The sequence below is a fragment of the Leptolyngbya subtilissima AS-A7 genome (genome assembly GCF_039962255.1).
Classification (GTDB): Bacteria; Cyanobacteriota; Cyanobacteriia; order Phormidesmidales; family Phormidesmidaceae; genus Nodosilinea.
The window spans coordinates 57672-115342 of the sequence record NZ_JAMPKY010000005.1 but is presented as its reverse complement, the minus strand read 5'-3'; the positions used below and the strand labels follow the sequence as shown (position 1 = coordinate 115342).

Below are 57671 nucleotides of genomic sequence, written 5' to 3'. Positions count from 1 at the left end.
TTCGAGTGAGTTCTTCCTGCTGTTGCTCAAGGCTTTGGCGCAGCTGATCTAGCTCTTGCCGCTGGGCATCTAGCTGTTCAAGATCGGCTTCGGCCTGCTCGACCTGCTCCTGGCGGGTTTCTAGCTCTAGCTCACGGCGGTTGAGTTCCTGACTTTGAAAGGTAAGTGACTGCTTCCACTGCTCGATCTCTTCTTCCTGGGTCTTTGACTTTTTGCTCAGGTTAGAGAAATTTTGCAGAATGGTGGTCAGCGATCGCCCCGCCTCATAATGACGCTGGATTTGGCGGTTATTGCTGACCTCCACCATTACTAGGGCACCAGCGTTGTAAGAGGCGTCGTCGGGGGCCACTAGGGTCTCGTCCCCGGTCACGGCGCTCCAGCTATTTTCGCTACGCTGACAGGCAAGTAGCTTAAACTCAGGCTTGCCGCTGCCAATAAACCCGGTCTTTTTCTGGACTTCTGCTAGGTACAGCACGCTGGTGGTCCTCGTGGCTTAGAACGTTAATGTTAAGGAAATAAATCTGATGCAGTAATTTTAAGAGCCTTGCATCGTAGGTCGAGAGCGAGGTGGCACGGGGCTGCCTGTATTATGATGAACGATTTGGTGGCTGCGTCAATGCGTCCTGATGCACTATCTAGCTAGCTCTAGATTAGCTCAGAGCCCCAATTTCCACGCATCCCATCTATCACCAAAGCTACCGTCTATCGTAGTTGTAATTTTGCTTACCCATAAACCCTATCGCAAACCTTTTGAGTCAGGGTAAAGTTCAAGCCCCTGCAGCCAGAAAAACTGCGATCGCACCACAGCAGCGACAACGTAACTGCTATGAACCGCATCAGCCTCGACTGACGGCTAGAGCTGATTCTACTTATCCATGGGGATGCTACCGCTGATGCCAAAGCTAATGGGAATCTTAGCTAATTTTGGCTCGGTAAAATCGGCATATTGGGTAAGCGATCACAGCCGGTCAGCATCTCCAGCTGGAAGCACACTTTTAGAGTTCCCAAAAATTCTTCCACCGAGCAGAGCACCGTGACCTTACCACGCAGCATCTCTAGCGAAGCGCCGTATACTGAGAACAGACCGGAGAATACCGGTTCCCAGCCCCTTCCATCCTGAACTAACGCGATTGCCCTCCTAAAACTAAACACTTCAGCATAGCGGCACGGCCCTCTAGCAGGGCAATCGTTATGGCAAGAGGATCAAAGGGTACGATTGGGTTTCTAGTTGGGGCATGCTGAATTCAGCCCCCGACCTTCCTGGCCTGGCTAATCAGGTGCTGTTCCCATCTTGGGTTGCCTCATGCAGGGTTACTTGTCAGAAATCGATATTCGCAGCATCCTGCAGCTCATCGAGCTGGGGCAGCGCACCGGCGAACTGTACCTAGAAAGCTATAGCAGCACTAACAACCAGTCTTCTAATCAATCCTTCGACGGTGGGCTGACGGCGACTGATTCTCGCTCCTGGATTGTATTTTTAGCCAACGGGCAGCTCGTTTACGCCGGCACCACCGACAACAAGCTCGATCGCCTGCGTGACCATCTGCATCGCTACGGCATCGACCAGTCGCTGCCCGACCCTAGCACTACCGCCGCGATCGCAGCCTTTAACTCCCTCGAGTACGGCACCCTGTGGGCTTTACTCGAGCAGCACTTGATCACCCCCGACCAAGGCCGCACCATTCTAAGCCACATGGTGCACGAGACCCTTTTTGACCTGCTGAGCCTTCACCACGGAGCCTTTGTGTTCCAGCTCAGCTCAGCCCTTAGTCCCCAGCTGATGACCCACACCATCAGTGACCTAGTCACAGGCATCACCCAGCAAATTCAAACCTGGCATCAGCTGCACCCCCATTTGCAATCACCCGACCAGTGCCCCATTCTGCTAGCTCCCGAAGCCTTTCAGGCCAGCGTGTCCAACCAGGTCTACCGGCGCATGGTTACCTGGATGGACGGCAAAACTTCTATTCGCCGCATTGCCCGCTACCTTAGTCGCGATCTGCTCAGCGTCGCTCGCAGCCTAGTCCCCGCACTGCAACAGGGACAAATTAGCCTAGTCTACGGTCCTGCTGAGGTAGACCTAGCCCCTCAGAACCAACGGCCTGGGCCCGATCGCCTACCCCGTATTGTCTGCGTCGACGACAGCACCACCGTTCGTCAGGCCGTAGAACGCATTCTCGCTGGGCAAGGCTATGAGGCCACCTCCATTGGCAACCCCCTCAAAGCTTTGGGCTTGCTGTTTCAGCTGCAACCCAACCTAATTCTTTGCGACATCACCATGCCCGAGCTCGATGGGTACGAGCTATGCGCCATGCTTAGACACTCCAGCGCCTTTCGCCAAACTCCCATTGTCATGCTCACCGGCAAGGATGGCTTCTTAGACCGAGTTAAAGCCAGAATGGTCGGCGCAACTGACTACCTGACTAAGCCCTTTGGCCCTGGCGAGCTGCTAGCACTGGTAGAAAAGTATGCTGGCCCTGGCGACATCAACCGGCCCCGTCCTGACACCCTGTTAGCCGAAGCCATCGAAGACGAATTCGACGTCGACTTTAGCAAGGCCCCCATGCCCAATTAACATTCCTTAGCTTAAAAAGGGTTTTTAGATCAATTTCAACAGGATTCGCCATAATCTAAACAACCCGGTTGATTAATTTATCTAAACCGACAGCATAGTCTGCGTTTGAGGGTACGTTAGAGTCACAGGTTTGGAGTCCTTAACGGCTGCTTTAAACGTGGTCAATCTGTGACTTAAGCCTCGACCAGCGGTAGCACAGCGTCACTGACGGTTTACGTCTGGCCATTTAGCTGGCCTTTTTTGAATCAACCTATGAGTACAGTTCTGGTGGTAGAAGATAGTATTCCTCAACGGGAGATGATTACCGAGCTATTAAGGGGTATTGGCCTCAGCGTTACCGTAGCCAGCGATGGCATGGAAGCCCTCGAGCAAATTCAGAGCCACCGCCCAGACATGGTTGTGCTCGACATTGTCATGCCTCGGATGAACGGGTACGAGCTCTGTCGCCGCATTAAAGCCGATCCCTCTACCCAAAACTTGCCGGTGGTAATGTGCTCTTCTAAGGGTGAAGAATTCGATCGCTACTGGGGCATGAAACAGGGGGCAGACGCTTACATTGCCAAGCCGTTTCAACCTACCGAACTGGTTGGCACAGTCAAGCAGCTGCTGAGGGGGTAGAACTCAAGCGTGAAGCAACAGAGGGTAACGTAACAACAAGCTTATGGTAGGTAATCCTGACTTTCTCACCCAGACTGGGCAAGACCAAGATCCAGAGTTGCAAGAGCTGGAAACGCCTGATGGCGAGCTATTTTTGCGCTTCTTTGTGACTCCCGAAGATGAATTCGCGCTGCCCGCCACCGGCATTCGTCGCATTATCGAGCAGCCCCCCGATCGCATCACTCCCATACCCAATGTGTCGAACCTGCTGTTGGGTACCCTCAACGAGCAGGGACGGGTGGTGTGGGTCGCTGATCTGGGTCAGTTTCTTGGGTATTCATCGGTACTAAACACCGATCGCCCAGAGATTTCGGTCATCGCCATTGAAGATCAGGGAACTATGCTAGGCTTGGCCGTTAATCGAATTGTGGGCACCCGCTGGCTCAACCCTGACAAGACCCGGGTGTCAGATAATAGCCCGGATACAATGGCTCCATTTTTGCGCGGTGAATGGATCATTGACGCTGAGGAAAACAAAACCCTTAGGCTGCTTGACCACGTTGCTGTTATTCGTTCAGCTCGCTGGGCCACCTAGGCTTAGCCCCATCCTTAACCCCCTTAGGACATTTGCACCGGCAGGAGAAGACCATGGCTTCAGGCATCGATTACTCTCAAGCCTATCAAAAAGCAGAACGAGCCTACGTACAGGGCAACTACTCGGAGGCTGCGGCAGTTATCGATCAGCTAGCCGACGATTACCCCGACGATCCCAGCGTGCTGCTACTGCGGGGCCATATCTACTGCTACGGCCTACAGCGATATGACGTAGCTGCGGCCCAGTACAGTGCCGTACTCGATCTCACCTCAGAGCCCGAATACGTCGACTATGCCAGCAACGGTCTCGACTATGCCAGTCAGTTTGCTGCGGAGGCATCCTCCGGCACGGCTATGGATTACGAAACCGATGCCGGAGATACTTTCTTCGACGCTGGTGCTTCAATGTCGATGGGTTTAGAGAGCAGCGTTAGAGCCAATGGTGCTCCTGGGCTGTCAGATAGCCAGCTCGACCTCGGCGACTTTAGCCTTGAGGACGACATGCCCAGTTCGATCGCCAATGTCGGGTTTAGCGATACCTACCTGGCCGATCCCTTTACGACCGACGATCCCTTTGCTACCGATCCTGACGACAGGGCTAACCTTAGTTTTGGCACTGACTCCGGCAGTGGCTGGGCTGAGGACCAAGAGAGCCTAGACGACATCACCTTTGATGACGATGCCTCTTTTGATTCCCTTGAGGTGGGCAATGGCGATGACCCCTTTAGCGGGGCCACCGAGGCTCAGAGAGGCGATCTTTATAGTGATATGGAGTTGGCCTCCCAAAGCTTTGACCAGAGTTGGCCCCCCGCTGATGACGGCGGCGACGACATGACGGTTTTTGCCCCTGAGCCCGATCTCCTGATCGACGACCTCGACACCGCTGGCGATAGCGCCGATCTCGACTACAACGGCTACGCCGCCAATGGATACATGCCTGACCTAGACGACAGCACCCAGCCCAGCAGCAACGTTGACTTTTTAGACGAATTTAGCGACTTTGACGACCTGGGTAACCTACCTGACTTTGAGCTATCAGACAGTTCCGCTGGGTTTACTACACCCTCAGTGGGCACCTCAGGGCTGACTTCAACTGACGATAGTGGCTTTAGCGGAGGCACTTCCGCCTTTGACCTCAGCGATATGAACGATCAGGCGGTGATCAGCGACGATGACATTTTTAGCATTGCGGGTGCTAGCGATAGCCTGCCTGTGTTTACCCAAACCGATAGCCACGATGTGGAAGCGGTAACCACTGAGCAAGACTGGTTGGGCTTTTTAGACAATGCTCCCCTGCCGACTAAAGAGCTGATCGTTGCTATTGCTGCCGGCGTTGCCTCGGCCCTAGCGGTAGGCGTCATTAATTTTGCCGCTTCGACCCTACAGCCAGAGCGATCGATGCCCAAGGCCGTGCACGCGGCCATGGCCTTAGCGGGTGGAGTAGCCGGGTTTGGCTCAGCCCTAGTGGTTGGACGGTTGGCCCACCGCCAGGTAGGCCGCAGTGTTGACGACCTACAGCAGCAGTTTGACACGGTGATTAGGGGCAACTTGTCGGCCCGGGCCACGGTGTTTACCGAAGACGAGTTTGGTCGCCTAGCCAGCAGCTTTAACAAAATGTCGCGGGTGATTTTGACCACTACTAGTGAAGCCCAGCGCAAGGCCCAGGAGCAAGAGCAGGCTAAGGAAGACCTCCAGCGCCAGGTGATTCGTCTGCTAGACGACGTGGAAGGGGCGGCCCGGGGCGACTTGACCGTGCAGGCAGAGGTAACTGCTGACGTGCTTGGCGCCGTAGCCGACTCCTTTAACCTGACCATTCAAAACCTGCGGGAGATTGTAGAACAGGTGAGTGTAGCCGCTCGCCAGGTGAGCAAGGGGTCTACGGAAAACGAGATTTTTGCCCGCAGCCTATCGGCAGACGCCCTGCGCCAGGCCGAGGAACTCGCGGTGACGCTGAACTCGGTGCAGGTGATGACTGACTCGATTCAGCGGGTGGCCGAAAGCGCTCGCGAGGCCGAGGAAGTAGCTCGTACCGCATCATCTACTGCCCTTAAAGGGGGTGAGTCGGTGGAGCGCACCGTAGCAGGTATTCTCGAGATTCGCGAAACGGTGGCCGAGACGACCCGTAAGGTGAAGCGTCTGGCGGAGTCTTCCCAGGAAATTTCGAAGATTGTGGCGTTAATTTCGCAGATTGCCTCCCGCACCAACTTACTGGCGCTCAACGCTAGTATTGAAGCGGCAAGGGCTGGGGAAGCGGGTCGGGGCTTTGCTATTGTGGCTGACGAGGTGCGGCAGCTGGCTGACCGGGCCGCCAAAGCCTCTAAAGAGATTGAGCAGATCGTGCTGCAAATTCAAAGTGAGACGGGCGGGGTGATGACCGCTATGGAAGAGGGCACCCAGCAGGTGATTGAGGGCACCCGATTGGCAGAGCAGGCGAAGCGATCGCTAGAAGACATCATTCAAGTGTCAAACCGCATTGACGTGCTGGTGCGATCGATTACCGCTGACACCGTAGAGCAGACCGAAACCTCCCGCGCCGTGGCCCAGGTCATGCAATCAGTAGAACTTACCGCCCAGGAAACTTCCCAGGAGGCCCAACGGGTGTCAGGTTCGCTGCAAAATCTGGTGGGGGTTGCCCGCGATCTGCTGACTTCAGTGGAGCGCTTTAAAGTGAATAAATCAGACAGCTAGGTGCAGTTAGTCAACGGGAGTGAGCCGGACACGGTCGAAAAGCATTCAGAGGGGAATTGACATGTCGCCTGAAGATCAAAAACGCATCTTGGGGTACTTCATTGAAGAAGCCAAGGATCATCTCAACACCATCGAGCAGGGTTTGCTGAACCTAGCGGACACCCTCAACGACTCGGAGATGATGAACGAGGTGTTTCGGGCGGCCCACTCGGTGAAAGGCGGGGCGGCCATGCTGGGGCTGAACAGTATTCAGCGCACCAGTCATCGCATGGAAGACTTCTTTAAAGTCATGAAAGAGTCGCCGATGCGTCCCGATCGTGACTTAGAAACCATGCTGCTGCAAATTTTCGATGGGCTGCAAGAGCAGCTAGAGCAGCTGCAAAGCCCCTTTGGCTTGACCAACGACCAAGCTCAGGAAATTATGGCTCCTCTGGAGCCCATTTTTGTACAGGCTGAAGCTCACCTCGACGCTCTAATAGCCGCCGCCCCAGCGGCTGTCCCCGCCGCCACGCCGCCGCGCTCTACCATGGTAGCGGCAGCACCTCACCCCGAGACCAGCGCCCTCCAGCTTGTGTTTCGCAGCGATGTTCCGGCGCTGTTGCGCGATATGCTGGCCACCTTCAAGCAGCCCGACAATAGCACGTCTCGCCAGGCACTCAGCCGGCTCTGCCAGCGCATGCACAGCGTGGGCGAACAGTTTGAGCTGGCTCAGTGGTGCAGTCTGACCCAGGTGGTTGAGCGGGCGATCGCAAATCCTGACCAGACTTACCGCACCCTAGCGCCAGTGGTGATCAAAGACCTCAAGCAGGCTCAGGATCAGGTGCTAGCCGGAGGCATTAACCAAGTAGCCGCTTCCAGAACGCTGCAAGACCTGCTCCCCGTTTCAGCCGAGCCCGAGTTGGGTAGCGACGACTCTACCCTTGATGCCTTGCTGGCCGAAGCGCTTAACGACAATTCTGATGGGCCTGACCTAGCTGATTTGTTTGCGGCTGCGGAGGAAAGCAACGCCGACGATCTGGCTCTAGCCGACACCGAAAACTGGCTCGAAGACCTGACCCTAGACAGCGCCGACAATGTGACCGAAACCGGTTTAGAGTCGGTCTTTGGCCAATTTGACACGCCGCTGCCCACCGAACCCGTCATGCCCCAGGGAACAGCCGGCAATGTGGGTCCAGAGGTAGGAACAGCAGAACTCAACAGTCTGGCCGACCTGTTTGAGGGTGCCCCCGCGAGCCTAACCGACATCTGGGAAGAGGATTTCTCAGAGGTCTCCCTGGATGATTTAGACCTAGACGCTGACGTTACCGCCAATAACGACAACTCTGAGTTTGCCGATTTGTTTGCTACCGAGGCGACCGCTGGCGAACCTGACACCGCTGAAAACCCTGCCATTGACGATATGGCCAGCTTGTTTGGATACGACCTCGATGCCGGCACAGGAGCCGAACCCGCTGCGGGGAGCGAGCCCAATTCAAGCACAGATCCTGGCGATTCTGTGGCCGACTTGCTCACCGAAGATGCGGCATCAGAGTCTACGGTGGTCGCCGAAGCCGCCGTAGACCCCCTGGCGGATTTTCTCGACGATGAGATCAACTTTGGCACAGAGGAAATGGCCGACGCACCTCTAGATGATTTCTTTGATATAGGCGAGTCTGCTGAGGCAAGTGCGGCCAGTGCTGATAGCAATGAGGTTGATAGCTTCTTTGATTCGCTCCACGATGACGATTTCATCGACGATGACGATGCCCACACCATGCCTGAGCTGCACCTAGAGCTTGATTTGGATAGCTCAAGCGGTGATGATGATAGCTTCAGCGCTAACGACAATGGGTTATTTAGCGGTGGCTCGTCGCGTCTGTTCACTCCAGACAATCACATTCCCAACGCAGACGCGGCAGAGGCAGAGGCGGCAAATCTTTTCGGGGAGGCCGACGCCCTACTAGATGACCCATTTGGGGAGCTGAACCTCACCGACAGTGCTTTTGACCTCGCGTTTGATGACGCCCCTGACGAAGCCATCGTGGAGCCTGAGCTGGCTGCAACCGAGGCCGACGCCAGTTTTGACATTCCCACCAATGATGGCGATGGGGCTGAGCTAACCGTCACCTCTTTTGAGGATGGGGGGTGGCCCGAGACATCGGCAGAGGAAGCAAGTTTTGCCGATTTGGAAAGCTTACTAGATGAGCCTGTCTTTGAAGCTGACCTGTTTGCTGACTCAAATGGTTCTTTGAACGGCGAGCTGAGCCTGTCCAACGATGCCTTCGATGGTTTTGAGGGAGATGCCTACAACGGCAACGGTTACACCGAGGCTACCCCTACGCCCGCCCGCCGAAGTCTCGATGACGATGGTGGGGATGACGACAGCTTCGATGATTTAGAGGCCCTGCTTGGGGAGGAGTTCCCAGTTATCGATACAGTGGCTCCAGGTCAGCCAGATAATGGGCTACCAGCCGCCAGCCCCAGCTTTGATAGCAGCGACGATGAGTTTGGCGATCTTGAGAAGCTGTTGGAAGAAGCCGATCAGCTCGGCGGGTCAGCCCCAAGCTTAGGAACTCGGCGGACCGCATCGATGCAGGCAGCAAGGCGATCGCCCCGCCGAGCCGCCAACACCACCGACCAAACCATGCGCGTTTCGGTGGGTCACCTCGACACCCTCAGCAACCTAGTAGGGGAACTGGTGGTCAACCGCAACTCCCTAGAGCAAGACCAAGAACGCCTGCGGCAGTTTCTCGATAACCTGCTGCACCAGGTCTCGCAGCTCAACGACGTTGGGCAGCGCATGCGCGATTTATACGAGCGATCGCTGCTAGAAAGCTCGCTAATTGCCAACCGTCAAGCCTTTGCCCTAGGGGTTTCATCCTCTGACCGAGGCGGCGGTCACGCCACCGGGGCCACCTTTGACGCCCTCGAAATGGACCGCTTCACCGGCTTCCACACTCTCTCCCAGGAGATGATTGAGCTGATTGTGCGAGTGCGGGAAGCCTCGTCGGACATTGAGTTCACCATTGACTCCACCGACCAGATTGCCCGCCAGTTTCGTCAGGTTACCACCCAGCTGCAAGAGGGTCTCAATAAGGCGCGCATGGTGCCCTTCGGTCAAACCGCGGAGCGCCTGCCTCGTGCCGTGCGTGATATTTCTTTGAAGTGCGGCAAAGAGGCCCAGCTGGTGGTCGAAGGGCGTGACACCCTGATCGACAAAATGATTCTAGAGCGCCTCTACGACCCAATGACCCACCTGGTCAACAATGCCATTACCCACGGCATTGAGTCGCCCGAAGAGCGCTTGGCCACGGGCAAGGGACGAGAAGGAACCATTACTGTGCGGGCCTTTTACCAGGGCAACCAAACGGTCATCTACATCGCCGACAACGGCGGCGGCATCAATCCAGCGGTGGTCAAGGCTAAGGCCCTCAAGCAGGGGCTCATTACCCCCGCCGAGGCCCAAACCATGACCGAGATCGAGGTCTACGATCTGCTGTTTTTACCGGGCTTTAGCACCCGTGATCAGGCCGACGACTTTTCTGGACGCGGCGTGGGTATGGATGTGGTGCGCACCGCCCTATCCGACATTCGCGGCTCGATCACCGTCGAGTCTGAGGTGGGCAAAGGCACCAGCTTTACCATCCGCCTGCCGCTCACCCTGAGCATCACCAAGGCCCTGAGCTGCGTCAACAACCAGGCCCGCATCGCCTTCCCGATGGATGGGGTTGAGGATATGTTCGACGTGCCCAAGGAGCGCATTCAAACCGACGCCCAGGGTCACGCCTGCATTCTCTGGCGCGACACGCTGCTGCCCTTCCGGCCCCTCAGCGATCTGCTGCGCTTCAACCGCAGTTTGGGTCGGGGTCGGGTCTACGGTGGCCCTCAGGATGAGGACGTGGTTTCTATGGTGGTGTTGCGCAGCGCCAGCACCTTTATTGCGCTCCAAGTTGACCAGGTGATTGGCGAACAGGAGATTGTGATCAAACAGCTGGAAGGGCCAGTGCCTAAGCCCATTGGCATTGCTGGTGCCACGGTGCTAGGTGACGGGCGTGTCATGCCGATCGCCGACGTGCTGGAGCTGATTGATCTGGCCAGCGGTCGTCTGCGGCGCGATGCTTCAACCTCGCTGTGGGCGCAGACGGCGGATGAAGAACCGGTTGAGACCGTCGTCCACACTGACCCAACGGTGCTAATTGTGGATGACTCGATTACGGTGCGTGAACTGTTGTCGATGAGCTTCAACAAGATCGGCTACCGGGTCGAACAGGCCCGCGACGGCCAGGAAGCCTGGGAGAAACTGCGCTCTGGCCTGCCCTGTGACCTAGTCTTCTGTGACATCGAAATGCCCCGCATGGATGGTCTAGAGCTGCTCTCTCGCATGCAGAAAGACAGCGCCCTAAGCCAGGTTCCCACCGCTATGCTGACCTCTCGAGGGGCCGATCGCCACCGGCAGATGGCCGTTGATCTAGGGGCTAAAGGCTACTTTACCAAGCCCTACCTAGAGGAAATGCTGCTGGATGCGGCCAAGCGCATGCTCAAAGGTGAGAACATGATTCCTCGAAAGATGTCTGACGAGCCTGAAACCTAAGGGCTAACAACCGCCAGTCGCAGGAAGGGCGAATGACGGAGGAATTCATTGTCGGAGTGCTCATCGGTATGGTCGAGCCCCTAACGGGGGACGATCGCACTGTTGGGCGACGGCAGTTCAGGTTAGGATCACAGACATCTTGAGCAGTGTGGGCCATGACTGTAGCAGAGCGATCGCGCATTGACTGGGCACCGATTATTGACGCCTTTAGCGCCGCGCTCGGGAGCGATCGCGTGGTGCGCCGCAAAGAAGAAATTTTGGTCTACGAGTGCGACGGACTGACGAGCTATCGCCAGCGACCCGCCGTGGTAGTGCTGCCCAAAACCACCGAGCAGGTGGCAGCGGCGGTCAAGATCTGCGATCGCTTTCAGGTGCCCTTTGTGGCGCGGGGGGCGGGCACTGGCCTCTCAGGCGGGGCACTGCCCATCGAAGACTCGGTGCTGATCGTCACTGCCACCATGAACCAGATTCTCTCGGTGAATCTAGACAATCAGCAAGTAGTCGTGCAGCCGGGGGTGATCAACAATTGGGTCACCCAGGCCGTGAGCGGAGCGGGCTTTTATTACGCTCCTGACCCCTCTAGCCAGTCGGTATGCTCGGTGGGGGGCAACGTGGCCGAAAACTCGGGCGGGGTGCACTGTCTTAAGTACGGAGTGACCACTAACCATGTGCTGGGTCTCAAGGTGGTGCTGCCCACGGGCGACATCGTCAACCTCGGCGGCGAGGTTGACGAAACCCCTGGCTACGATTTGTGCGGGCTATTCGTGGGCTCTGAAGGCACCCTGGGCATTGCCACCGAAATTACCCTGCGCATTCTTAAAGCGCCCCGGTCGATCCAGGTGTTGCTGGCTGACTTTACCTCGGTGGAGGCAGCGGGAGAAGCGGTGTCGGCGATTACCAGCGCGGGCATTATCCCCGCTGGGATGGAGATGATGGACAACTTCAGCCTCAACGCCGTGGAAGACGTGGTGGCCACCAACTGCTACCCCCGCGATGCGGCGGCGATCTTGCTGATTGAGATCGATGGATTGCCGACGGAGGTGACGGCTACGGGCGATCGCATTGCTGACCTCTGCCGCCAGAATGGGGCTCGGACTATCACCATCGCCACCGATGCTGAAGAGCGACTGCGACTGTGGAAGGGGCGCAAGGCCGCCTTTGCCGCTATGGGCAAACTCAGCCCCGACTACTATGTGCAGGATGGCGTCATTCCCCGCACCCAGCTGCCCTACGTGCTAAAAGAAATTGAGGCTTTGGGCAACAAGCACGGCTATCGAGTGGCCAACGTTTTTCACGCGGGCGATGGTAACCTACACCCGCTGATTCTCTACAACAACGCTATCCCTGGCCAGCTAGAGCAGGTGGAAGATCTGGGCGGCGACATTCTCAAGCTGTGCGTGCGCGTGGGTGGCAGCATCTCGGGCGAACACGGCATTGGGGCCGACAAGCGCTGCTACATGCCCGATATGTTTTCGCCAGCGGACTTGGAGACAATGGGCTGGGTACGCCAGGCTCTCGACCCCGAGATGTTGGCCAACCCCACCAAGCTATTACCCTCCCCCCGCACTTGCGGTGAAGCGGCTCACAGCATAGCGGCCGTGACCCTGCCCAATGTGGAGCGCTTTTAGGATGGCTTTAGCTGAAAAAGGCTACCGCCTAGGTCTGCGGTCTGGGCAACAAAAACTGTTCTAAATCGTGATGTCTTCCTTTCCAAAAGCCGTGGTTTTTGAGCACGCCCTGGCTTTGAAATCCCAGCTTTTTTAACAACTGTTGAGAGGCAATATTTTCTAGCATCACCTCCGCAACAATGTTATCCAAACTCTCTACCTCAAAGCCGTAGGTGAGAATGGCGCTTAACGCTTCAGTCATGATGCCTTGTCGCCAATATTGACTAGCCAGTTCGTAGCCCACCTCCGCCCGATTTGAGGCTCTATCCCAGGTAAATCCGCAGGAACCAATGAGAGAATTGCTAGGCTTAAGAGCGATCGCCCAACGAATACCGCGATCGGTTTCAAATCCTACTCTGCGCCGTTCAATGACCGCCTTAGCTTCATCAAGCTGAGTGAAGGTATCGAGGTCATGAAACTGGGTCACCCTGGAGTCTGAAAAGAGCGAAAAGATAGCATCTGTGTCGGCTTCAGTTGCCTGGCGTAGCCACAGCCGTGGAGTTTCAAGTTTGGGGAAGATTTCCATGGCTCAATACGGTTTCATAGTGTTCAACCGTAGGAAAAGGCTCGTAGAAATGATGCAGCAGAGCACGCCAGGTTTGATATTCTGGCGATCGCCGAAACCCGAGGGTGTGGTCTTCTAAAGTCTGCCAACGCACCAGCAGCACATACTGGTTTTTAGTTTCAATACAGCGCTGCAATTCGCAGGAAATATAGCCCGGCATCTCGACAAGGATAGTAGAAGCCTTTTGAAAAGCATTCTCAAACTCGACTTGAGCACCCGCTTTAATCGTTAAAATAGCAATTTCTAGTACCATCAGACGTCCTTATTTTTGAAAGATCCAAGCCTCTAATTTTTTGCACAGCGACAGCAGAATTATTTACCTTCGCCATCAAAAAATCAGGTTAGACCCCTCCTTCCAAGGTCATAGTGGCAGCCTCAGCCTCCTGGTAGATACAAGTGGAGGAGGTATCGCTCTAAAGTTGCATCAGCGATGGTAGGTAACTGAGAAATTTACCCTACTTAAATCGCTTAATTATATTCTTACCGGAGGTTTTAATGTCTACCCCTAGAGCCGAAAGCGACAATTACGATCCGCATATTATTCCAGCAGAAACCGCTGCCCGTAAAGAGCGTGAGGGCGGTAATTTTAAGCAAACCCGCGATGAGACTCACAGTTCTATTGACCCCAGCGGTGGGCAAACTGTAGACAAAGAAGGTCTCGCCAATAACTACCCCATCGAGCCTGAAATGTATATCAATGAGCCCGGTGACCTACGCGAAGAAGCAGAGGCCGAAAAAGCCGAGCGTGTGGCTGAACTGCGCGAAATTAATCAAAACGAAGAACAAGGTAAGGTAACCACCGAGTCCGATGAGCGCGGTAAAGGTGTAGGGGCCGTTTAGGCTTACCTGAGAATGTAGCATTCTTGTAATGCTTGATGCGCTAGTGCGATCGCAGCGCGACAATGGGGGTAGGTCTAACGACCGCCTCCATTATTTTTTGCACTTTTCTTAACGTTATTTAGAGGGCATTACAGCAATGACCCCAGCTACCCTGAGAGAACTCGTCAATCGCTACTACCAGTCGGGTGCCCGCGACCTGCACGGGCTAAATTTGCAGGGGTTAAACATGGCAGCAGCCCACCTGGCCAATGCTGACCTGCGCCGCACTAACCTCACGCGGGCCAACCTATACCAGGCTGACCTGACCCACATTGATGGCTATCAAATTACCCTAGCCCAAGCCGATTTGCGCGGTGCCTCGTTGGCCAATGCCGTACTGCGCGAAGCCGACCTACGCAAGGTTCACTGCCACCGTGCCACGCTGATCAATGCTGACCTGCGCGACTGTTGTCTCGACCACGCTGACCTTAGCCATGCCAATTTAGAAGGGGCTAACTTCACCAAAGCCGACCTTAGCCATGCCAACCTCTACTGGGCCAACCTGCGCTACACCAATTTGACCGGGGCCAACCTGACCAAGGCCAACCTAACTGGCGCTAAGTTCTGCCAAACTGTCATGCCTGACGGCACTATACGTGATTCAGAGTGCGCTTTCGTGCCGCAAGCCATGTCTTAACACTTAAGCCAACCCTAGCGCAGCAGTTCGTCTGGGCTTAGGGGAGCGGTAGTTTGGCGTTCGTCTTCGGGGGTGAGGGTGTAGGGCAGCGGTGGTTCTGGCACCAGCAGGTAGCGATCGCCCCAGCCTTCATTGGTGCGGGCTAGCAGGTCTGCGGGGGGAGTAGTTTGCCCGCTGGGCAGAGCCACCGCCAGCACCTGATCGGCCCACAAAAACGGTTCTCCACCGGAGGTTACTCGCAGCACATTTGCTAGTCGTTGCTGCCCGTTTTGAGCTAGCTTGCCGTTGAGAGCTGCACCCAAATGGTGGGGGCCCAACACAATGGCAAATTGTACAGTTTTGCTGGGTTGAGCGGCTAAATCAAGGGCATCAGCCTGGGCCTGCCAAGGTTCTTGGTAGCGGCCATCGACGGCCACCTGCCAGAGATTCAGCTTGGCCGACCACCGACCATTCGCAACGGTGACGGGCTGGTAGTCGAGCACCGAATAGAGGGGGCGATCGCCAGAGGTAGTGCGTTGAGGTAGCAAGTGGCGCAGGGCGATCGCCGTCAGTTGAGTATCGTTGGGTAGGTTCGTGGTGCCGACGAGGGCAAACTTTCCATTGCCCTGAGCCGTAGCCTCAAGGGTGAGCGTCGTAGCTTCCGGCACGGGGGGCGAGGCGGGCAGCAGAGCCGTTTGACACCCCGCGCAGGCTACCAGGATAACTACCAGCAACCCAATTCTTCTTAGCCGTGAAATAATCATTGACCGACGGTGAGGAACAATCTATCTAAAGCCCATGCAACCACAGTGCACCTCTACCATCAACACCTAGAGAAGGCCTTTTGCAACTCCACACAGAAGACCAGAGGCTCAGAACTTTTTCGGTATTTCATCCTGATGACGAAAAAACTATCTGTAGGAGGAGTTAGCGCTAATACCTGAGTTCGATCGCACCTGAGCTGAAATCGTCCCGACATCGTTATTCTCATCATTAGATGCCTGAGCTTGATTCTCAGCTTTTGCTCCCAGCTATGAGTACATCACTTTCTTATCGTTTTCAAACCGTTATCTCTAATACTGATTCAGCCAACAAATTTGATGGTTGAAGCATAAGACCTAATTGCTGGTCTTGGAGAGTCAATATTTTCTGAAATCTAAATCACGTTGGTTTGCAAGAACTAAAGCGTGAGGATATCAGCTGGCATTGTCGTGCCTGATATTGACAATTGATTAACGAATTCAATTTATTTCTTTAATTTGGCTACTTAGCAAGCCAGATATATCTTTCGCGCTTATTTTCACCCAATTATTTTGAGTATCTTATGGAGCGTTATATAGGTGCTTGGTTAGCGCTGCGATATGTGCTGAACCCTAGCGCGGCAACTGGTATTGTGCTGGCAACTGCACTCTTGGGATTGCCTCCCACGGCTTTTGGGAGCGAGTTGCCTGAGAGTGATTTAGCAGCAGACAATTTTCTTACAGACAATTTGTCTAACGACAGCGCATTTGTAAACAGTGCACCTGCCGGTACATTGCCTACAAATAGTGGAGACAGTGTGTCTGCGGTAGACCCTGCTTTTAACGGCGAGCGTTGGTTGCCAACTAGCGACGGTTTTTTGCCTCTGCCCAAACCAGCGACGGACAAGAGCAGCTCTGCGGTGGTGCTAGCCCAGGGAATGCCCCACACCCAAGTTAGTGAAGCTGACGCGCCAGAAGCAGAAACCCCTGAGGCTGCGACGCCTCCTGAAGAAAGCCCCGTTTCGAGTCAGCTGCCGATCGCTGCTCAAACCGAACCAGCACCAGCCTTCCCAGCTACACCTCTTGTAGCCGATACCCCAACTCAGCCGGAGCAGAGTGTCGCCCAAACGGTCGAACCAGCGGAGCGCTCTGAAGTATTTGCCCAGGCAGCCTATTTACAGCAGGGGAGCGAAGGCTCGGCCCGCCTGCGGGTGGGAGGAATTTATGTGCTCAGCCCTTCGGTATTTGCCGGGGCTACGGTAGACCTCAGCACTGGGCAGGCCTTTTCTAACACCGATCAAACCGGTCTCAGCTTGAGTGAGCTGTATCTAACGGCCTCGCCCGCTAACCTGCCCGAACTGCGGTTCACGGTGGGGCTGATGGATTTGACCTCGTACCTCGATCGCAACAGCTTTGCCAAAGACTCACTAACCCATTTCTTTAACCCGGTGTTTCAAACCAACCCGGCCCTGAGCACGGTGAACGTAGCCTCGCGCCCCGGTGCCCTGGTGAACTGGACCCCGGTGGACGCGGTGTCGCTGACCGCCACTACTTTTTCGTCGAGCCGCGACTTGGGCAGCTTTGCCCTCGACTCGTTTGCTGGGGAGGTGGGGGTACGGATGGGCAACGCCATTGTGCGGGGCACCTACGTGACCTCGACCGATGCCGGCCAAAACGATGGCTTTGGAGAAATCGGCTTATTTGACCGAGGCAACGGTGAGTTTGGTGCACGGCCAGGCGATCGCGAGACTGGCTTTGGCCTCAACGCCGAGGCTTTTATCCCCGGTCTCAAGCTGGGATTTTTTGGCCGCTACGGCTGGTACACCAACCAAACCCTGGGGGCCAGTGGTCAGACCTACAGCCTCGGCGTCAACGGGCTGGATGTGTTTATGCCGGGCGATCGCCTGGGGCTAGGCTATGGTCGCCAGCTCTCTAACAGCGATCTACGCCAGGCCAACGGTGGCCCCACTCCCGACGTATGGGAGCTGTTCTACGACGCCCAAGTTATTGACAACCTGCGAGCCGGGGTGAGTGTGCAGCAGCGCAACGCCTTTAGCGAAACCTACCTCGGCTTTCGGATGCGCTACGACCTGATGTGGAATCCCCTGCGGAGGGCAGCAGAATGAAAATCATCCCCTATGAGCAACTGGACAACGCCAAAACTTCCCCCTTTCCCCATGGGGGCTTAAAGGAGAATCCCCTACCTAGAGAAACTGGGGGGATCCCTAGAGGACGTTTCCTAGCGCAAAATTCTCTACTAATAGGAGCCCTCGTCCTTGGTCTAGAGATTGTCGTCAGCCCCGCTGCCCTAGCCCAGCGATCGCCTCAGGTGAACGAAGGCTACACTCTGCTCGATCGCGGCTGGGTGAATGATGCGATCGCCGCCTTTCAAACGGCCCTACGCCAGCAGCCAAACTCTGCAGAGGCACGGCTGGGGCTGGCGATCGCCTATCAGCGAGCAGGCCGTGATGCCGAGGCTTGGGCCGCCCATCAGGCGGTGCTGCAAGTCAGTCCTGACAATTCCACAGCCCTAGAATCGCTAGGCAAGCTGGGCGGCTATCGACCCGAGTGGCAAATTGGGGGAATTAATGCCCTAACCAGACTACTAGCTCAGGATCCTGGCAATCTTGAGGCTCTCAGTCAGCGAGCGTTACTCTACGGCTACCAGGGGCGCTTTTCGGAATCTCTAGCCGATTATGATCTGCTTCTGGACCGAAAGCCATCTCCCCAAACACTGTTGGGGGCAGCGCAGATCCACGCTTTTAGCGGCGACTATAGCGGTGCTTTGGCACTTTTCGAACGCTACCGACAAATAGGGGCATTGCCCGTAGAGGCGTTGACGGCCTACGCGCTGACCCTGCAAGAGACGGGCAACGCGGCGGGGGCGATCGCCCTGCTCGAACCTGAACTCAGGAATTCTGACCGCACCGACAACCTTTCCCTCGGCATTCGCACAGGTTTGGCCAACGCCTACGATGCCAGCGGCCAGACCGCCAAGGCGCTGGAGCTGTTGAACCCTATGGTGGGCAAGGCCGACGCTCGCCTGGCACTGGCGCGCGCCTACAGTGCGATCGGTCGCCGCCAGCTCGACCCTACCCTGTTTGAACAATCCACCGTGCTGTACCAGCAGGCGTTGGATGCGACTGTAGCTCCTAGCTATGGTCTGCGGGTTGAGGTGGCCGATGTGCTGAGCGAATGGCCCGACACCGAGCCCCTAGCCCTGGCCATGTTTGAGCAACTGGCTGTGGAAAACCCTGACACCGCCAGCCTGATGGTAAAAGCGCGCCTGCTGGCCTACAGCCTGGGGAACGAAAGTGCCGCCGCTGTAGCCGAGCAAATTTTGCCGCTGCTCTCTCCCATGCCCAGCTCAGCGCCGGAGCAACGAGCCATCACCACCGCCCTGGTGCGTTTGGATAACCCTGACCCGGCCCTGCTGCCTGTTTACGAAGTCGTAGCAACAGCAGTGGATGCGCCGCTGCTAACCTATCGCATCGCCCAGACTTACCTGGGTCAGGGCAACTTGCAAGCCGCCCGCGATGCCCTCACCACCTACAGCGCCACCAATGCAGGGCAGGGCGACTGGGGTACAGAACTGCTGGTCGCCGACCTAGAGCGGCAGCTAGGCGATCTGGAGGCTAGCGCCCGTCGCTATGAGGCTGTAATTGCTGCTCAACCCAACTCGCAGACCACCGCCGATGCTCTGAGGGGGCTAGCCTTTGTGCGCACTCTGCAAGGCCAGCCCGAGGCAGCGCTGCCGGTGTATTTAGAGGCGATCGCAGCCAATCCGACCAACCCCAACTATCCCCTCGGCTACGCCCTATTGGCCTACCGCACTGGGCAAATCACCTCCACCGTCGCCGCTGAAACGTTAGACAGCTGGCTAGCCTCCCAAAATCTAAATAACCCACCCCCAGAGCTGTTTGAGTTGGCCGGTGCTCTCCCGGCCGATCGCAGCCGCGCCGACCTCTACCAAACCTTACTCACCCAGCAGCCCGACGATCTCTGGCTACGGTGGCGAACCATCGAGCTGTTGGCCCAAACCAATCCCACCCAGGCCCAGGTCGAGCTGGACTCGCTGATTGCCGCCAACTCCGGCGACCTCACGGTGTACTTTTTCCAGGGCGAGCTAGCTCAAAGCCAGGGAAATCTCCCCCTCGCCGCCACCGCCTACCAGCAGGTGCTAGAGCGTGAGCCTGAGAATCTCGGTGCCTTGGCGGCTCTAGCCGGAGTGCAGTTTCAGCAAGGCAATTTGCCCACCGCTCGCGCCCTCTACAATCGAGTGCTAGAGCTGGACCCTGACTACTGGGAGGCTCGGTATGCGATCGCAGAACTCAACATCGCCGACGACCAAAACCTCGCGGCCTTAGAGCAACTGCGACAGCTTCCCCCCGACGCGGCCCCCATCAACCTAGAGCAACGCACCCAGGACGTGGAATTTGACCTGCTCCGCCGCCGCGGCTTTCAACCCAGCTGGGAGCGCTACTAAAACCCACTCACTCATCCACCCACCCTTCCTGGCGACTACCATGATGCGACTTTTTAACCTGCGGCGTACGCAAACCCGTATGCTGCTGACGATCCTGCCCCTGGCTCTGGTGCTAATAGCCGCCGCGCCCAGCTGCACCATTCAAACCGCCGCCTGCGCTTGCCTCAACACTGGGGAAGTAGCCCTAAATCTGCCCGTCCCCAGCCCCCAAAACGACCTGCTGATTGAAAGCTGGCAAGCCTACCGCAGCCGGTTTATTCAGGACGATGGCCGTGTCATTGACCGGGAAGACAGCGATCGCACCGTTTCAGAAGGCCAAGCCTACGCCATGCTGCGGGCCGTTACCATCAACGACCCTGTCACGTTCGATCGCACCTACACCTGGGCCAAAAGCAACCTCGCTCGCCTGGATGAAGCGGGCGAGCCAACCGACTTGCTCTGGGCCTGGAAATGGGGCCAGCGCCCAGACAGCTCCTGGGGCACATTGGATGCCAACTTTGCCACCGACGCCGACATCGACGCCGCCACAGCGCTGATCTTAGCCGCTCGCCGCTGGTCGTGCCCCCAATACCTTGACGACGCCCGCGCCTTGCTAACTGACATCTGGGAGCACGGCACGGTGGAGCTACCTGACGGCACCCGCCAACTCATTCCCGGCCCTGCTGACGCTTTTAGCCTGGAGCCCGACCAGGTCATTCTCAACCCGTCGTATTTTGCCCCCGCCAGCTTTCGTCTGTTTGCTGAAGTCGATCGCGATCACGACTGGGCCAGCCTAATCGACAGCGGCTACACCATGCTCGATGACCTGTCGGAGTTTTCTGCCACTGGCCTGCCCCCCGACTGGATCGCCTACAACCCAACCAGCGGCACCTACCGCCAGCTACCCCTCGACTACCCGCTGCAAAGCCGCTACAGCTTCGATGCATTCCGGGTTTGGTGGCGCATTGCTCAAGATGCCGCCTGGTTTAACGAACCCCGCGCCCAGGCCTACCTAGAGGCCCGTACTCCCGAACTGATTCGCCGTTGGCAGCAAAATGGCCGCCTGCCCGCCCGCCTCACCCTCGATGGCAGTGCTGAAACCAGCTACGAATCGACCGCCCACTATGCCCTGGTTTACCTAGCCCTGACCCGGGTAGACCCCGCGATCGCCGCCGAAATTCTGAGTCAAAAGCTGCAGCCAACTTACAAAGACGGCTTTTGGGATAGCGATACCGCCTACTACACCCAAAACCTCGCCTGGTTTGGCCTGCTGCCCTTGGAAATTTCTCCCGATCGCCTCAAAACCACTGGCGGCACCTGCAGTCCCTAATCAACCGCAACAAACGTCAACTATCACCGCTGCCTAACTTTCCCGTCGCTTACCCACCCAGATCACCTACCTACCCACCTACCCCCTCCCATGCCCTTCCTTCCCTCTCTCCGCATCCTCTCCCCTTTGGCCCGCCGCCGCCTAGCCCTCTACCTCACTACCCTGCTGCTAATCACTGGGCAACCACTGCTGGCCCAGGAGACTGCTCCCACCGCAGAGACTCCCGCCCTAGCCGAAATCGCCCTACCAACCAGCTTGCCTGCGGCCCCGGTAATTGCCCCCGCTAAACCTGGCCAGTACGTGTTGGAATTTAACCGCAGCCCGGTGGTGGGCAACCGCCTCCGCTTTAACGGCATTTACGACGAGCAGCGACTGCACTTCACCCGCCCCCGCAACTGGCAGGCCGAGTCGATCAAGGTGCTGCTGCGCTACCGCCATTCTGCCGCCCTCTATGCCACTCGCTCTAACCTGACGGTGCTGATCAACGGCACCAGCATTGGCAGCCTGCCCCTCAACCAGCCCATGAGCAAAATTGGCGATGCGGTGATGGAAGTACCCGCCGACCTGCTGCAAGACGACAACGAGCTAATTCTCGCCGCCCTACAAAACAACTCCCCTACCTGCACCCAAGACCCCTTCGATCCCTCGCTGTGGACTGAGGTGCTGCCCGACTCCAAACTGGTGTTTAACTATGCGCCCCAGGCGGTGACGCCAGACTTTAGCCAGTTCCCTTACCCGCTGTTTGACACGCTGAGCCTGCAAACCAACCAAATCGCCTACCTGCAACCGACCGCTACCAACAGCTCCTGGCTGACGGCCACAGCGCGACTGCAAACCTACCTCGGCCGCACCGCCCACTATCGCCCCCTCGACACCCGCCTGGTCAAGAACCTGAAGGATTTAGCCGCCGAAGAACGGCTTGTGGTTTTGGGAACTCCAGCCCAGCAGCCCAGCTTGGCCGATTTAACCCTGCCCTTTGCCCTCAAAAACGGCAAATTTGTCGATAACGCAGGCAAGCCCTTACCCGACGAATCTGGCCTGCTGATGTGGTCGACAGCAGCGAACAATTTTTCTCCGGTGCTGGTGATTACCGGCAACGGCGAGGCAGGTGTGGCCAAGGCGGTGCAATATCTGGTGCAGCCCCAAAATCAGCAGATTGCTACCGGCCATGGGGTCGTAGTTAACCAGGCTGGGGATGTGCCCACTCCCCCCGATCGCCGGTGGCCCGGCTACCTGCCCGAAGAGAATGACTTTTTGCTGACGGATTTGACCTCCCCCACCCGTCAGCCCTTGGACGAGATGACCGTGCGCGGCTCCCATGCCCCAGCGATGGAAATCGGCTTTAAGGCGCTGCCCGACGATCGCCTGCTGCGAGGCAGCAAAATGCGCCTCTCCTACAGCTATGGCCCCCAGATCAACCCCCTCACTTCGATGGTGGATGTGGAACTAGACGGGGTGTCAATTACTGGAGAACGGCTGACAGAGGTAAAAGGCGCTAACCGTCGCACGCTAGAGGTGGATCTGCCGGGCGATCGCATCACCCCTACCTCCAAGCTCCAGGTCAACTTTCGCTTAGATCCTCGTGAGCGGCGATCGTGCAGCCGAGTCACCGACCAGCAGCTCTGGGGCACCATTCACAGCGATACCAGCTTTAGCCTCAAGCGCAGCGCCATCACCAGCCTGCCCGATCTAGATCTATTCAAAACTGGCTACCCCTTCACCGCCCCGCAAGATCTTTCCACCACGGCGATCGTCCTGCCCGACGCTCCCAACAATAACGATGTCACCGTGCTACTAGAGCTAGCCGAGCGCCTAGGTCGCCTTAGCCAGGCCGACTCGGTGCAGCTCGCCGTCTATCGCCAGGCCGACCTGCCCGAAGAGGCGCGCAACGACCGGCATCTGGTGGCGATCGGTGCCCAACCCCGCTTTCCCCTGCCCGAACTGCTAACCGAGGAAGGCTTTGCCCTGCGCGGCAGCGGTACCCGCCAGTGGGGCGACACCCAGGTACAACCCCTTCCCGACGGCGAAGGGCTAATGAAATCCGTCATTTCACCCTGGAATCCCCAGCGGGTGGTGCTAGCCCTCAGCGGCCGCGACGATACCGGCCTGGCCCAGGTGGCCGATCTGCTGCGCCACGACCCCCTCTTCTACCAAATTGAGGGCGACACCGCGCTGGTCAGCGCCCAAGTGCCCGACCCCGACCCTTACGTCAGCGCCGACTACCGCCTGGCTACCCTGCGCCAGTCGCCCCAGGTGCAACTCGCCACCACCACCCCCTACCCCTGGCTATGGCAAGTCACCCGCCACAACTGGATGTTCATCGTACCTGCCACCGTGGCCCTGTCGCTGCTGCTCTACGGGGCAGTGCAAGCGGCCATGCGGCGGAGTGGGGAGTGAAGAGGTGGGTGGGTAGGCGGGTAGGCGGGTGGATGAGTGGATGAGTAGGGGGTGGATGAGCAGGCAAAGTTTTGAGCTTTTTCTAGGAAAAGCTCTTTGTAAATCTCCTAGAGATTCCCAACAATCCCGCTGACTCAATACCTGCCCACCCCCCACATACATAATCCTTCACCCACCTACTCGCCTACCCCCTAGATACATACATAATCCTCCACCCACCTACCCGCCCACCCATCCACCCGCCTACCCATCCACCCCTCCACTCCCCATGCTCCACACCCCCTCCCCTCCCCTCCACCAGTGGCTGACCAAGACCCTGCCCGATCGCACCTATGCGCTCACCCGACACCTGAGTCGCTGGCAAATGCTGCTGCTGTTGGCCTGCTTGGGGTTGTTAACTAAGCCGTTGCTGGTAGCTCACCCGGCTATTTGGCAGCAGGCGATTGTAGCGGTGCTGCTGATTGCTTTGGGCTACAGCATTTTGCATTTGGAGGATGGCCATGCCCATAACAACGGCGATCGCGAGCGGCTGCACCTGTTTATGGTCATCCTTAGCAGCCTCACTACTCTGCGCTATCTCTACTACCGCACCTGCAACACTCTCAATTTCGACACGCCGCTGGATGCCGTTTTCTCCCTGCTGCTTTACGCGGCCGAGCTATATGCCCTAGGGACGCTGTTTTTGTCATATTTTCAGACGCTACGGCTGCGCGATCGCACCGCCGTAGACCTCACCCCTGTGCCCGAAACCGAGTGGCCCACGGTGGATATTTACATTCCTACCTATAACGAGGAGGTAGAGATTGTGCGCAAAACCGTGGTGGCGGCGCTGGCGATCGACTACCCCTCGGAGAAAAAGCAAGTTTACGTGCTGGATGACGGCCGCAAGTACCCCGAGCGGCGGCAGGAGCTTCAGGCGATCTGCGATGAACTAGGGGCAAAGCTACTGGCTCGCGACAACAACGACCACGCCAAGGCGGGCAACATCAACACCGCGCTAGAGCGCACCACGGGTGATCTAGTGCTGATTTTGGACTGCGATCACATTCCGGTGCGGGGCTTTTTGCAAGAAACCGTAGGCTTCTTTTTAGATAAAACGGTGGCCCTGGTGCAGACACCCCACTGGTTTTACAACCCCGACCCCTTTGAGCGCAATCTGCTCACCCAGGGTCAGGTACCCGTGGGCAACGAGCTGTTCTACAAGGTGCTGCAAAAGGGCAACGACGCCTGGAATGCCGCCTTTTTTTGCGGTTCGGCGGCAGTGGTGCGGCGCAATCACCTGCTAGAGGTGGGCGGCATTGCTACCGAGACCGTCACCGAAGACTGCCACACTGCCCTGCGGTTACACTCCCTCGGCTACCGCACCATCTACTACGACAAGATTATGGTGGCAGGGCTAGCGCCCGAAAAATTCTCGGCCTATGTGGGGCAGCAGGTGCGGTGGGCGCGGGGCATGGCCCAGATTTTGAGGCTGGAAAATCCGCTGTTTAACCGCCGCCTTCAGCTGTCGTTGGCCCAGCGGGTCTGCTATTTCAGTGCCACGTCGCACTTTTTCTTTGGCTTCCCCCGGCTGATGTATGCCCTGGCCCCGACGCTGTTTTTGCTGTTTAGCATCAACTCGGTGAAGGGGCTGGGGATTGAAACCCTGTTCTACGCGCTGCCCCACATCGTGCTGTCGATGCAGACCAACCACATTCCCTACAAGCGAGTGCGGTTCTCATTTTGGAATGAGATCTATGAGTTTGCCATGTCGTTTCAGGCGGGCATTGTGACGCTGCTGGCCTTGGTGAACCCCAAGCTGGGCAGCTTTAACGTGACGGCTAAGGGCTTAGTGGTCAACCAGCGCACCTTCGACGCCAACAGCGTGCGCTACCTGTTGATCTTAGGGTTGTTGACGGCGGCATCGCTGGTGGCGGTGCCCTTCTGGCTGCTGCTCAGCCCCGAAGACACCCAGGCCGTGCTGATCAACGCCCTCTGGTGCGGCTTTAACCTAGTGCTGGTGCTGGCCGCCTGCCTGGTGGCGCTCGAACAACCCCAGATGCGCCGCGCCCACCGCCTGCCCCGGCAGCTCACCGCCATCATCCACAGCGATGGCCAGAGCTGGACGGGCAAAACCATTAACGTGAGCGAGAGCGGGGTTCAGGTGCAGCTCGAAGAATGGCCCAACGTGGCCGACCAAGTGTGGGTGGAGCTAGTGGGCGACTACGACGGTCGCGCTCTGCTCGAAGCCCAAATTGTGCGAGCCACGGCCACTAGTCGCCTAGAAACCGAGCTAGCAATGGATTTCATCAACATCAGCCCCAGTCAGGCCGACGATCTCACCCTGGTGCTGTTTTCTGACGTAAAGGAATGGTATTCCCAGACCCGCCAGCAGGTGGATAAGCCGCTGCGATCGCTGCAATTTATCGCCACCACTCTCTGGCGCGTGTTCACTGATCTGCAACCGGCCACCGGGCAAAAAATGCGCAAGCAGGTGCAGGCTCCGGTGGAGCTGGCCTGGGAGGGCTGGCACGGCGACAGCTACCTGGCCCGCGTGGTCGAAATCGGCAGTCGCGACCTGCGCCTAGAGGTGCAGAATGTCTCAGAACTCGATCGCGCCACCCTGCTCGAAACCTTTCCCACCGTGGGGCTGCTATTTTTGCCCAATAGTGAGCTGCCCATAGCCCAAAGCATCGTCGCTCAGGTGGCCCAGGCGATCGAACTGCCCAACCTCAACGGTATGGAGGCGCGGCTGGTGCTGGAATTGACCTTTCCCACGGCGTTGGCCAACCAGCAGCGACGCAAGATTCAGACATTGCTGCGATCGCTAACCTAACCCCTCCTCTCAGGCAGTGCAGCAGGCAGGATGTCTTCGCAAGAGCTTAATACCTAAAACTAACCCAAGGTTAGTTGGCCTGAGCCAAGCCACTCTTGAGTCAGCTGTTAACCATTCAATGTTTTTGCCAAATTTGCCAAGTAAGTTCTCTCTGAACATTAATTTGCAACGAGAAGGGGAGCCTGGTGCAGAATTGTTTGTAATTTGAATCGATCACCTTAAAGGCCAGCCAACTTGGAAAATGCGTTAATTAAACCTTTACTACCGCTTTATAGCAGACCAATTTGGTTATCTAGTATTCACTTATTTTTTATAATTTTAATTAACAAACCTGTTATTATTAGATTATGCAAGTAACGGTTTAGCGCTTCATTCCTGACTATCGATCACTTTTCAAACAGCTTCTACTTGTCTCAGTTAAACACTGGGATTTTGATAATTCGGCTTCCTGTCTAGCCCCCAGGTCAGGTCAGAGCCATCTACTTCTAACCATTCTCAATACCGCATCTACCGCTTCAAAACTCGCTGTTAAGTCAGTCGTCCTTTTGAGAATGGTTCACTAAGGTTAAGCCCTAAGCATTTCATCAGTATTTACCCACAGCCATTGTGTACGAATCATCTTGTTGCCGTTGGCCAAGATTGGGTCCTACTAGCTAGGCGATCGCTCTAGCTGTGGCTACTGGCTAAATCATTTGATGAGTTAGAGCAACCCAAAATTTTTTGGCGGCGTTACTGTCGCCGTCCTACATCAAAAGCATCGTTATCTAGCGTGCTATAGCGCTGCGGTGCCCCTGCGGGTGGCGCACGGTGAGCCGCCGATTTTATCTACCATCCACTGTGCATTCCCCTGTCTCTGTCGTGAACTGCTATGCAACCATCGCTCTTGAACCCCGCTCCCATGCCACCGTCTTCTTCTACTCAATTGCACCCCCTTAGCCTGTTAGCCCAGGTGAGTAGTCGCCAGGCAACCGGCTGTCTTCAAGTCGTTACACCAACTAACACCTGGCTATTGCACCTAGATCAAGGACAGCTCACCTATGTTTCTACCGTCGACCGGGCTTTTGAGCGACTCGACAGCCACCTGCGGCGGCTAAGCGTGCAGGTGCCGTCTTTGGTGAGCGCAGTGCGCGTGCAGGTAAGACTCCTCTTTGAGCAACAGGCCACCACAGCTACCGCCGATTATCAAGCTATTTGCTGGTTAGTTGAGCAGCAGCACCTACATCCCAATCAAGCGTCAACCCTCGTCGAAACACTATCTAAAGAAGTGCTAGAAGCTTTTTTAGACGTGCGCCAGGGCAGCCATGAATTAATCGAGGGCAACAGTTTGGGCAACGCCCCCCGCTACTGCCAGCTCAACCTGCGCACCACGGTAGAAGAATGCTACGCCCGTCTCAAACAGCGCCGTAACGGCTTGAGCCAACTCAATGGTGGCTACCCCCGTAGGGAAAGCGCGACGGCAACTGCGGCCGCCCCTGCGGTAACCACTAGTGGCTCTAGTCTACAGACGGGGGGCATGAAACCAGGCGCTAAAGCCCATTACACCATTGCCTGCATTGATGATAGCCCTACGGTGCTTCAGGCCATCAACAGCTTCTTAGACGACAAAATTTTCTCGGTCATTATGATCGACGACCCCGTCAAAGCGCTGATGCAAGTGATTCGAACCAAGCCCGATTTGATTTTGCTAGATGTCACCATGCCCAGTCTGGATGGCTATGAGCTTTGCTCGCTGCTGCGTCGCCATCCAGATTTCAAAAACACTCCCATCATTATGGTGACAAGTAACACTGGGTTTATCGATCGCGCCAAAGCAAAATTGGTGCGGGCCTCGGGCTATTTGACTAAGCCCTTTAATCAATCCGATCTACTTAAATTCATTTTTAAGTATTTGAATTAGATTGAATTTTTGAGCTTTATTTTTAGAGTTTTGCGATCGTCTTTGCAGCTTTTTCTAGCCTGAGCTAGCCCCTGGCAATCGTTAAATATTTCTACAGCTGGGCCTGCTCAAGCGATTTAGATCGGCTTTTTCAGGCAACAGCCCAAAGCAGTAGCAGCAATCTATTCACTATTTAGGTAAACGATTATGCAAGCGACTCTAGCAGGCACCATTTTGGTGGTTGAAGATACCCCATCTGAAATGGAGCTGATGGTGCACTACCTCCGCGACAGCGGCTGTACCGTGATCTGCGCCGTTACAGCGCAAGAGGCTCTGGAGAAGGCCGCCCAGCATTCCCCCGATGTCATCGTTAGCGACGTAGTCATGCCGGGCATGAGTGGTTTTGAGCTGTGCCGCAGCCTCAAAAAACAGCCCGCCACTGCCCACGTACCGATCGTGCTCTGCACCTCTAAAAACCAAGACATCGACCGGCTTTGGGGCATGCGCCAGGGGGCCGATATCTATCTCACCAAGCCCTACACCCGCGAGCAGCTGGTGCAGGCCGTGCTCGCCGTGATCAAGGTGAACCGATGAGTAACCTATCGCTAGCTCGGCCCCAGTCGTCGGGCGAGGGTGGCCTGGCAACCCAAGCGCTCACGCCGCTGACCCACAGCTATCTGCGCTTTACCCTGGGCAGCCAGCCAGCCCTGCTGCCCACTCGCCAGGTGCAGGAAGCGATCGCCACCCCCGCTGCCCGCATTACCCCCATGCCCAACATGCCCCCTGCCCTCTTGGGGCTGATTAATCGCCGCAGCCGGGTGCTGTGGGTAGTTGACTTAGCCCTGCTGCTGGGCTTGCCCACGGCCTACCCCAACTCGCAGCAGTACAACCTCGTGCTCATGCAGATAGGAACCGTGGCCCTGGGGTTGCGGGTGAGCCAAATCGACGGCATTCTCAGTCTGCCGCCCCAGCATATGCAGCCAGCTCCCACCCATGTGCCGCCGGGGCTGGTGCCCTTTCTGCGGGGCTGCGTGCTGCAAGAGGGCGAAGTGCTGCTGGGGCTAGATGGCGAAGCCCTGCTGCGCGCCCCAGCGTTGCAGGCGCTTTAGCCCGTTTTGCCCGCTCAGCGCTAGCTCTCTAGGCTCAGGCTGCCTTCTCTTCCTGCCATCACAGCATCTTTCTCACGCTGCCTCTGGGGCTGGCCTCACGCCTGCCGGGCAGCCCTATTTCGCACACCAACCCAGCTCATTCACAAGGTAGTTGAACCCATGACCACAGATTTTCGACCCTATACGCCTACCGACGCGGCTGAAGATCCTGAATCGATGAACGGCAAGACCAATGGCTTAGACCCCACAGACAGCAACACTAAGGGGTTGACGTATCGCGGGGTGGCCTACGGCTCAGACGCTAAAAACGGTATCAAAATTACCCAGCGATCGCAGTTGAGCTGGGTGCAGTGGTTCAGCAATTTGAGCGTGCGCCAAAAGCAGATGGCGGGCCTATTTACCTCCGAGGCGATTTCGGTGCTGGGCCTGGTGGGGGTGGGGTCGCTGCTGATTATTTCTGGCGGGCGCAGTCAGCTAGTCAACCAGGCCAAGGCCGAGCTGGCGGTCACCGACATTGAGTACAACATCAAAATCAATCAGATGGGGTTTGGCTTTCGGGGCCAGTCTGATAACCGCGCCATTGTCGACGCGGCGGTGGCCTACGCCCGCGGCGAAGCCGTGCCGTCGAGCGCGATCGCCTCGGTGCAGCAAATTCTTAAAAACGAAGTCAAGGCTCGCAACATTGAGTACGCGACCCTGGTAGGCAACGACGGGAGAATTATTGCCAACGCCAACCGCGATCGCCGGGGCCAGCAGTTTGACCCCAGCGGCCTAGTAGGGACGGTGCTGCAAAACCCGCGCCAGATCAAAACTAGCGCCATCGTCAGCTGGGAAGAGCTGCGCAACGAGGCCCCTCCCCTGCCAGCAGGCTTCACCGACCAAGACGCGCTGATTCGCTATACCGTTACCCCCGTTAGCGACCCGGCTTCGGGGCAGGTGGTGGGGGCGCTGGTTTCTGGCGATATTGTCAACGGTAAAGATGCCATTCCCAAGGAGGCGATCGCGCCCTTTAACAACGGCTACAGCGCCATTTACCAGCGGGGCGAAGAGGGCTTTGAGATCGCCACCGGCCTCTACACCGGCGACAGCCCCGAGACTGACCAGGCTGCCGCCAACGTGCCCCTCGACTCCTTAGCTCTGGTTGAGCAGGCGGCCGCTCGCCCTGGAGAGGAAGTGACTCGCCGCGATCGCATCAACGGCACCACCTATACTCTGGCCGCCCGCGCCGTCGAAGACTTTAGCGGCGAGCCGGTCGCGGTGATGGTGCGCGGTACCTCCGAAGAAGGCCTCAACGACATGATTGGCAACAGCCTGCGGCTGCAAATGCTGATTGCCCTCGCCGCCCTAGCCGCCAACGTAGGAATTGCCGCTCTGCTAGGCCGCTCCATTTTGCGCCCGCTGCAAAATCTTCAGCAGGCCACCTGGAAGTTTGGCATGGGCGATCGCCAAGCCCGCGCTGATGTCTACGCCACCGACGAAGTGGGTCAGGTGGCCCACACCTTTAACCAACTAGCCGAAAACATCACCGCCTCAGAAGATGTGCTGCGCCGCCAGGGGCAACAAGAGCAGCTGGCCACCGCTCGGGCTCGGCTGCTGGCCGACCTGACTGGCCGCATTCGCCAATCGCTCAACGAGCAGACCATTCTCAGCACCGCCGTCGAGGGGCTGCGGGAGGTGCTCGAAGTCGATCGGGTGATAGTCTACCGCTTCCAACCCAACTCCCAGGGGGGCAATATCACCGCCGAAGCCATCGGCCGCGGCTGGAAACGAGGCCTGGGGCAAACCCTGCAAAACCCATTCACCGCCGATGTCCTAGAGCACTACGAAGCCGGACGGGTAACGACCGTCACCAACCGCAAGGAAGCCGAGGTGTTCCGCGAGTACGGCGACATGCTTGAAAGGCTAGAGGTGATGGCCAATATGGTAGCGCCCCTGCTGGTCGGAGATGAGCTGATTGGCCTACTGTGCGTGCACCAGTGCGATCGCCCTCGCCACTGGACCCCCGACGAAGTCGAGCTGCTCCAGCAAGTCGCCGTACAGATCGGCTACGCCCTCAGCCAGGCCTACCTTTTGAGGCAGCAAGAGCTCACCGCTACCCGCGAGCGCCAGATTACCGAAATCGTCTCCCTCATGCGCGAAAGCCTCGACCAAGATCGCATCTTCCGCGCCGCCGTCACTGAAACCCGCCGGGCGCTGCAAACCGATCGCGTGAGTGTGTACCAGTTTGACGACACCTGGAGGGGCACCTTTGTAGCTGAGTCGGTGGGTCAGGGGTGGCCTGCCGCCCTCGAAGACAAGGTCTACGACCCCTGCTTTAAAGAGAAATATATCGAACAGTACCGTCAGGGCCGGGTGCAGGCGGTAGCCAACCTGGCCGAGGCCGGGCTGACCGAGTGCCACCTGCGCCAGCTCGAGCAGTACAACGTTAAGGCCAACTTGGTCGCCCCCATTCTGGTGAACGAAAATCTGGTGGCGCTGCTGATTGCCCACCAGTGCAGCGGCCCCCGCCAATGGGATGACATGGAGGTAAACTTCTTTCGTCAGGTGGCCACTCAGCTGGGCTTTGCCCTAGAGCAATCGCGCCTCTACATCCAGACTGAAACCCTCTCTGAAGAACGCCGCCAGAAGCAAGAAGCCCTGCAAATGCAGCTGCTTGAGCTGCTCAGCGAGGTCGAGGGTGCCTCCCGCGGCGACCTCACCGTGCGCGCCGACGTTACCGCCGGAGAGATCGGCACCGTCGCCGACTTCTTTAACTCTATCGTGGAAAGCCTGCGGCAGATTGTGACCAAGGTGAAAAGCTCCACCGAGCAGGTCAACGCCTCCCTGGGCGAAAACGAGGGGGCCATTCAGACCCTAGCCACCGAGGCCCTGCGCCAGGCCGACGACGTCACCCAAACCCTGGCCTCCGTCGAAGCGATGACCGCCTCCATTCAGCAGGTGGCCCGCAGTGCCCAGCAGGCTGCCGTGGTCGCCAACAGCGCCTCCACCACCGCCGAAACCAGCGGCCAGGCGATGGATTTGACCGTGCAAAACATCCTCACCCTGCGCGAAATCATCGGCGAAACCTCCAAAAAAGTGAAGCGCCTAGGTGAATCGTCGCAGCAGATCTCAAAGGCGGTGTCGCTGATTAACCAGATCGCCATGCAGACCAACTTGCTGGCCATCAACGCCGGCATCGAGGCCGCCCGCGCCGGCGAAGAGGGCCAGGGCTTTGCGGTGGTCGCCGAAGAAGTCGGTGAACTGGCCGCCCGCTCCGCCGAAGCCACCAAGGAAATCGAGCGCATTGTCGAAACCATCCAGCGCGAGACCGCCGAGGTCGTCGACGCCATGGACCAAAGCACCACTGAGGTGGTCGCCGGTACGCGCCTGGTCGAAAACGCCAAGCAGAGCCTAGGCCGCATTCTCGACGTTTCCCAGCAGATCGACACCCTGGTGCGCTCTATCTCTGACGCCACCGTCTCCCAGGTAGAAATCTCGGAGAGCGTCACCGAGCTCATGCAGGCGATCGCCGCCGAATCCACCCGCACCTCCCAATCCTCCCTGGAGATCTCCACTTCCCTGCGAGAAACCGTGGATGTGGCGCGATCGCTTCAGGCCACCGTCGGCACCTTTAAGACGGGCGAGGAGTAGATGGGTAGATGTGTAGATGGGTAGGGGGTGGATGGGTAGGAGGTGGATGAGCCAACAGCTTCTACCCCACCCATCCACTCCCCACTCCCCACCCATCCACTCCCCCACTCCCCACCCATCCACTCCCCCACTCCTCACCCATCCACTCCCTAACCCCAACCCCAACCATGTCCGACGCAAAGGAACTTGAAATTCGGCTTCAGTTTCTCGACGAAGCGCAAGAATACCTTGAGACCCTAGGCACCCACCTGATGGGGCTAACCCAAACCTTTGAAGCCAGCACCATCAACGAAGCTCTCCGGGCGGCCCACTCCATCAAGGGCGGGGCGGCTCTGATGGGGTTTCAGCTGCTCAGCGATCTAGCCCACCACCTCGAGGACAGCCTCAAGGTGATAAAAGTGCAGCGAGGCAAGATCGACATTGATGTCGACCTAGAGCAACTGCTGCTAGCGGCGGTTGATTGCCTTGGCCAGGTAATGGTGGGCCAGCGCCAGTGCCTTAGTCAGGGCCACCAATCTCCCGTCGATAAGCGGTGGCTTGAGCACCATGCCGCCCCCATATTCGAGCGGCTCCACGATCGCCTGGGTGACCCAGTGGAGGAAGACGCCTACTCCATGCTGTCCCCCGAAGACGGTCAGGATGTGATTCCGCTGCTCTTTCAAAGCGAGGTGGAGGGCTGCCTCCAACGGCTGGAGGGGGTGCTGAGCGAGCAGTCGCCCTGCCTGCGAGAAGAGGTTCAAATTCTTGCCCAAGAGCTGGGCGGGCTGGGGGAAATGCTTCAGCTAGAGGCTTTTGTCAGCCTGTGTCAGTCGGTGGCAACCCAGGTCACCCTGGTCACTGAGGACGATTTGGTAATGGTTGTGCAGGAGGCCCTAGCGGTGTGGCGACGCGCCCAGGCCCTGGTGCTGACCGGCCATTTAGACGAAATTCCGACCCAGATGGCGATCGCAGGCGCTACCTTCGAGACCATTCCCATTGTCGACATCCCTGGCGATATCATTCCCCATCTGGAGGATGGCGACATTACTGCCCCCGTCTGGCCCCTGGGCGATGATTCAGCTTTGCAGCCCGACTACCTCGAAGCCGACATCACCGACGATGTCGCTGCCTCTTGGTCAGAGGCAGGGGTCCAGGCCGGGTTCGACTTCGCAGACGCCACTGCCGCCCAGGGGGCCAACATCCCAGGCACGGCCGCCACTAGCAGCTCAGCCCCCAACCCCGATGAGGTCGACAGCGACAGCACCGTGCGCGTGCCCGTTAAGCAGATCAACCAGCTCAGCGACCTGTTTGGCGAACTCACCATCGAGCGCCACCGGCTCGAGCTAGAGGTCAGTCGCCTACGGGGTTTGGTGGGCACCCTACAAACCCGCATGCGCACCCTCGATCAGGTGAATAGCGACCTGCGGGCCGCTTACGATCGCGTCGCCACCCAAGATACCTCGGCACCACGGCTGCCCACCAGCGCCAGCCTGCAGAACAGCCGAGCGCTGGTGTCCCCAAGTGCCGATTTGGCGCTGCAATCGCAGTTCGATGTGCTCGAACTCGACCACTACCGCGATCTGCACCTGCCCTTTCGCGAAATCATCGAAACGATTATTCAGCTGCAAGAGGTGGGGGCCGACATTGAGCTATCGCTCGATGGCACCGAGCAAACCACCCACACTCTGCGCAAAACCTCCCGCCAGCTGCAAAAGAATCTCACCCAGCTGCGCATGCGGCCCCTAGCGGATATTTTTGATCGCTATCCCCGCTCTCTGCGGCAGATGTCGTTGCAGTACAACAAGCCGGTGGAGCTGAAGCTCAAGGGCGATCGCACCCTGGTCGATCGCAACGTGCTTGAGGCCTTGCAAGAGCCGCTGATGCACATCATCCGCAACTGCTTTGACCACGGCATCGAGGACGCTGAAACTCGCCAGCAGCGAGGCAAACCCGCCGTCGGCACGATCGCCATTAGCGCTCAGCAGCAGAGCAGCCGCACCGTGATCACCATCAGCGACGACGGCGGCGGCATTGCGGTAGAAAAAATCCGCGATCGCGCCCGCCAGATGGGCCTCGACGACGGGTTACTGGCCGCCGCCAGCACCCAGGAGCTGCTGTCTCTGATTTTTGAGCCCGGCTTTAGCACCGCTAAAACCGTCACCGACCTCTCGGGTCGGGGGATCGGCATGGATGTCGTGCGCAGCAAGCTCAAGGAAATTCGCGGCGACATTCAGGTCAACACCGAGCTGGGCGCGGGCACTACCTTCATCATCTCCATCCCCTTCACCCTGTCGGTGACGCGGGTGCTGATTACCGAGAGCAAGGGCATGCGCATGGCCTTTCCGGTAGATGCGATCGAAGAAATTTTTGCCCTGCCCGCTGAGTACGTCCTGGCCACGGCCGGTCGAGAAAGCTTTGAGTGGAATGGTGAGCTGGTGCAGCTGGTGCGACTGGCTGACTGGCTGCACTTCAACTGCCCCGCGGTGATCGAAAGCCCCGAAACCGCCCCCGCCATCTCTACCCCCACAGTTATGCTGGTGCGCGCCAATCAGAAACTGGTGGGGCTTCAGGTAGAGCGATCGTGGGGCGAGCAAGAGGTTGCCCTGCGCCGAGTGGTCGGCAACCTACCGATGCCCAAGGGCTTCAACAGCTGCACCATCATGGGCGACGGCCAGGTAGTGCCCCTGATCAACACCGCCGAGCTCCTCTACTGGATCGCCAGCTGCGAAGCCTCCGGTGCCGCCACCCTAGACGACACCCCAATGCAGGCCTACCTCACCAGCGGCCCCGGCTACGAAACCAGCACCGCTGCCCGCAAGCCCACCGTGCTGCTAATCGACGACTCGATCAACGTGCGCCGCCTGCTCGCCCTCACCCTCGAAAAAGCGGGCTACCAGGTAGCCCAGGCCAAAGATGGTCAAGACGCCCTCGACAAGCTCACCGCTGGCCTAGCGGTCGAAGCCGTAATCTGCGATGTGGAAATGCCCCGCCTCGATGGCTACGGCTTTTTGGCCCGGCTCAAAGCCGAAACAGAGCATGAAGGCCTACCTGTCGCCATGCTCACCTCCCGCAGCAGCCAAAAGCATCGCCAACTTGCCATGAATCTAGGGGCTGCTGCCTACTTTACCAAGCCTTACAACGAGCAAACTCTGCTTAAAACCCTCGAAAACATGATTCAACCCGCCCTGGTGTCCTAGCGCAGTTCTTAGTTTTGAGTTCTTAGTTTTGGGTTAAGGAATTAAATCCAACCTCAAAATTCAAAACTCAAAACTTTTCCCTCTCTCCCTTCACTGCCTCCCCCCCTTATGACCTCTGCCCTCACCCGTTACCGCCGTCTTCCCGCCCAAGAACCCACCCTAAGGCTTATTGCCTTTCAGCTACGCCACAACTGGTTTTGCCTGCCCCTGCCCCTGGCCCGGCGGGTGATTCCCATGTCCGATGGGCCAGCCCAGGGTCTGATGTTGACCCAGCTAAACCAAGAGAATGTTCCGATTATGGATGTGGCCGATCGCATCTATTGCTCTGCACCGCTGCTGCCCGGCTCAACTGTCCCTCAACCAGTGGTGCAGAGCGACTCTAGTCAGTCTATTTTGGTGGTCGAATCACCGCATTTCGGGCTTTTGGGGCTGCGCATAGACGGTGTGCCTAGTCTCAAGCGGGCACGCCAATCAGCTTTTAGCCCGGTGCCCGCCACTTATTTGATGATGAATCATCTACGAGGCTTCAATACCCTGATCAATTTAAATGAAACCGATCCACCTTTATTTTTACTAGATATTGACTCCCTACTTCCCTAGAATAGACGACCGGAAATTTTTGACCGAAATAATATTATCTTGACATTATTCAAGAGCTTCCTAAAATTCTCAGATTTACAACCCATCAAGTTGATTTGTAGAGCGATGTCTGGGATAGTTTTTAGTAGCTTTAGAAAAATTTATGCATCTAGAATTTCCTAAATAAATCTTGGATTTTTAACTACGATTTCTATTGGATAAATAATTTTTTACTGGCAAGAATATAAGCGTCAAAAGAGTTTCAATGAATAGTTTATTCTCTGCGAATTTTGGTTCGGTATCATGCGAACCCAATCGTCATTCAATATGGCGGCCAAAATGCAGGCTACGGCAAGGAACATAACATGAGTGGCAGATCGGTGCAGTACTCCAAGCCTCTATCTAATTATTTGCGAGTTAAAAAACTGCAAATCTTTCCTGTCTTGAAGCGGCTCAGCTTTAGTGGACAGATCACTTGGTCTGTTCCCGAAGGTCACCAGTGGACTCTATTTTTTGACCGGGGGCAGCTGGTCTACGGGAGGGGCGGAGTGCACCCAATGCGGCAGTGGTACCGCCAGGCCCAGACCCGGCTACCCAACTCTGAGCTGAGCTACCAAGCGCTGCAAGCATCTTTGGCGGCCCCCTGCTCTAGCTGGCCCCACGACTGGGATTACCAGCTGCTCCAGCGCTGGCTAAGTCAGGGGCAGCTCTCCAGCAAAGCGCTGCAAGCTATCAGCACCAATATTGTGGCCGACATCTTGTTTGACGTGGTGCAAGCCCGCGAAACTCAGTATCAGCTAGCCCGACAGCCGCCCCTAGCCCCTGGCCAGATACCGGTCTACGTAGACGATGCCCAACTACTGACCTCGGTGACCGACCTTTGGGATGCCTGGCTAGAGGTTGGGCTAGAAGCCTACTCACCCAACTTAGCTCCGGTAATTCAGCATCCCGAGCCGATTAGGGCGGCGGTTTCGCCCCGCGTCTACGAATCGCTCATGCAGCTGCTCGACGGTCAGCGCAGCCTGCGTGACCTGGCGGTCAAGCTGGGCCAAGACGTGCTGAACCTCACCCAAGCTCTACAACCCTACATTCAGTCGGGATGGATCAGCTTGGTGGAAGTGGCTGACTTTCCACCCCTAGAGGGGCTAGACCCGCCTATGGATACCAGGGCAGCCCCCAAAGCGGCCCTCAAAATCGCCTGCGTTGACGATAGCCCCCTAGTCTGCAAAGCCATGGGACAGGTGATTCGGTCAGCAGGGCACGACTTTTTAGCGATTACTGAAGGCTCCAGAGCCATACCGACCCTGCTAGCTCAAAAGCCAGACTTAGTATTTTTAGACCTGGTGATGCCCGACACCAACGGCTACGAAATTTGCAGCAATCTGCGCAAAATATCTCGCTTTAAAGACGTTCCTATCGTCATTCTCAGCGGCAACGACGGCTTGGTCGATCAGGTGCGTGCTCGGTTGCTAGGAGCCACCGATTTCTTAAGTAAACCCATGGAGCCCATTGTGATTCTCTCCGTCATTCGCAAACACCTCGCCCCCATCCGCATCTAACCCCCCGTCTTCCCCATTCTCACCACAATTCTCCCTAACCCCAGGTGTATTCATGAGCAAAGTTCTAATTGTTGAAGATAGCCTCACCGACAAAGAAATTCTCACGCTCTGCCTACGCGATCGCGGCATTACTGTCCTCACCGCCAAAAGCGCTGAAGAAGCCTTTGATCAGATCAAAAGCCACCGCTTTGATCTGATCATTCTCGACGTGGTGCTGCCCGATCGTAGCGGCTTTGAAATTTGTCGCGAACTCAAAGAAGACACCAACACCAAGCAGGTGCCCGTAATAATGTGCTCCACCAAAGGCACCGAAATGGACAAGTTTTGGGGCTTAAAGCAGGGAGCCGATGCCTATCTGGCCAAACCCATCGACCAAGACGAGCTGATGCAGGCCGTCAATCAACTGGTCAATGCCTAAGGAGCCAAGCGCAATGAATTCCGAGACCGCAACGCCTACCGACAACCTCATCCCCCCGCTGCAAGACGCCACCTCGCCTGGAGCACCTGAAGAGCAGTTCTTAAAGGTCGTCGTCAACGGTGGTCTGCCCCTGCTGCTACCGGGGGCCAATCTGGTTGAAATCATGAAACTATCCATTGGCCAGGTAGTGCCCATGTTTCAGATGGCCCCCTGGGTCATGGGCCTCTACAACTGGCGGGGCGAGATGTTGTGGGTCGCCGATCTGGGCCATTTTTTGGGATTTGCCCCCTGGTACAACCAGGCCGAAGCCGCCACCCGCCATACGGTGGTGGTGATCAAGCCTCCCTACAGGGCCAGCCAGCTTACAGACGAGCAAACCGCCACCCTGGGTTTAGTGGTCAACGCCGTGGAGGCTATGGTGGCCTACCCAGTCCCCGCCCTACAGCCCTTATCAGCGGCATTTTCAGGCCAGTCAATTCCCGTTGAGCCCGGTCTGCTGCCCTTTCTGCGGGGATGTTGTGTCGATAGCGCCGACCGGCCCCAACTAATTTTAGACGGCACAGCAGTGTTAAACGCCATGGCTCAGGCCTAGCCCGGCCTGCTCAGAGTGCATCGGCCCTATTTCTAACCGACTACGTTGAACTCCTAAGGTTATTTGCTATGACTCAAGTTCCGTCGCTATCTCACCCCCGCCAACAGCCTCTAACGGTGGAAGCCAACAGCGTAGGGGGTGCCAACTTCGGTAAGGCCCAACCTCAAAACGCGATTAGACAGTATTTTGCTGGGCGCAGTCTGCGGCAGCAGCTGCTCTCTACGGTCTTGCCACTGAGTCTGCTGCCGCTACTGATTGGGGGTCTGATCACCTATGCCCTTACCCAAGGCCGTACCCGCGCCACTATTACCCAAGATTTGCAGGGGCAGGCCGTGCTGACGAGTGAAAACGTGGGCCTCAACCTGCTTGAGCAAACTGCCTTTGCCCAAGTTTTTGCTCAAAACCCACTAATTTTAGACAAAGTTCGTCGCGATCGCCGACTAACAGCCGATCTAAAGCTGCTACAAAGGCCCGAAGCGACCCTAGAAACGCAGTTTATTGTGACCAAGCAGCTAGCTACTAACCCCGCTTTTAACGACTACCTGTCTCAAACTGTTGAGATTAAGCAATTTGCCGAGATCATTGTCACCGAGGCCAACGGCCTCAATGTAGGCTACAACAGCATTCCCGGTGACTTTGTACAGGCAGGCGAAGACTGGTGGGAACGGGCTAAAAGCGATGGATTTTGGTTTGGTCAACCCGGCTACGATGCGTCCACTCTTCAAGTAGGCCTCGACTTTAGCCAAGCCATTCGCGACCCCAACAGCAACGAATTTTTAGGAGCGGTGAAATTCTTCATTAACACCGCCGCCCTTGAGTTTGAGCAGCTCAACGAATACCTGGTCAACGCTGGTATTCAAGGCTCTCAGCAGGTGCAATTGCTCGAACCCAATTCTAACTATGTGCTGGCCACCTTTAACGAGCAAGGCCAAGAAGCAGCGCTAACGCCTCGCTCACTTGACTTAGTCGGCGGCGAGGTGGTGAGTAAGCTGGCCACCGCTGTCATCCAAGCTGCCCAGGCCGAGGTCGCCCCCAATGATCTGCAACAGCAGCTCAACTCAGCCTTCCCGGTCAGAAATCTGGAAGTTTCGGCGGTGAGTGCTGCTGGTGGGTCAGAAAGCCTGGTAGCCAGCTTTAGTTACCAGGGCAAACAGTATTCGCTAGCGACGGTGCCCCGGCTCAACTGGGTGGCGATCGCATCGATGGACATCGCCGAAATCCGCGCTGCTGGCCGCGAAAACCTGATTACCCTAGGGCTATTGGGGCTGGTGTTGGGTGGGGTGGCCGCCCTGTTAACCCGAACCGTAGCCCAGCAAATTTCATCACCGCTCGACGCCCTGGCAGGCAACGCCCAGGAAGTCTCGCAGGGTAATCTCGATGTCCAGGCCGATCTGGTTGGGTCATCTGAAGCTCAAACCCTGGCCCAAACCTTTAATGAGCTGGTGGTACGAGTGCGGGGGTTTCTGCGAGAGCAAACCCTCAATACCCGTCGAGCCAACCTGGCTGCTGCCATTACCGGAGCCAAAATTGTTGACTCCGCTGAGTTGCTGCCCGTCTACGAACGCCTGGTGTCCGAGGCCCGCGATATTCTCGCCTCAGATCGGGTAGTCATCTACCAGTTCAACCCCGACTGGAGTGGCGCGATCGTGGCCGAATCGGTAGAGGCCAGCTGGCCTAGCGCCTTGGAGCAACAGCTTGGCGATCCCTGTATTCCCGCTGAAACCCGTGCTAAGTACGAGGCCGAAGGCATCTTGCTCGAAAATAACGTCGCCAATGCTGCCTTTCACCCCGAGCACCAGGCCCTACTGCAAAATCTCCAGGTCAAATCGATTTTGGGGGTGCCCATCGTTGGTCAGGGCAGGCTCTACGGCCTGCTGATTACCCACCACTGCCAGGCCGTGCACCCCTGGCAAGAGGCCGAAATTAGCTTTCTCAAACAGCTGGGGCTACAGCTGGGCCTAGTGATGGAGCGGGTAAACCTGATCGAGCGCACCCGCAACCTAGCCGAGGAACAGCGGCAGATCAAAGAAGGCCTCCAACGCAGCGCCCTACAGCTGCTGATGGACGTGGATCCTGTCAGTAAGGGCAACCTGACCGTGCGCGCCCAGGTTACCGAGGACGAAATTGGCACCTTGGCAGACTCTTACAACGCCACCATTGCCAGTCTGCGAAAAATTGTGGTCCAGGTGCAAGACGCCTCCCGCCAAGTGGCCGCCACCACCGACGTTAACCAGACCTCCGTGCGCGACTTGGCCGAGTCAGCCAATCAGCAGGCCCAAGCCATGCTGGCCGCCCTCGATCGCGTCCAAGAAATGGCCAGCTCGGTGCGCCTAGTCGCCACCAATGCCGAAAAAGCCGAAGCCGCCGTGCTCGAAGCCGAGCAGACCGTAGCCCAAGGCGACGACGCCATGAACCGCACCGTAGACGGCATTCTGGCCATTCGCGAAACCGTGGCCGACACCGCCAAAAAAGTAAAGCGCCTGGGTGAATCGTCCCAAAAAATCTCCAACGTGGTGAACCTGATCAGCGGCTTTGCCGCCCAGACCAATATGCTCGCCCTCAACGCCTCTATCGAAGCCTCCCGCGCTGGAGAAGGCGGCAAAGGCTTCGCTGTAGTCGCTGAGGAAGTGCGCGAACTAGCCCGCCAGTCCGCCGAAGCCACCACCGAAATCGAAAAGCTGGTGGCCAGCATTCAAACCGAGACCAACGCCGTCGTCACTGCCATGGAAACCGGCACCGAGCAGGTAGTTACCGGTACCCAGCTAGTTAATGAAACCCGCCAGAGCCTCAACCAGATCACTGCCGTCAGCCGCCAAATTAGCGCCTTGGTCGCCGCGATCGCCGACGCCACCGTCGTTCAAACCCAAGCCTCTGCGGTAGTCAGCGAAACCATCACCAGCGCCGCCACCACCGCCAGCCAAAACTCCACCGCCGCCAATAAGGTATCCGATTCCTTCGCCCAGTTGCGCTCCGTCGCCCAGGTGTTGCAGGAGGAGGTCGGTCGGTTCAAGGTTGGCTAGAGGCGGGTGGAGGGGTAGGTGGGCAGGCGGGTAGGCGGGTGGAGGGTAGGGAGTGGATGGGTAGATTTCAGCCAACTCCATATAAATCCATAAGTCCACAGGAAACGAATCGCTTCCCCCCTTATCCCTCTTTTTATCCCCTATCCCTCTCTCATCCACCCCATAGGTAGACACCGTCTGCCCCTCTCCATCTCCCCATCCACTCATCCACCCATCCACCCGCCTACCCACCCACTCCCCCCCACCTCCCATGCCAACCCCCCCTCACATCCGCGACCAGGCCTATCAATTTTTCCTCGAAGAAGCCCCCGAGCTGCTGCACACCATCGAGTCAGGGCTGCTGGGGCTGCGATCGCAGCGAGACACCGCCGAGATTCACCAGATCATGCGGGCGGCCCACTCGCTCAAGGGGGGCGCGGCCAGCGTGGGGCTAGAGCCGATTAAAACCTTAGCCCACCGCCTAGAGGCTCTATTCAAGGCTCTCTATAGCGACACTGTGGCGATCGATAGCGAATTAGAAAACCAGCTCCTGCAAGCCTTCGATTGCCTGCGGCTGCCCCTTACTCAACAGCTCACCGAGGGCGCGTTCGATGGAGAGCAGGCCCTCGCCCAGGCAGACCCCATTCTGCAAAACTTGGAGCACCGCCTCGCTGGCGCCATGGCCGAAACCGAGAACTTCATCCCCAGTTCCTCAGACCTGGGGTTTGATATGGCCACCTCTATCTTTGAAGTGGACGTGCAGCAAGGGTTAGATCATCTGACCCACGTACTAGAGCAGCCCAATGCCCACGAAGTCGCTGGCGAACTGCGCGCCCAGGCCGAGATCTTCATGGGATTTGCCGAACTGCTCGATCTGCCTGGGTTTGCCCAAATTGCCGAAACTGCTCTCCAGGCCTTAGCCATAAACCCAGATCAGGCGACAGAAATTACCCGTCTGGCTGTGGCAGATTTTACTCAAGGCCGCGCTGCCATCTTGACCGCCAGTTCAACCACGGGCGGTGAACCCTCCGCTGCCCTGCAAGCCCTAGCCGCCGAGGCCCTGCTTCTGACATCAACCTTAGAAGTAGCCCCAGCATCAATTGCAGATTCTCCCCTAGCACCAGCCTCAGAGCTGTCCCTAGAGCCGATTTCAGAGCAGTTCTTAACCTCCGTTTTTGGTGATGACAATTTAATAGCTAGCGACTGGAATGCGGAACTGCCCTCGGATGTCGATGCCCTGGCATGGCTGATCCAGTCCCAGCCAGCCCTAGAGGCCGACCAACCTGTACCACTATCAGAGCAATTCCGCCCATCTGATGGGCCAACACCCATCCCCTTCAACCATCTCAGCGCCCCCAGCCCCGTGCCCGCCATCGAGGCCATGTTTATCGAGGCCACATCTGCTGACAGCAATATTTCAGCCCCAGATGAGGCTCCCGTTCCTTCCCTCTCTCCCCCCTCACCCTCCCCTCCTTCACCCTCCCTCACCGTCCGCGTCGATACCCAACGCCTCGCCCGCCTCGAAAACCAGCTCGGCGAACTCACCATCAACCGCAACGGACTAGCCCTGCAAACCAACCAAATCCGTCTCGGCCTCAAGGAACTGGTCAGCCGATTCGAGCGCGTGCGTGCCACCGTAGAACAACTGCAAGGCGTCTCCGACCAAATCTTGATTGCTCCCAATCGCCAGCCTGCCACCATCGGCGAGTTTACTCCCGCCGTACCCCCCGTCGCTCCGGCCCGCCCCTTGGGCTTCGATTCCTTAGAAATGGACACTTACACAGCCCTCTACACCCACACCCAAACTCTGCTTGAGGAAATGGTGCAGCTCGAAGAAGCCGCCGCCGACATTATTTTGTTTAACCGCCAGACCGATCAGCTGCTGGGTCAGCACCGCAAAATGCTCTCCCAGGTACAAGACGACCTGATGTACGCCCGGATGGTGCCCCTGGGCCAGGTGCTCAATCGCTTTCCCCGAGTTTTGCGAGACCTCGCTCATACCTATGGCAAACCCGCCGATCTCAACCTCGAAGGCACCGCTCTGCTGGTCGATAAAGCCGTGCTAGAAAAACTCTACGACCCCCTGCTACACCTACTACGCAATGGCTTTGACCACGGTTTAGAAACCGTCGAAGAACGCCGCTGCCACGGCAAACCCGAGATTGGTCAGATCACCATGGGAGCCTGCTACCGAGGCCGCCAGATTGCCATTGAGGTTAGCGACGATGGCCGGGGTCTAGACCTAGAGCGCGTACGCCAGCGATTGGTAGATTTAAACTGGCTTTCGACTGAGGAGGCCAGCGCCGCCAGCACCGACCAGCTCTCTAGCTATCTTTTTGAACCGGGTTTTTCCACCGCCGAGCAGGTCAGCGATCTGTCGGGACGGGGGGTTGGTCTAGACGTGGTGCGCGACCAAATCCAGCGGCTCAAGGGCACTGTCACCGTACAGTCGGTGCCAGGGGCAGGTACTCGGTTTACCTTATCGCTCCCCATGACCCTGAGCATCGTCAACCTGCTGATCTGCTTTGTGGGGTCTACTCCCATCGCCTTTCGTAGCGACAGCATTACCGAGATCTTGGTGCCCCGCCCTGACCAGCTAACCCAAGACCCTGATCAGGCTTGGCTGAGCTGGCACGACCAGCAGGTACCTATCTACGGCCTCGGCAATCTGCTCTCCTACCGCTGCTTGCGGCCCGAATTACCTCTGAGTCAGGTGCTAGCGGCGGTGCCCTCCCCCGCCGACTGGGAAGCTCCGGTGCTAATTTTGGCTCGGGGTGACCGCCACTTTGCCATCCAGGTCGATCGCCTCGTCACCGAGCAAGAGTCGGTAATCAAGCCCTTTGGCACAGCCCTCAGCCCGCCTGCCTACGCCTACGGCTGTACCGTTTTGGGCGATGGCAGTGTCATCCCCGTTATCGATGGTCAAGCGTTCTTGGATGACCTGCTCAACCGTCCTGCCACCTATGCCTCGGAGGCAGGCTTAGACCCCACGCCCCTGTTGCCCGACGACTCCATTCCTCAGACAGCCCTACACCCAGCCACCACGGTGCTGGTAGTTGACGATGCCGTCACCTCTCGCCGCACCCTAGCGCTTTCCCTAGAGCGGGCAGGTTACCGAGTGCTACAAGCCCGCGATGGCCAAGAAGGGCTAGAGCAGCTAGAGCAAAACCCCACTGTGGGTCTGGTGGTCTGCGACATTGAAATGCCTAATATGAATGGCTTTGAGTTTCTCACCGCCCGCCGCCAAAACCCGGCCCTGGCCCAAATTCCTACCCTGATGCTGACTTCGCGCAGCAACAACAAGCACCGCTGGTTGGCCATGCAGCTGGGAGCCACCGACTACTTTACCAAGCCCTACCTGGAGCAGGAGTTTTTGGAGGCAATTCGCGAAGCGATCGGTACCGAAATCGCCCTTAGCCAATAGATATACCCCTGGGGGGATAGTAGGTCTGCGACCTGCTTCAGTACTATACCCACACAGGCTGACCCAGGTGCAAAGACCCTTTCAGGTCTATGTAACCTGCTGGTTTTGTTAATGTTATCCCCCAGGGGAGGATGTTAGCCTGTACGAGATACACCTCCGAAGAGCAAGCACTATGGTTGCAACCCCTGATGTTATTCAAACATCCGCATCTCACTCCCACCCAACATCCTCTGGCGATAGCAGGGTAGCGGTGCTGCTGATGGGCTACGGCGAAGTCGAAAGCTACGAAGACTTTGCCAACTACAACGAGCAGGCGCTCAACCTCCTAACAGCAAAATTTGCCCCCGTACCAACCTGGGTCTACCCTCCCCTGGCCAAGGTGCTGGCCGCCTTCGACCTCCACGAGTGGAGCCACCAGCACGGCAACTTTATCTCTCCCCACAACGCTATTTTTGAGGCCCAGCGGGCCGGCATCGAGGCCAATTTGAAAGAGCGCTGGGGCGATCGCATCAAGGTGTTCAAAGCCTTCAACTTCTGCAAGCCCTTCCTGCCCGACCAAGTGCTAGAGCAGGTCAAAGCAGAGGGCTACGACAAGCTGCTGATCTATCCCCTGTTGGTGGTTGATTCCATCTTCACCAGCGGCATTGCGATCGAGCAGGTCAACCAGGCTCTAGTCAAACTATCCGATGGCACCGAGCACTGGGTCCAGGGCACGCGCTACATTCCTTCTTTCTTTGACGCGCCCGACTACATCGATCTGTTGGCCACCATGGTCGAAGAAAAAATCAAAGACCACCTGGCCGTGGCCCACCTGCCCTCTCAAACCGGCATCGTGTTGATGAACCACGGCTGCCCCCACGAGGCCAAGGGCTTTACCTCCGGCATTGATGAGAGCCAAAAGCTCTACGACAAAGTGCGCGATCGCCTGATCTACAAGTATCCATTGATCTCAGTAGGCTGGCTCAACCACGATACCCCGCTGATCAAATGGACCCAGCCCAACGCTGACCTGGCGGCCCGTAACTTGATTGATCTGGGAGCCACCGCCCTGGTGTTTATGCCCATCGGCTTCGCTACCGAAAACCACGAAACCCTGCTGGATGTCGAGCACATTATCGAAGGGCTGCGCCGCAAGCGCCCCGACGTTACCTATGTGCAAATGCCCTGCGTCAACGATCGCCCCGACTTTCTAGCTATGGCAGCCACCTGGGCCGACAAGCACATCGCCGATCTGCTGGAAGAAGACGCCCTAGCGATTAATCCTTCCCTAGCGGCATCTCAGGCGGCGGCGGTGCATAGTCACCACGGTCATACCCACGACCACCATCTACCCGGACACGATCACGGTCACAGCCACGACCACGGTCATCATCACCACTAGCACCGGGTTTAGCCCTAGAGCCTGAAAAGATATTTTCGCCTCAGGCTCTAGAGGATGACATGCGTATGGGAGCGGATGAGCGAAGCTTGCTCATCCGCTTAATCAGCATATTAGGCAAAGTAATAGGGCTAAGCGCCACGGCCAAACCCAGAAAAGCCCAGCTGCTGAGGCGGCTCTTGGGGTTCGATGGATCGGTCAAAAATGAGCCAATGGCCAGAAGAAAAACCATCAGCGATGCCAACAGATAAAGCTTGAGGGCCATAGTGTTTTGAGGTTGATTGCTCTATCTCTAGACTGCCCGAGGCCAATCCCGGCAGACCTGGTGAAGAATACTGAACTTTGAAGTCAGAAATGCTGGCTCTACCTCGCTTGATCGATCGCAAGAGCAGATAGGTAACCGCACTCTAGCATCAACCACAAATACATTTACAATCCTGCGATCGCTATAACTCCAAGAGCCCTGCGTGACAAAGCCACGGCAAACCCGCTAGAATCAGCCATTAATACAGGTGTTCTCAGCAACGGATGGGTTATGCCAGTGAGTTCCAGCCAAATTAAAGCCCTGCTCGACCAGAAGCGAGATGCCTTTAGCGCCTTCAGTCGGGCTAAGTTTGAGCTGATGCACGCCTACAACCGAGCGTGGATTGAGTTTGCCGCCCTACCACACGCCAGGCAGCTCGCTCAGTTAGACAACCTAACCGGGCCAGTGGGAGCCCGTCCCTTAGAGGCGATCGCCGCCGAAAAAGGCATCTTGCCGTTCTTCTTTACAGAATCTGGCCCGGTGAGCGATCGCTGGACGAACCGTGAACAGAGCGCCCAGTGGGTGCAGACCGTCCTAGAAGACATCACCACCTTCGCGGTGGATGGTTCTCAAATTTCCCCTGGCAAAGATATTTCTATCCCAATTGCGCTGCTGCAAATTGGCTGGTTTGAGAACCCCCACAGTGCCACCCGCCCCTATAAAAAGGACGTGCGGGTCGACCTCATGACCCCCTCCGAGCTGGGGCCAAACCCTGCCCAACCCGTAGAGCGCCGCGTCAACATTCGCCGCTTTCAAATGGAGGTGGCGCGGCTGGTGGAATATATCAACGCTTGCCAAGACCCTGAGCGCACGCTGGTATTTTTTGACGGGGCTCTGGTGGTCACCTTTGCCGAAGCCTTTGACCAGGAGAGCCAAACTGCCTACGTGCAGTCTATTCTTTCGCTATTAGAGGCCAGCGATCGCCGCCGCGTCCCCCTGGTGGGCTATGTGGATACCTCCTACGCCCGCGACCTGACCACAATGCTGCACCACGTCTATGGGCTAGAGGCCACCGAGGGCATTCACGACGCCCAACTGCTGGCGCGGCTGATGGAGTGGGGCGATCGCAGCGCTGTGTTTCAGTGCGATCGCGGCGGCGTTTTGGATCAGTACAACGACTACGGCGATCAAATCGCCTTTACCTATCTCAAAACTACCCGCGACGGTCATCCCGTGCGCCTCGAAATGCCCCGGTGGATGTGGGAAAGCGGCCACATTACTCAATACCTCAACTGGGTGAGGGGCGAGGTAATTATTGGCGGCGGCTACCCCTACAGTATTGAAACCGCCGACCAAACCGCCGTCCTTCAAGGCCAAGACAAACATATTTTTCTGCGCGTGCTGCAAGACTGGGCCGACCGCGAAGCGATCAACCTGCGGCTCTCCCGCAAAATGGTCAGCAAACAGCGCCGCCGTTAGACTCACCATAAAGTCTTGGTGAACTGCTCCAAAGCTCCGTAATTTGACCTACACACTCCATTACGGAGAGTGTTTTAGTAAAGAAGTACACCCAAAACCTATATCTGTCTCGGAGAGACCATCAGACGCAAACGCCCCCTTTCGTCTATGGCTACTGCCTACAGTGCCTACCTAAGGAGAATTTGCCCTGCATGAAAGCATTCACGATTCTAAGTTCAGCTTTAGTGCTGACCGGCCTCCTAGGGTCGGTAGCCCCTGAGGCATTTGCTGCCAAGGGCGGCAACAGCAAGGGCGGTAGCAGCGGTGGCCAAACCAGCCAACCGGCGGCTCCCCTCACCTGTGCCAGCGGCTCAGTAACCAGCAACCCTCTGGCCGGTGGGTCTTCACTCAGCTACAGCCAGTGTTTAAATCCAGTGTCGGGCAACGATGTCACCAGCGGCATCAGCGGCGAACTCACTGCCTTCCTCGACAGCACCCTAGGAGACGACTGGGTGTTCGACGGTAAATACGAAGGTGGCCGTAACTCCTCTGGCCCCAATGACTATGGCTTTAGCTGGGTACAAACCGGCAAAGGCAGCGGCACCTGGAGCTTAGCCGAGACCGTAACCAGTCCCTTTGTAATTAGTCTCAAGGCCGGTAACGCCTACACCGCTTACTACTTCGACAGCAGCACCAGCTTCAACAGCGGTACCTGGGCCACCTTTGACCAAAAAGACTTATCTCACGCATCGTTCTTCGTTGCCAAAGGCGACCTCACTCCCGAAGAACCGAACACCACCGTGCCAGAACCAGCCTCTACCGCGGCCCTAGTACTAGTGGGCCTAAGCGCCGCTGGGCTAGCCCGCAAAAAGCAGGGTTAGGTTAGCTGGTCTCAACATCTCAAAATTGCCCACAATGCTCCGGCGACTTACCCATGTCGTCGGGGCTTTTCTATGGAAAGGCACCCAACGGCTTTGCCCTATGGTTGAATCGGAGAATAGCGCGCTGGGAAATACCGTCAATGGCTGAACCGACACCACACACCCGCCAGGAAACTGACAGCATGGGAGCGATTGCTGTGCCGAGCGATCGTTACTGGGGAGCCCAGACCCAGCGGTCAATTCGCTATTTTTCCATTGGTCAAGACAAAATGCCGTTGGAGGTGGTGCATGCGATCGCAATCGCCAAAAAAGCGTCAGCGCTAGCGAATGCTGCTCTGGGCAAACTGCCCCAGGAGAAAGCTGACTTGATCGTGCAGGCCGCAGATGAGGTAATTGACGGCACCCTCGACGACCACTTTCCGCTGCACGTGTGGATGACCGGCAGCGGCACCCAGTGCAACATGAACGTCAATGAGGTAATTGCTAACCGGGCGATCGAGCAGGCGGGAGGCGAGATGGGTAGCAAAACTCCCATTCACCCCAACGACCACGTCAATATGTCTCAGTCATCCAACGATGTGTTTCCCACAGCCATGCACATCGCCGCTGCCCAGGCCCTCGTGCACACCCTGAGCCCCGCCGTCACTCGGTTGAGGGATGCCCTGGATGAAAAAGCCCAGGCCTGGGCCGACATCGTCAAAATTGGTCGCACCCACATGCAAGATGCCGTACCGCTCACCCTGGGCCAAGAGTTTTCAGGCTATGTAGGCATGCTCGACGACAATTTGAAACGCCTTGAGGGATGCCTGCCAGGGCTGTACGAGCTGGCTCTGGGGGGCACGGCGATCGGCACCGGCATTAACGCTGGACCTGGCTTTGCGGAAGCCGCCGCCGAGCACATTGCGGCTATCACTGGGCTGCCCTTCGTTAGTGCCCCTAACAAGTTCACCGTCATGGGTGCCCACGATGCCGTAGTGATGGCCAGCGGCGTGCTCAAAACCCTAGCGGTATCGCTCTACAAAATTGCCAACGACATTCGCCTGCTGAGCTGTGGGCCTAGGGCCGGATTCGCGGAGTTGCAGTTGCCAGAGAATGAGCCGGGGTCATCGATTATGCCGGGCAAAGTGAACCCCACCCAGTGCGAGGCTCTGGCCATGGTAGCGGTGCAGGTCATGGGCTATGACGCGGCGGTGGCCTTTGCCGGAGCTAGCGGCTATTTGGAGATGAATGTCTACAAGCCAATGATGATCTTTAATCTGCTGCAATCGGTGCGGCTAATGGCCGACAGCTGCCACAACTTCACTGAGTTTTTGGTCGCTGGTATGACCCCCAACCTGAAACGGATCGACCAGTACGTGCAGCAGTCGCTGATGCTAGTCACCGCCCTGAGCCCAGCCATTGGCTATGATAAGGCCTCTCAGATTGCCCACCACGCCTTTGAGCACGACCTCACCCTGAAGCAGGCCGCCCTGACCCTAGGTTATGTCTCAGAATCGGAGTTTGACCAGCTAATTATCCCCCGCCGCATGACCCATCCTTGAGCCACAGCAACCGCTACAGCATCCACACCCGTGGAATGTTAAGGACTATGTTGATTTGCTCAGGTTGCTCAGGTTCGCGGCAGCCATTCCCGTATGATCATCCTTAAAGTTTGTAAATTTTCCTAAGATTCTGGAGATTCAAACGTGTCTCTTCCGTTACTAAACTATTCCCCGTCCAGTCAAAATCAGCGCGTTGCGGCTTACGAAATCGGCGGCGATGAACAGCCCAGAATTTTCTCCACCGATGACCTGTACGATACCAGCGACATGGATGCGCTGATTAATGCGGCCTATCGGCAGATGTTCTTCCACGCCTTTAAGTGCGATCGCCAGACCTTTCTGGAGTCGCAGCTGCGCAACGGCCAAATCACCGTGCGCGACTTTATTCGTGGCCTAGCGCTGTCGCCTACCTTCTACAACAGCTTCTTCGAGAAGAACAGCAACTACAGATTTGTTGAGCATTGCGTTCAAAAAATTCTGGGTCGCGACGTATACAGCGATCGCGAAAAAATTGCTTGGTCTATCGTAGTGGCCAACAAGGGCATTAAAGGCCTAGTCGATGAGTTGCTCGACAGCGAAGAGTATCTCACCAGCTTTGGCTACAACACCGTGCCTTATCAAAAGCGCCGAGTGCTGCCTGGTCGCCCCGAAGGCGAGCGCCCCATCCACATCAAAAATCCCCGCTACGACGCTTACCACCGCAATCAGCTGGGCTTCCCTCAGATTGTGTGGCAGTCTCAGGTCAAGCGGTACGTTCCCCAAGAGAAGAAGGTTACCGCTGGCAACCCCCAAGCCTTCCTTGGCATGGCCCGCAGTATTGGAGCCAGTGGTGCAGCCCCGGCTCGCGTATCCACCGGCGACATCAACATCGCCACCGCTGTACCCTACCGCAAAGTGTCATCATAACTGGGTTTAGCAGCCCTTCGGTTAGGTTTCTAGAACACCATCGGGGATGCGAGCTACGGCTTGCATCCCTTTTTTTGTCCAAACGGGCCTGTTGATTAGGCCAGGCCAACACAGGGGCAAAAAAAAATCCCCTGGCCGTAGCCAGTGGGACTTTTCAGGGTGCATCTACCATTCACCTTTTCACCTAAGACGAGACTTCGTCCGGAAAAGTTGCTACAAAGTTTCAGCCTATTGCGGACTCTCGGCATTGCGCAGCACCTCGGCCTGTTCTCGCAGAGAAGCGGCCCAGTCTTCGGATCCGCTGGCCTCAAAAAGAGTAGCGGCCTGCTCAAAATCGGCAATCACTGACTCTCTTGCCTCTAAGGGAATATCCTCTGGCCCTTCTACTAAATCGCCTTGCTCCACATACACCTGCCCTAGCGTGGCCTGGGCCCGCCCTAGGTAGGCTGAAGACTGCTCAGGGTCAATTGCGATCGCCTCAGTGTAGGCAGCAATGGCGCCAGTGTAGTCTTCAGCCAGAGCCAGGGCCTCAGCCTCAGCATAGGTCACCTCAAATTCGGTAGAGGTGCGCACAACGAGGTCATAGTCGCCACCCTGGCCCGAAAATGACCGGGCCACTACAGTGTAGGTACCATCTTCAGGCAGCTCGATGATAATGGTTGAGTTTAGAGTGCCGCCAAAATCGTCGTTAGACGCGATTTCGGTCTCATCAGGCCCGGTTAATGACAACACCGGATCAAAGTCCTCACTGGCTAGGGTGATCGTCATCACCTGTCCGGCTGTGCCCTCGAAGGTATAGGTAGACTCTGCCGGATAAATGGTGCCCGCCTCTTCTAGTACGGTATCGGCGCGGGCAACCAGCGTTGCCGGGCCAGCCAGCAGCCCCACCAAGGCTACAGGCGCTACTACTCCCGCAGGAAACAACCGTAGAAAACCCATGCAACCTCCCTTAGGGAAACAACGAACACACAAATCTGCCATGCAGCCTAACACAAGGCCGACCTAGCCACGGAACCATTAGCAGTGTCTCAGCAGACTATGGTAATACTGAAGCCATGCTACTCAGCCTACCTATGCCCCCTCTGTATCGCGTATTAGCTTGTCTAGGGACGTTGGCCGTCCTAAGCGATTGTGCCCTAGCACTGCCGCCTCCCGAAGAAATTCCTGAAGAAATTTTGCGCACAGAGGTAATTACGGAGGCGCGATCGCCCCTTGACGGAGAGCCGCTTTCTGCAGCAGAGTACGCTGCCCTACAAGAGCAGCTGCGCGATCCCAACACCGAGCCCGTTGTTAACCCTGACATCGCTGACCTAATTCAACTTTTGCAGCTGAGACGTCTCCTCAAACCCGTCCTCCCTTTCTTACGGTAGGGGCCAAATAGGCCAAGATCCGCGAAAATTTCCCTGTGGGAATCGCTAAGTTTTGTTACTCTATTCCGCAGATAGTAAATTCACACAGATCGTTTATATCCCCTGTGGACCTTTAATAACATGCCTGCAACCGTTGACGCCGAACAGATTGACCGGATTGTCTGGAACCAGCACCATGACCCCTTTGAGATCTTGGGGCCGCACATGGTGCAGCAAGATGGTCAAACCGTTTGGGCCGTGAGGGCCTATCTGCCTCAGGCTGACAAAGCCTGGGTGGTGCTGCCAGAAGAGCACAAAGAAGTGCCTATGGAATCTAACCATAACCCCCACTTCTTTGAGTGCGTGCTGCAGGTTCAAGATCTGGCTAACTATCAGCTTAAATACGTCATCGGTGACCATACCCATGTCATCTATGATCCCTACGCCTTTAAGACCCGTGCCATCACCGATTTTGACATCCACCTCTTTAGCGAAGGCAACCACCATCGCATTTACGAAAAGCTAGGTGCACACTTCACCGAAGTCGAGGGCGTCACGGGCGTTTACTTTGCCGTGTGGGCTCCCAATGCTCGCAACGCATCGGTACTAGGCGATTTCAACTATTGGGATGGCCGCAAACACCAGATGCGCCGCCTTTCTAACGGCATTTGGGATCTATTTATTCCTGGGTTAGATGTTGGAACCCACTATAAGTACGAGATTAAAAACCACGACGGCCACATTTACGAAAAATCTGACCCCTACGGCTTTCAGCAGGAAATTCGACCCAAAACCGCCTCCATTGTCACCGATCTAGATAGTTACGCCTGGCAAGATGCTGACTGGATGGAAAAGCGTCGCCAGACCGAACCTTTGACCCAGCCAGTTTCTATCTACGAGCTGCATGTTGGCTCCTGGCTGCACGAGTCATCGGCTAGCCCCGCCCTGCGTCCCGACGGCAGTCCAGAACCGGTCGTTACGGTAGCTGAGCTCAAGCCCGGAGCTCGCTTCCTCACCTACCGAGAGCTAGCGGATCGGCTGATTCCTTATATCAAAGAGCTAGGGTTTACCCACATTGAGCTACTGCCCGTCGCTGAGCACCCTTTCGACGGTTCCTGGGGCTACCAGGTCACTGGCTATTACGCCGTCACCTCCCGCTACGGAACGCCCGAGGACTTTATGTATTTTGTCGACCAGTGCCACGCCAACGGCATCGGCGTCATTGTCGATTGGGTGCCAGGCCACTTTCCTAAGGACGGCCACGGTCTAGCATTCTTTGACGGCACCCACCTCTACGAACATGCTGACCCCCGCAAGGGCGAGCACAAAGAGTGGGGCACCCTGGTGTTCAACTACGGTCGCAACGAGGTGCGCAACTTCTTGGTGGCCAACGCCATCTTTTGGTTTGAAAAGTACCACATCGACGGAATCCGGGTGGATGCGGTAGCTTCCATGCTCTACCTCAACTACTTCCGCAAAGACGGGGAGTGGGTGGCTAACGACTACGGCGGCTGCGAGCACATCGAAGCGGCAGACTTTCTCCGTCAGGTAAACCACGTGCTGTTTACCTACTTCCCTGGAGTGCTTTCGATCGCAGAAGAATCGACCGCTTGGCCAATGGTCTCCTGGCCTACCTACGTGGGCGGACTAGGCTTTAACCTCAAGTGGAACATGGGCTGGATGCACGACATGTTGGATTACTTCAACATGGATCCATGGTTCCGCCAGTTTCACCAGAACAACGTTACCTTCAGTATTTGGTACGCCTTTACTGAAAACTTTATGCTGGCCCTGTCCCACGATGAGGTGGTGCACGGCAAGAGCAATATGCTAGGCAAAATGCCGGGGGATGAGTGGCAAAAGTTTGCCAACCTGCGCTGCCTCTACACCTACATGTTCATGCATCCGGGCAAAAAAACCCTGTTTATGAGCATGGAATTTGGCCAGTGGAGCGAGTGGAATGTCTGGGGCGACTTGGAATGGCACCTGCTTCAGCATCAGGCCCACGCTAGCCTTAAGCACTTTATGGGTAAGCTCAACGAGTTTTACCGTAGTGAACCGGCTCTGTTTACCCAAGACTTTGACCAAGCTGGCTTTGAGTGGATCGACTGTAGCGACAACCGCCACAGCGTGGTGGCCTTTATTCGCTGCGACAAGGGCAGCGATGACTTTGTGGTGGTGGTGTGCAACTTTACGCCCCAGCCCCATAGCCACTATCGGGTAGGCGTGCCTGAGCAGGGCTACTACAGAGAGCTCTTCAACAGCGATGCCCGCGACTTTGGCGGCAGCAACATGGGCAATCTCGGCGGCAAGTGGTCTGAGGATTGGTCGTTCCACAACCGACCCTATTCGCTGGATCTGACCCTGCCACCGCTAGGAGTTATTGTGCTGAAGCTGACTTCAGAAGAAACTCAGAAAGCCCTATCAGGTCAGTAACCGAGGGTTAGCTCGAAGGCGCCATGCAACCACGCATTACAGTCATCACCCTTGGCGTGGATAACTTGGAGCGATCGCTGCGTTTTTACCGAGATGGCCTAGGCCTCTCAACAGCAGGGATCGTAGGCCAGGAGTTTGAGTTTGGAGCCGTTGTCTTCATCGATCTTCAGTCGGGTCTCAGACTTGCTCTTTGGCCCCGCGAGAGTATCGCCTATGACACCGGGCTGTCGCGAGGCAAGCCCAGCTCAACGGAGTTTACCCTAGGGCACAACGTAGGCTCTAGAGCAGAAGTTGATGCCGTCATGGAACAGGTAACCGCCGCCGGTGCAGTTATCGTTAAACCTGCCCAGGAGACGTTTTGGGGTGGTTACGGAGGATATTTTCAAGACCCAGACGGCCACCTTTGGGAGGTGGTGTGGAATCCACAGTGGATCCATCAAGATTAAGCATTCCTCAGGCAATTACTTGGGGTTAACTCGCTCGACCTCTCAACAGCTATACAGACAAGAAGAAGACAAAAACCTCTTCGGATGGCAATTTCCCAGTGTTTGGGCTATTGTCTCTACGCCTAGCTGATCCTTGCTCTCTTAAAAAATTGCTGGTAGCCTGAATCAGACCGATCAGTCTTTTTTGATGTCAAAAGCTCAAGTTACCAAGGCGCATATCATCGAGCAGGCGGCAGCTCTGTTTAACCGGCAGGGCTACGCTGGGGCGTCGATGTCTGATGTGATGCGGGTAACAGGCTTACAAAAGGGAGGAATTTATAACCACTTTCGCAGCAAAGATGAACTGGCCTTAGAGGCCTTTGGCTTCGCAGTTCAGCGCATCCAGCAGCGATTTATTGGGGCTCTCAAGGGCAAGCGCCACGCTGTAGACAGGTTGATGACTATTCTCAGCGTCTACGAACGGTTTTTGGAGGATCCCCCTATTCTAGGAGGCTGCCCGCTGTTAAATACAGCTGTGGAGAGTGATGATGCTCACCCGGCACTACGAAAGCAAACTCAGATGGCGATGAATAACTGGCGATCGCTAATTGAACGCATCGTCGACAAAGGTGTTGCCCGTGGTGAACTGCAACCCACCGTAGATGCTGCCACAGTAGCTACGATCTTGATCGCCACCATTGAGGGAGGCATCATGCTCAGCAAGCTGTACGACGACCCCGCCTATTTAGAACAAGCTCTAGCCCATTTAAGAACCTATGTTCAACAGCAGCTAGCCACGCCCGGCTAATTTTTTTTGCGCACAAACAGACCGATCGGTCTTTTCTTATTCTCATTAAGGAACTGTACCCATGCTGAAGCTTTACTACGCCCGGCCATCCGTCTACGCCCGCCCGGTGTGGCTCGCTTTGATTGAAAAGCAATTGCCCTTTGAGTTGGCACCAGTTGACTTGAGCGGCAAGCAGTTTGAGCCTGAGTTTTTGGCTGTTAATCCCTTGGGCCATGTGCCGGTTTTGGAAGATGGTGATTTACGCGTTATTGAGTCGATGGCGATTTTGGATTATTTAGAAGCTCGCTATCCCGATATGGCGTTGTTGCCCAGGGATGCAACGGCTTTAGCTAGGGTTCGCATGGTGCAGATGCTGACGCTTAACGAACTGCTGCCGGGGGTCTTT

At 56.8% G+C, this 57671-nt stretch carries 40 protein-coding genes (2 of these 40 cut by a window edge); 34 read left to right on the top strand and 6 right to left on the bottom strand.

The annotated features are described in order from the left end of the window. Positions 1–475 carry the start of a pilus motility taxis protein HmpF gene (hmpF, locus tag NC979_RS12225; protein WP_190521689.1) on the bottom strand. The gene continues 1277 nt to the left of window position 1, outside the view, so only the first 475 of its 1752 coding nucleotides appear in the window; the start codon lies at positions 473–475; the stop codon falls past the left edge of the window. An 828-nt stretch (positions 476–1303) separates the two neighbouring features. On the opposite strand from hmpF, the gene NC979_RS12220 reads away from it, so the two are divergent. From NC979_RS12220 to glcD, 6 genes are all read left to right on the top strand, one after another. Then, positions 1304–2575, top strand: a complete 1272-nt coding sequence (locus NC979_RS12220; RefSeq protein ID WP_190521688.1) for a response regulator — start codon at positions 1304–1306, stop codon at positions 2573–2575. A gap of 252 nt (positions 2576–2827) precedes the next feature. Beyond that, on the top strand, positions 2828–3193 hold the full coding sequence (locus NC979_RS12215; RefSeq protein WP_190521686.1) for a response regulator transcription factor: 366 nt from the start codon (positions 2828–2830) through the stop codon (positions 3191–3193). Positions 3194–3236: 43 nt separating this feature from the next. After that, the gene (locus tag NC979_RS12210; protein ID WP_190521684.1) at positions 3237–3767 is read left to right on the top strand and encodes a chemotaxis protein CheW; all 531 of its coding nucleotides are present in this window, start codon (positions 3237–3239) and stop codon (positions 3765–3767) included. Between the two features lie 53 nt (positions 3768–3820). Continuing rightward, positions 3821–6454 carry a methyl-accepting chemotaxis protein gene (locus NC979_RS12205; protein ID WP_190521682.1) on the top strand — a complete coding sequence of 878 codons (2634 nt, stop codon included), beginning with the start codon at positions 3821–3823 and terminating at the stop codon, positions 6452–6454. A 61-nt stretch (positions 6455–6515) separates the two neighbouring features. After that, on the top strand, positions 6516–11024 hold the full coding sequence (locus NC979_RS12200; RefSeq protein ID WP_190521680.1) for a hybrid sensor histidine kinase/response regulator: 4509 nt from the start codon (positions 6516–6518) through the stop codon (positions 11022–11024). A gap of 155 nt (positions 11025–11179) precedes the next feature. Continuing rightward, positions 11180–12652: a glycolate oxidase subunit GlcD gene (gene glcD, locus NC979_RS12195; RefSeq protein WP_190521678.1), complete on the top strand. Its 1473-nt coding sequence runs from the start codon at positions 11180–11182 to the stop codon at positions 12650–12652. Positions 12653–12680: 28 nt separating this feature from the next. Here glcD and NC979_RS12190 read toward each other — a convergent pair whose 3' ends face one another. Further along, positions 12681–13217 carry a GNAT family N-acetyltransferase gene (locus NC979_RS12190; RefSeq protein WP_190521676.1) on the bottom strand — a complete coding sequence of 179 codons (537 nt, stop codon included), beginning with the start codon at positions 13215–13217 and terminating at the stop codon, positions 12681–12683. Further along, complete coding sequence (locus tag NC979_RS12185; protein ID WP_190521674.1) at positions 13195–13509, bottom strand: antibiotic biosynthesis monooxygenase family protein; 315 nt, start codon at positions 13507–13509, stop codon at positions 13195–13197. Before NC979_RS12185 ends, NC979_RS12190 begins: the two co-directional genes overlap by 23 nt. Before the next feature lie 242 nt (positions 13510–13751). Between NC979_RS12185 and NC979_RS12180 the strand changes: the two genes are divergently transcribed. Together NC979_RS12180 and NC979_RS12175 are read left to right on the top strand one after the other, a co-directional pair. Beyond that, on the top strand, positions 13752–14096 hold the full coding sequence (locus NC979_RS12180) for a hypothetical protein (protein ID WP_190521672.1): 345 nt from the start codon (positions 13752–13754) through the stop codon (positions 14094–14096). 136 nt (positions 14097–14232) lie between these two features. Further along, entirely contained in the window at positions 14233–14772 is a 540-nt protein-coding gene (locus NC979_RS12175; protein WP_190521670.1) for a pentapeptide repeat-containing protein, read from the top strand. A 14-nt stretch (positions 14773–14786) separates the two neighbouring features. Here NC979_RS12175 and NC979_RS12170 read toward each other — a convergent pair whose 3' ends face one another. After that, the gene (locus NC979_RS12170) at positions 14787–15485 is read right to left on the bottom strand and encodes a hypothetical protein (protein WP_190521668.1); all 699 of its coding nucleotides are present in this window, start codon (positions 15483–15485) and stop codon (positions 14787–14789) included. A gap of 824 nt (positions 15486–16309) precedes the next feature. Here NC979_RS12170 and NC979_RS12165 point away from each other — a divergent pair. From NC979_RS12165 to NC979_RS12085, 17 genes are all read left to right on the top strand, one after another. Then, positions 16310–17617: a porin gene (locus tag NC979_RS12165; protein ID WP_190521666.1), complete on the top strand. Its 1308-nt coding sequence runs from the start codon at positions 16310–16312 to the stop codon at positions 17615–17617. After that, positions 17614–19977 carry a tetratricopeptide repeat protein gene (locus NC979_RS12160; protein ID WP_190521664.1) on the top strand — a complete coding sequence of 788 codons (2364 nt, stop codon included), beginning with the start codon at positions 17614–17616 and terminating at the stop codon, positions 19975–19977. The genes NC979_RS12165 and NC979_RS12160 overlap by 4 nt, the downstream gene beginning before the upstream one ends. Positions 19978–20017: 40 nt before the next feature. Further along, the gene (locus tag NC979_RS12155; protein ID WP_199308953.1) at positions 20018–21286 is read left to right on the top strand and encodes a family 8 glycosyl hydrolase; all 1269 of its coding nucleotides are present in this window, start codon (positions 20018–20020) and stop codon (positions 21284–21286) included. A gap of 90 nt (positions 21287–21376) precedes the next feature. Continuing rightward, complete coding sequence (locus tag NC979_RS12150) at positions 21377–23683, top strand: cellulose biosynthesis cyclic di-GMP-binding regulatory protein BcsB (protein WP_190521661.1); 2307 nt, start codon at positions 21377–21379, stop codon at positions 23681–23683. A gap of 268 nt (positions 23684–23951) precedes the next feature. Then, complete coding sequence (bcsA, locus tag NC979_RS12145; protein WP_190521659.1) at positions 23952–26498, top strand: UDP-forming cellulose synthase catalytic subunit; 2547 nt, start codon at positions 23952–23954, stop codon at positions 26496–26498. Between the two features lie 868 nt (positions 26499–27366). Next, positions 27367–28395 carry a response regulator gene (locus NC979_RS12140; protein WP_242024122.1) on the top strand — a complete coding sequence of 343 codons (1029 nt, stop codon included), beginning with the start codon at positions 27367–27369 and terminating at the stop codon, positions 28393–28395. A gap of 186 nt (positions 28396–28581) precedes the next feature. Further along, positions 28582–28968 (top strand): response regulator transcription factor, encoded by a 387-nt coding sequence (locus tag NC979_RS12135; protein WP_190521657.1) that lies wholly within the window; start codon positions 28582–28584, stop codon positions 28966–28968. Next, complete coding sequence (locus NC979_RS12130; protein WP_190521656.1) at positions 28965–29483, top strand: chemotaxis protein CheW; 519 nt, start codon at positions 28965–28967, stop codon at positions 29481–29483. The genes NC979_RS12135 and NC979_RS12130 overlap by 4 nt, the downstream gene beginning before the upstream one ends. A gap of 159 nt (positions 29484–29642) precedes the next feature. After that, entirely contained in the window at positions 29643–33113 is a 3471-nt protein-coding gene (locus NC979_RS12125; RefSeq protein ID WP_190521653.1) for a GAF domain-containing protein, read from the top strand. A gap of 167 nt (positions 33114–33280) precedes the next feature. After that, positions 33281–36289, top strand: coding sequence for a hybrid sensor histidine kinase/response regulator (locus tag NC979_RS12120; RefSeq protein WP_190521651.1), 3009 nt, complete (start codon positions 33281–33283; stop codon positions 36287–36289). A 108-nt stretch (positions 36290–36397) separates the two neighbouring features. Next, positions 36398–36889 (top strand): hypothetical protein, encoded by a 492-nt coding sequence (locus NC979_RS12115; protein WP_190521649.1) that lies wholly within the window; start codon positions 36398–36400, stop codon positions 36887–36889. A gap of 344 nt (positions 36890–37233) precedes the next feature. Then, positions 37234–38427 carry a response regulator gene (locus tag NC979_RS12110; RefSeq protein WP_190521647.1) on the top strand — a complete coding sequence of 398 codons (1194 nt, stop codon included), beginning with the start codon at positions 37234–37236 and terminating at the stop codon, positions 38425–38427. Between the two features lie 52 nt (positions 38428–38479). Then, positions 38480–38845 carry a response regulator transcription factor gene (locus NC979_RS12105; RefSeq protein WP_190521645.1) on the top strand — a complete coding sequence of 122 codons (366 nt, stop codon included), beginning with the start codon at positions 38480–38482 and terminating at the stop codon, positions 38843–38845. Between the two features lie 13 nt (positions 38846–38858). Continuing rightward, positions 38859–39437, top strand: a complete 579-nt coding sequence (locus NC979_RS12100) for a chemotaxis protein CheW (protein WP_190521644.1) — start codon at positions 38859–38861, stop codon at positions 39435–39437. A 68-nt stretch (positions 39438–39505) separates the two neighbouring features. Further along, the gene (locus NC979_RS12095; protein ID WP_190521642.1) at positions 39506–42457 is read left to right on the top strand and encodes a methyl-accepting chemotaxis protein; all 2952 of its coding nucleotides are present in this window, start codon (positions 39506–39508) and stop codon (positions 42455–42457) included. Positions 42458–42707: 250 nt separating this feature from the next. Then, positions 42708–45860, top strand: a complete 3153-nt coding sequence (locus NC979_RS12090; RefSeq protein ID WP_190521639.1) for a hybrid sensor histidine kinase/response regulator — start codon at positions 42708–42710, stop codon at positions 45858–45860. 172 nt (positions 45861–46032) lie between these two features. Continuing rightward, positions 46033–47241, top strand: coding sequence for a ferrochelatase (locus NC979_RS12085; RefSeq protein ID WP_190521636.1), 1209 nt, complete (start codon positions 46033–46035; stop codon positions 47239–47241). Positions 47242–47281: 40 nt separating this feature from the next. Here NC979_RS12085 and NC979_RS12080 read toward each other — a convergent pair whose 3' ends face one another. Further along, positions 47282–47503 carry a hypothetical protein gene (locus NC979_RS12080; protein ID WP_190521634.1) on the bottom strand — a complete coding sequence of 74 codons (222 nt, stop codon included), beginning with the start codon at positions 47501–47503 and terminating at the stop codon, positions 47282–47284. A gap of 270 nt (positions 47504–47773) precedes the next feature. Between NC979_RS12080 and NC979_RS12075 the strand changes: the two genes are divergently transcribed. The 4 genes from NC979_RS12075 (at position 47774) to NC979_RS12060 (ending at position 52268) form a co-directional block, all read left to right on the top strand. Beyond that, positions 47774–48961 (top strand): DNA double-strand break repair nuclease NurA, encoded by a 1188-nt coding sequence (locus NC979_RS12075; protein WP_190521632.1) that lies wholly within the window; start codon positions 47774–47776, stop codon positions 48959–48961. A gap of 191 nt (positions 48962–49152) precedes the next feature. Continuing rightward, the gene (locus NC979_RS12070; RefSeq protein ID WP_190521630.1) at positions 49153–49821 is read left to right on the top strand and encodes a PEP-CTERM sorting domain-containing protein; all 669 of its coding nucleotides are present in this window, start codon (positions 49153–49155) and stop codon (positions 49819–49821) included. 140 nt (positions 49822–49961) lie between these two features. Beyond that, entirely contained in the window at positions 49962–51362 is a 1401-nt protein-coding gene (fumC, locus tag NC979_RS12065; RefSeq protein WP_190521628.1) for a class II fumarate hydratase, read from the top strand. 144 nt (positions 51363–51506) lie between these two features. After that, entirely contained in the window at positions 51507–52268 is a 762-nt protein-coding gene (locus NC979_RS12060) for a phycobilisome rod-core linker polypeptide (protein ID WP_190521626.1), read from the top strand. 228 nt (positions 52269–52496) lie between these two features. Here NC979_RS12060 and NC979_RS12055 read toward each other — a convergent pair whose 3' ends face one another. Next, positions 52497–53207, bottom strand: a complete 711-nt coding sequence (locus NC979_RS12055) for a pre-peptidase C-terminal domain-containing protein (RefSeq protein ID WP_190521624.1) — start codon at positions 53205–53207, stop codon at positions 52497–52499. A 134-nt stretch (positions 53208–53341) separates the two neighbouring features. Between NC979_RS12055 and NC979_RS12050 the strand changes: the two genes are divergently transcribed. The 5 genes from NC979_RS12050 to NC979_RS12030 all read left to right on the top strand — a co-directional run. Next, positions 53342–53638, top strand: a complete 297-nt coding sequence (locus NC979_RS12050) for a hypothetical protein (protein WP_190521622.1) — start codon at positions 53342–53344, stop codon at positions 53636–53638. Between the two features lie 120 nt (positions 53639–53758). Further along, the gene (gene glgB / locus NC979_RS12045) at positions 53759–56053 is read left to right on the top strand and encodes a 1,4-alpha-glucan branching enzyme (RefSeq protein WP_190521620.1); all 2295 of its coding nucleotides are present in this window, start codon (positions 53759–53761) and stop codon (positions 56051–56053) included. Positions 56054–56076: 23 nt separating this feature from the next. Next, the gene (locus tag NC979_RS12040; RefSeq protein ID WP_190521618.1) at positions 56077–56499 is read left to right on the top strand and encodes a VOC family protein; all 423 of its coding nucleotides are present in this window, start codon (positions 56077–56079) and stop codon (positions 56497–56499) included. Between the two features lie 187 nt (positions 56500–56686). Continuing rightward, positions 56687–57286 (top strand): TetR/AcrR family transcriptional regulator, encoded by a 600-nt coding sequence (locus NC979_RS12035; protein ID WP_190521616.1) that lies wholly within the window; start codon positions 56687–56689, stop codon positions 57284–57286. A gap of 61 nt (positions 57287–57347) precedes the next feature. Continuing rightward, a protein-coding gene (locus NC979_RS12030; protein ID WP_190521614.1) for a glutathione S-transferase family protein crosses the window boundary here: on the top strand, positions 57348–57671 show its beginning. Its footprint extends 384 nt past the window's final position; only the first 324 of its 708 coding nucleotides appear in the window; it begins with the start codon at positions 57348–57350; the stop codon falls past the right edge of the window.

Excerpts from the sequence above, each read along its gene's own strand:
- NC979_RS12070 (WP_190521630.1), top strand. The coding sequence starts at position 49,153 with ATGAAAGCATTCACGATTCTAAGTTCAGCTTTAGTGCTGACCGGCCTC.
- NC979_RS12190 (WP_190521676.1), bottom strand. The coding sequence starts at position 13,217 with ATGGAAATCTTCCCCAAACTTGAAACTCCACGGCTGTGGCTACGCCAG.
- NC979_RS12125 (WP_190521653.1), top strand. The coding sequence starts at position 29,643 with ATGACCACAGATTTTCGACCCTATACGCCTACCGACGCGGCTGAAGAT.
- NC979_RS12130 (WP_190521656.1), top strand. The coding sequence starts at position 28,965 with ATGAGTAACCTATCGCTAGCTCGGCCCCAGTCGTCGGGCGAGGGTGGC.
- NC979_RS12035 (WP_190521616.1), top strand. The coding sequence starts at position 56,687 with ATGTCAAAAGCTCAAGTTACCAAGGCGCATATCATCGAGCAGGCGGCA.
- glgB (WP_190521620.1), top strand. The coding sequence starts at position 53,759 with ATGCCTGCAACCGTTGACGCCGAACAGATTGACCGGATTGTCTGGAAC.
- NC979_RS12135 (WP_190521657.1), top strand. The coding sequence starts at position 28,582 with ATGCAAGCGACTCTAGCAGGCACCATTTTGGTGGTTGAAGATACCCCA.
- NC979_RS12120 (WP_190521651.1), top strand. The coding sequence starts at position 33,281 with ATGTCCGACGCAAAGGAACTTGAAATTCGGCTTCAGTTTCTCGACGAA.
- NC979_RS12175 (WP_190521670.1), top strand. The coding sequence starts at position 14,233 with ATGACCCCAGCTACCCTGAGAGAACTCGTCAATCGCTACTACCAGTCG.
- NC979_RS12115 (WP_190521649.1), top strand. The coding sequence starts at position 36,398 with ATGACCTCTGCCCTCACCCGTTACCGCCGTCTTCCCGCCCAAGAACCC.
- NC979_RS12180 (WP_190521672.1), top strand. The coding sequence starts at position 13,752 with ATGTCTACCCCTAGAGCCGAAAGCGACAATTACGATCCGCATATTATT.
- NC979_RS12080 (WP_190521634.1), bottom strand. The coding sequence starts at position 47,503 with ATGGCCCTCAAGCTTTATCTGTTGGCATCGCTGATGGTTTTTCTTCTG.
- bcsA (WP_190521659.1), top strand. The coding sequence starts at position 23,952 with ATGCTCCACACCCCCTCCCCTCCCCTCCACCAGTGGCTGACCAAGACC.
- NC979_RS12200 (WP_190521680.1), top strand. The coding sequence starts at position 6,516 with ATGTCGCCTGAAGATCAAAAACGCATCTTGGGGTACTTCATTGAAGAA.
- glcD (WP_190521678.1), top strand. The coding sequence starts at position 11,180 with ATGACTGTAGCAGAGCGATCGCGCATTGACTGGGCACCGATTATTGAC.
- NC979_RS12155 (WP_199308953.1), top strand. The coding sequence starts at position 20,018 with ATGATGCGACTTTTTAACCTGCGGCGTACGCAAACCCGTATGCTGCTG.
- NC979_RS12220 (WP_190521688.1), top strand. The coding sequence starts at position 1,304 with ATGCAGGGTTACTTGTCAGAAATCGATATTCGCAGCATCCTGCAGCTC.
- NC979_RS12205 (WP_190521682.1), top strand. The coding sequence starts at position 3,821 with ATGGCTTCAGGCATCGATTACTCTCAAGCCTATCAAAAAGCAGAACGA.
- NC979_RS12215 (WP_190521686.1), top strand. The coding sequence starts at position 2,828 with ATGAGTACAGTTCTGGTGGTAGAAGATAGTATTCCTCAACGGGAGATG.
- NC979_RS12100 (WP_190521644.1), top strand. The coding sequence starts at position 38,859 with ATGAATTCCGAGACCGCAACGCCTACCGACAACCTCATCCCCCCGCTG.
- NC979_RS12055 (WP_190521624.1), bottom strand. The coding sequence starts at position 53,207 with ATGGGTTTTCTACGGTTGTTTCCTGCGGGAGTAGTAGCGCCTGTAGCC.
- NC979_RS12090 (WP_190521639.1), top strand. The coding sequence starts at position 42,708 with ATGCCAACCCCCCCTCACATCCGCGACCAGGCCTATCAATTTTTCCTC.
- NC979_RS12110 (WP_190521647.1), top strand. The coding sequence starts at position 37,234 with ATGAGTGGCAGATCGGTGCAGTACTCCAAGCCTCTATCTAATTATTTG.
- NC979_RS12050 (WP_190521622.1), top strand. The coding sequence starts at position 53,342 with ATGCCCCCTCTGTATCGCGTATTAGCTTGTCTAGGGACGTTGGCCGTC.
- NC979_RS12095 (WP_190521642.1), top strand. The coding sequence starts at position 39,506 with ATGACTCAAGTTCCGTCGCTATCTCACCCCCGCCAACAGCCTCTAACG.
- NC979_RS12040 (WP_190521618.1), top strand. The coding sequence starts at position 56,077 with ATGCAACCACGCATTACAGTCATCACCCTTGGCGTGGATAACTTGGAG.
- NC979_RS12160 (WP_190521664.1), top strand. The coding sequence starts at position 17,614 with ATGAAAATCATCCCCTATGAGCAACTGGACAACGCCAAAACTTCCCCC.
- NC979_RS12085 (WP_190521636.1), top strand. The coding sequence starts at position 46,033 with ATGGTTGCAACCCCTGATGTTATTCAAACATCCGCATCTCACTCCCAC.
- NC979_RS12140 (WP_242024122.1), top strand. The coding sequence starts at position 27,367 with ATGCAACCATCGCTCTTGAACCCCGCTCCCATGCCACCGTCTTCTTCT.
- NC979_RS12075 (WP_190521632.1), top strand. The coding sequence starts at position 47,774 with ATGCCAGTGAGTTCCAGCCAAATTAAAGCCCTGCTCGACCAGAAGCGA.
- NC979_RS12185 (WP_190521674.1), bottom strand. The coding sequence starts at position 13,509 with ATGGTACTAGAAATTGCTATTTTAACGATTAAAGCGGGTGCTCAAGTC.
- fumC (WP_190521628.1), top strand. The coding sequence starts at position 49,962 with ATGGCTGAACCGACACCACACACCCGCCAGGAAACTGACAGCATGGGA.
- NC979_RS12105 (WP_190521645.1), top strand. The coding sequence starts at position 38,480 with ATGAGCAAAGTTCTAATTGTTGAAGATAGCCTCACCGACAAAGAAATT.
- NC979_RS12150 (WP_190521661.1), top strand. The coding sequence starts at position 21,377 with ATGCCCTTCCTTCCCTCTCTCCGCATCCTCTCCCCTTTGGCCCGCCGC.
- NC979_RS12210 (WP_190521684.1), top strand. The coding sequence starts at position 3,237 with ATGGTAGGTAATCCTGACTTTCTCACCCAGACTGGGCAAGACCAAGAT.